Consider the following 55,726-nt stretch of genomic DNA (forward strand, 5'->3'; position numbering starts at 1 on the left):
ACTAAGCCTGAAGACCAGCCGCTTCGGCGCCTTCATCGGCTGTTCGCGCTATCCGGAGTGCAAATACACCCGCCCCGTGGCTTCGCCTGACGCAGTCGACGGCGGAGCCGAGAGCGGCGATCGCGAACTGGGCGTCGATCCGGCGACCGGCCAGCCCGTGCACCTGAAGATCGGCCGTTTCGGTCCCTATGTCGAAACGACGCCGCCCGATGCGGAAAAGCCCAAGCGCTCGTCCCTGCCGAAGGGCTGGACGCCGGCGTCAATCGATCTGGAGAAGGCTTTGCGCCTGCTCAGCCTGCCCCGCGACGTGGGTCCGCACCCCGAAGACGGCAAGATGATCACCGCCAGCCTGGGCCGCTACGGCCCCTTCGTGGCGCACGCCGGCACCTACGCCAACGTCGCCGACATTGAAGAGGTATTCGACGTCGGCCTGAACCGCGCCGTGGCCCTGCTGGCTGAAAAGCGCGCGGGTCGTGCGGGTCGCGCCTCGGCTGCCGCGCCGCTGAAGGAACTGGGCGCCCACCCGGAAACGGGCGAGGCCGTTCAGGTCATGGCCGGTCGCTACGGCCCCTACGTCAAGTCTGGAAAGATCAACGCCACCCTGCCCAAGGGCACGGCTCCCGAAGACATGACTATGGAGGCCGCCCTGCCCCTGCTGGCCGCCAAGGCCGGCGCCGCGCCCAAGAAGAAGGCGCCCGCCAAGAAGGCGGCGGCGAAAAAGCCTGCTGCGAAGAAGGAGCCTGCGGCCAAGAAACCGGCCGCTAAAAAGGCCCCCGCCAAGAAGGCCAAGGCTGCGGACGCCGATTAAGATCAAGCGCCCTCGTTCTCATGAACGGGGGCGTTTTTCTTGCCGCCCCAATACCCCTTATGCCGCCGAACATTCTGAGCGGTTTTCCGGTTCAGCGCCCCGCGACTAGTTCATTACGGACGCGGCGCCCCAGAGGATCGCGACCCGGCCAGCTCTCGCCCACTGAGGCTTCGATATAGGGGGTGCAGAAGCGCGAGATGATCATGCGCGGGCGAATCTCGTTCAGGCAGACCTTGTCCCCTTCGCGCGCCCACCGGGCGGTCAGGCGGCGTCCGTCAGAAAACAGGGCGCGATAGGCGCCGTCACGGTCGAACCAGTGCTTGACCCAATCGCCGTCGGGATAGTGGGAAACGACAGTATTTCCAAAGGCCGCCTGCATGGCGTCGACACCCCGTCCGCGATCCGACGCCTGTGCGCCAAGCGGCGCGGCAAGCATCAGCGCGATCAATACGGCAGCGCGCATTCGACATCCTTCTCCCGGTCCCCGAGGCGACCATACAGCCCGCGGCGCCGTTGCCAAGCGAGGCCGTTAGAACGGAAATACTTGACTGAGGCGTAGGGCTTTCCATATACCGCCCCAAGCTCGGAACAGGACTGGCGATGCGCGCCGCCCGCTCGCCCACGAGGGGCGGTTCCGTCAGCTAACGGCGTTTGCGAACGTTATCCTCCGTCCCTTCAGGACTGCATGACTGAGTTTTCCAAGCTGGGCCTTTCGCCCACGACCCTACAAGCGGTCGCCGATACCGGCTACACGACCGCCACCCCCATTCAGGAACAGGCCATTCCAGTGGCCCTGGCCGGACGCGATGTCCTCGGCATCGCCCAAACCGGCACTGGCAAGACGGCCGCCTTCACCCTGCCTATGGTCGACCGCCTGGCCTCGGGCCGCGCCCGCGCCCGGATGCCGCGCGCCCTGGTGCTGGCGCCGACCCGCGAACTGGCCGATCAGGTCGCCGAAAGCTTCGCCAAATACGCCAAAGGCACCAAGTTGAACTGGGTGCTGCTGATCGGCGGCGTCTCCATGGGCGACCAGGTCGCCGCCCTGAACAAGGGCGTGGACGTGCTGATCGCCACGCCGGGCCGGCTGCTGGACCTGTTCGACCGCGGCAAGATGCTGCTGACCGGCGTCGAGCTGATGGTGGTCGACGAGGCCGACCGGATGCTGGACATGGGCTTCATCCCGGACATCGAGCGCATCTTCAAGCTGACGCCGCCGCGTCGCCAGACCCTGTTCTTCTCGGCCACCATGCCGCCGGAGATCACCCGCTTGACGCAGCAGTTCCTCAAGGATCCGACCCGGATCGAGGCGTCGCGCCCGGCCACAACCGCCGACACCATCACCCAGCACATCACCCGCCTGCCGACCTCGGACCCCAAGGCCAAGCGCACCGCCCTGCGCGCCCTGGTCGAGCGCGGCGACGTGCAGAACGGCATCGTCTTCTGCAACCGCAAGTCGGAAGTCGACATCGTCGCCAAGTCTCTGCAGGTCCACGGCTTCGACGCCGCGCCGATTCACGGCGATCTGGACCAGTCGCTGCGGATGAAGACCCTGGCCGATTTCCGCAGCGGCGCACTCAAGCTGCTGGTCGCCTCGGACGTCGCCGCGCGCGGCCTGGACATCCCGGCCGTCAGCCACGTCTTCAACTATGACGTTCCGCACCACGCCGACGACTACGTCCACCGCATCGGCCGCACCGGCCGTGCCGGGCGTCTGGGCGAGGCCTTCATGATCGTGACGCCCGCCGACGACAAGTCGTTGGACAAGGTGCTGAAGCTGATCAAGAAGGAGCCGGTCGAACTGCCGCTGGACGGCATCGACTTCGCCTCCATCAAGGACCGCCCGCGCGACGACAGCCGCTCAAGCCGCGGCCGTGGACGCGGCGAACGCAGCGAGCGCGGCAGCCGTTCGCGCCGTTCGATCGAAGAAGCGCCCGTCGAAGCCGAAACCCTGATCGAAACAGCGCCGACGCCCGCGCCCGAAACCGAAGCGGCGCCTCAACGCGCACGCAGCCGCAAGAAAACCGAAGCCAAAACGACGCCCGTGGCCCAGAAAACGCCTCAGAAGGCTAACCAGGCTGAAGGCCGCCAGGCCGTGTCTCTCGCCGGAAATCCTTTCGGCGATGACGTCCCGGCCTTCCTGCGTCGCCCGGTGGTTTTGGCCGGATAAGGCCGGTCTGCGAACTTAACCCTGCGTTACAGAAGACCGGTATAGCTTTCCGGATCACGCAGCGCAGGGGCAGTTCAGGCATGACCACCCAGGTGGAAACCACGGTTCGCAGTCCGGAAGCCTATGCTCTGGCGCACCGCGCCGTGGACGCCATGCAAGCCGCCGCCGTGTGGCCGACGCCGTTGAACTTCGAACTGTGGCTGCACTACCTGGGCGACCCGGACGGAACGCTGGGGCAGGAAATTTCGCGCCTTCTGGCGACAGGGGCGCCCTTCACCGATTCGACGGCGGAAATGCTGGCCGCCGAATTCCTGCCGCGTGGCCGCCTGTCCGAAGAAATCCGCGATGCCGGCGCCATGCTGAACAGGGAACTGGCAGCCGTGGCAGGCGCCATCGACAAGGCGCGCGAAAGCCAGGCCAGCTACGGGCACACCTTGGCTGACGCCGTCGATCGGATGGCCAGCGCAGGCGACGCCAACAGCCTTGGAGACATCGTGTCCTCACTAGCGGATGCGACCCGCCGCATCCGACGCCATACCGCCGCGCTGGAACGCCGCCTGGAATCCTCAAACCGCGAAGTGACCAAGCTGCGCGATCACATGGAGCAGGTGCGCCGCGACGCGATGACGGACGCCCTGACCAATCTGGCCAACCGCAAGGCGTTCGACGAACACCTGCTGCGGATGTGCGATGAGGCTGAAAGCGTGGGCGGCTCGATCGGGCTCGCGATCATCGACATCGACCATTTCAAGCGCTTCAACGACACCTGGGGGCATCAGACGGGTGATCAGGTGCTGCGCTATGTCGCCAGCGTTCTGGGCCGGGTGTCGCGGGCGCCTCGCATCGCCGCTCGCTATGGGGGCGAGGAGTTCGCCCTGATCTTCCCCGGCGAAACGGCGGGCGCCATCGAGGCGGCGCTGAACGCCATTCGCGAGGAAATCGCCTCCCGCGCCCTGCGCCGACGCTCGACCAACGACGATCTGGGTGCCGTGACCATCTCCGTCGGCTTTGGTCTGCGCCGCCCCGGCGAAACCGCTAGCCAACTGCTGACGCGGGCGGACGAGGCGCTCTATGCCTCCAAGCGCAGCGGGCGCAACAAGGTGACCTCCGCCGCCGAGGCCGTATCCGACGCCGCCTGAGGCTTCACTTTAAGCTCGCCTCTGAACGGCAGGCTGGCATAGTCGCCTGATGCGAAGCCTGCTGTTCAACATCGCCTATTGGGCGCTTTCCATCACCTATGGCCTGGCCGCCGCCTTTGCGGCTCTGGCTCCGGGCCGCAAGGCCACGAGCTGGATCATCCGCCGCTATGTCCGGCGCATGGTGCAGGCCATGAACCTGTTTGCGGGCATCCGCATCGAGACTCGCGGCAAAGAACGCCTGCCACAGGGCGCCTTCATCATCGCTTCAAAACACCAGAGCTGGGGCGACGGCTTCGCCACCTATGACCAGTTCGACGACGTGGCCTTCGTCACCGGCGACCATCTGGAGAAGTTCCCTCTGCTGGGAACGGTGCTCAAGAAGCTGGGCGCCATCGTCGTGAACAACTGCGGCGGCCACGCCGCCCGCGCTGCCCTCAAGGAACGCGCCGGCGACGCCAATCGCGAAGGCCGCAAGATCCTGATCTATCCGGAAGGCCATCTGGCGAAGGTCGGCGAGAAGTTCCGCTACCGCTCTGGCGTCTGGCACATGTACCGCGATTTCGACATGCCGGTCGTGCCGCTGGCGACCAATCTGGGCCTGTTCTGGCCGCTGGAGGAGTTCCACAAGAACCCCGGCACGGCGACGCTTGAATTCCTCGAACCCATCCCGACCGGCCTGCCGAAGGCCGAGTTTCTGGAACGGCTGGAAGCCGCCGTGGAAGGCAGGACGGCCGAACTTATCGCCGAGGCGACGGGTCAGCCGGTCACCGCCGCCGTGCTGGTCGAATCCAAGGAAGAAGCGGCCAAGGCGGTCAGCGCTGCAGCCTAGGCCGCCGGGATCACCGCGCCTTCATATTTCGTGGCGATGAAGTCCTTGATCGCCTGACCGCGCAGGGCGTTGGCCAGGGCCTGGATGCGCGGGTCGTCCTGATTGTCCGTGCGGGCGACCAGATAGTTCACATAGGGACTGTCGGCGCCTTCCAGTTGCAGCGCGTCGGTCTTGGGCTTCAGACCGGCATCGAGGGCGTAGTTGGTGTTGATCACCGCGCCGTCGACCTGAGGCAGGATGCGCGGGATGGTGGCGGCCTCGACCTCCTGGAACTTCAGACCCTTGGGGTTCGTCGCGATGTCACGCACGGTCTGCAGCGGGTTTTGCGGATCCTTGAGCGTGATCAGGCTCGCCGCCTGCAACAGCAGCAGGGCGCGGCCGGTATTCGACGCATCGTTGGGCAGCACCACCTGGGCGCCGTTCGGCAACTCGGCCAGGGTCTTGTGCTTGCGTGAATACAGGCCCAGCGGCTCGACGTGGATGCCGGCGACCGTAATCAGCGTGGTCCCGCGCGCCGCGTTGAACTCGTCCAGATAGGGCTTGGTCTGGAAATAGTTCACATCCAGCCGTTTTTCAGCCAGTTGCACGTTGGGCTGAACGTAGTCGTTGAAGACCTTGATCTCGATCGGCACGCCCTCGGCGGCCAGGATCGGCTTCACCTGCTCCAGGATTTCGGCGTGCGGCACGGCGGTGGCGCCGACCAGCAGAGGCGTCCCCTCGGCCCCCGCTTTCTGGCCCGCGCCCTGACCACAGGCGGCGAGCGTCAGGACAGCAGCGGCGGACAGCAGCAGCAGCGAACGGCGGGTCATGGGGCAGGCTTTCGTAAAATCAGCGGTGCGAGACCTTAGCGACCAGACGGTCGCCGATCATCTGCAGAATTTGTACGAGGATCAGCAGCAGAACTACGGTCACGGCCATGACGTCGGTCTGGAAGCGCTGATAGCCGAAGCGGATGGCCAGGTCGCCCAGACCGCCCGCCCCCACCACGCCCGCCATGGCCGTATAGCTGACCAGGGCGATGGCGGTGACGGTCGCGCCGGCGATGATGCCCGGCATGGCCTCGGGCAGCAGGGCGCGCGTCACGATCTGGAAGGTCGAACCGCCCATGGCTTGGGTCGCCTCGACCACGCCCTTGTCGACCTCGCGCAGCGCCGTCTCGACCAGGCGCGCGTAGAAGGGCGCAGCCCCGACGACCAGCGGCGGAATGGCGCCCGCCACGCCCAGCGAGGTGCCGACCAGCAGCACCGTCACCGGCAGCATGACGATCAGCAGGATGATGAAGGGCACCGAACGCAGCACATTGACCACGAAGGACAAGACGGCGTTCAGCACCGGATTGGCCGCCAGTCGCCCCTTGCCCGACAGATACAACAACACGCCCAGCGGCACCCCCAGGATCACCGTCAGCACCATTGATCCGCCCAGCATCAGCAGGGTGTCGATCGTTGCCTTGCCGATATCGGCCCAGTCCACATTGGCGAACATCAGACCGCCTCCACCACGACGCCGCGCGCGGCCAGTTGCGCCAGAGCCGCCTCGGCGTCGCCCCCGGTAAAGGCCACCGTCATCTGGCCATAGGGCTCGCCCCGGATGCGGCTGATGCGGCCCGACAGGATTGAATAGTCCACACCCGCCGTGCGCGCGACGCGGCTCAATTCCGGCTCATAGGTCGAGGGGCCGCGGAAGGTCAGGCGGGCCATGCGCGCACCAGCGGGGGCGACCGAGGCGTCGACCGCCTCCTCGCCCTCGGCCAGCATGGCGCGGGTCACGGCGTGCTGCGGGTGCAAGAAGACGTCGGCCGTCGCGCCCTGCTCCACGATCCTGCCGTCCTTCAGCACCGCCACCCGATCGCAGACGCGGCGCACCACCTCCATCTGGTGGGTGATCAGGACAATGGTCAGACCCAGATCGCGGTTCAGCCCGTCCAGCAGGGTCAGGATGTCCTCGGTCGTTTCTGGGTCCAGCGCGCTGGTCGCCTCGTCGCACAACAGGACGCTGGGGCCGCAGGCCAGGGCGCGGGCGATGCCGACGCGCTGCTTCTGGCCGCCTGAAAGCTGGGCCGGATGCTTCTTCGCATGATCGGCCAATCCCAGTTGGGCCAGCAGCTGCGCCGTGCGCGCCTTCACCTCGGTTTCGGGCCGTCCTTCCAGCCGCAAGGGGAAGGCGACGTTGTCCTCGATCGTCTTGGCGTTCAGCAGGTTGAAGTGCTGGAAGATCATGCCGATACCGCGCCGTGCGGCGCGCAGTTCGGCCGGGTTTAGGGCCGTGATCTCCCGCCCATCGACGAAGACCTTGCCAGCGTCCGGGGTCTCCAACCGGTTGATGGCGCGGATCAGGGTGGACTTGCCAGCCCCCGAACGGCCCACCACGCCGAACACCTCGCCGCGCGCGATGTGCAGGTCGACGGCGTCCAGCGCCGTGCGGTCGCCCGCCGCGCTGCGATAGCGCCGGGTCACCCCCTCCAGTCGGATCATGTCAGTCGGCGTCCAGAGCAGCGGCGGGAATGATGGTGACGCTCTCGCCGCAGCCGCAGGCATCCGTCTCGTTCGGATTGCGGAAGATGAATTTCGAGGCCAGCTTCGTCACCTCATAATCGATCTCGGTCCCGATCAGGAACAGGACGGCCTTGGGCTCGATCAGGATGGTGACGCCCTTGTCTTCGACCACCTCGTCCAGCGGCTGGATCTCTTCGGCATAGGCGAAGGTGTATTCCTGCCCCGCGCAGCCGCTGTTCTTCACGCCGACCCGCAGGCCGACGTAATCCTTTTCGGCGTTGTCCATGATTTCGCGCACGCGCGCGGCGGCGACGTCCGTCAGGGTCACCGCCTTGGGCCGGGGGCGTCGGGGCCGGGTCGTGGTCTGAAGCTCGGTCATCAGGGACTCCTCAGAACATGTTCAGGGCCAGCTTGGCCTCGTCGCTCATCTTGGAGGCGTCCCACGGCGGATCGAACACCAGATTGGCCTTGGCGCTGCGCACGCCGTCGACCTTCTTCACCGCATCCTCGACCCAGCCGGGCATTTCGCCGGCGACCGGGCAGCCCGGCGCCGTCAGCGTCATCTCGACCAGCACGTCGCGGTCGTCGGACACGTCGACCTTGTAGATCAGGCCCAGCTCATAGATGTCGACCGGGATTTCCGGGTCATAGACGCTCTTCAGCGCCTCGATCAGGTCGTCCGTCAGCTTGTCCAGCTCGGCCTGAGACAGGGCGCTTTTCTGCGGCTCGTCCCAGCTGGCGGCGAAGGCGTCGCTGTCGCTGATGGCGGTTTCGGTCTTGGCGTCGTCCATACTCATCACACGAAGAAGTTTCGCGCCTTGATCAGCGCGTCCACGAAGGCGTCTGTATCCTCCATGGTGTTATATAGGGCGAAGGAGGCGCGCGTGCTTGCGCTCACGCCCAGTCTTTTCGCCAGCGGCTCGGCGCAGTGCAGTCCGGCCCGGACGGCGACGCCGTAGCGGTCCATGATCTGAGCCACGTCATGGGCATGGGCGCCTTCAACGGCGAAGGTCAGCAAAGCGCCCTTCCCTTCCGCATGCCCCAGAATCCGCAACCAGTCATGATCGGCCAGACGCTCGACCGCGTGGCGATACAGGGCTTCCTCGTGCGCCTGAACAGCGGCCGGATCATACTGCGACAGCCAATCGATCGCCGCCCCCAGGCCAATGGCCTCCAGGATCGGCGGCGTCCCGGCTTCAAACCGATGCGGCGGTTTGGCGTAGGTCACCCGGTCCTTCTCGACCGTCTCGATCATCTCGCCGCCGCCCTGATACGGCGGCAGGGCGTCCAGCGCCTCGGCCGTGCCGTACAGGACCCCGATGCCGGTGGGACCGAACAGCTTGTGGCCGGTCAGGACGTAGTAGTCGCAGCCGATGGCCTGAACGTCCGGCGCCGCGTGAACCGCGCCCTGGCAGCCGTCGATCAGCACCCGCGCCCCGGCCGCATGGGCCAGACGGGTGATCTCGGCGACCGGGTTAATGGTGCCCAGCACGTTAGACATGTGGGTGACGGCGACCAGCTTCGTCTTCGGCGCCAGCAGGGCGGCGAAGGCTTCCATGTCCAGCGAGCCGTCATCCTTGATCGGCGCCCATTTCAGCACCGCCCCGCGCCGTTCGCGCAGGATGTGCCACGGTACGATGTTGGAGTGGTGCTCCATCTCGGTGATGATGATCTCGTCGCCCGGCTGGATCGACAGGCCGACGCCATTGGCGACCAGGTTGATCGCCTCGGTGCCGCCCTTGGTCCAGACGATGGTCTCGGCCGAAGGTGCGTTCAGGAAGCGGGCGACGATCTCGCGAGCGTGCTCATAGGCTTCCGTCGCTTCGTTCGACAGGGTGTGCAGACCGCGGTGAACGTTGGCGTAGCTGCCCTCCATCGACGCGACCAAGGCGTCGATCACTGCGCGCGGCTTCTGAGCCGAGGCGGCGCTGTCCAGATAGACCAGCGGCTTGCCGTTCACCTGGCGCGACAGGATCGGGAATTGCGCGCGGGCGGCATAGGGGTCGAACCCCGTCACAGATGCGTTGATCACAGGCGAGCCGTCAGCCATTCCCGCACCACCTCTCTGGCGCCTTCATGCTCGATGCGGTCGACGACCTCGATCAGGAAGGCCTGGGTCAGCAGGGCGCGGGCCTCGTCAGCCGAAATGCCGCGCTGCTGCATATAGAACAGGGCGCTTTCATCCAGCGTCCCGACGGTGGCGCCGTGGGCGCACTGAACCTCGTCGGCGTAGATGATCAGCTCGGGCTTCACGTCGATCTCGCCGCGCTCGGATGTGATCAGGCCGTGGTGCCCCATGCGGGCGTCGGTGTCGTCAGCGCCCTTCTGGACCAGAATCTTACCCTGGAAGACGCCACGCGCCTCGTCGCGGACGACGCCCTTGATCAGCTGGCTGGTCGTGCCGTTCGGCGCGATGTGGTCGATCACCGTGGTCAGGTCGGAATGACGTGCGCCGCCGAGCAAATAGAGGCCGTCCACACGAGCATCGGCGCCCTCGGCGCCGTGACGCAGGCGGGTCTCATGACGTTGCAGCTTGGCGCCCGTGGCGACGACGGTCTGGCGATAGCGGCCGCCGGCCTCCAGCTTGACCTCAGCCTCGGCCACCGAAATGGCGTCATCCGGTTCGTCGGTCAGGACGATGCGGGTCACCTCGGCGTCGGCGGCGACGTCGATCTCGACCTTGTTGTGGGCGACATAGGCCGAGCCCTTGCCCTCGTGCGTCTCTAGCAACAGCAGGCGCGCGCCGGGGCGGGCGACGATGCGCGCCGACGCCGTATGACCGGTGCCCGTCGCATCCGAGATGAAGCGCAGGCGCAGCGTCTGATCGCCCGAGGCGATGTAGTCCTTCACCCCGACCGGGCGGCCGTTGGCGAAGACGATGGCGTCGCCGCCCAGATCATAGAACGGTCCCGGCGCGCCGACGACGGCCGTGCCGGACGGTTTAGGCGCTTCACGAAGAAAGCGCTTCAGATCACTGTATTTCCATTCCTCGACCCGCCGCGAGGGGAAGGTCGCGGCGTCGGTCAGGTCCAGCCGGGCGAGCGCCTTCATGCCGCCTCCGGCAGGAACTTGTCGTAGCCTTCCGCCTCCAGCTCATGCGCCAGCTCAGGCCCGCCCGAAGCGACGATGCGGCCGCCCGCCAGAACGTGCACACGGTCCGGTTTGATGTAGTCCAGCAGGCGCTGATAGTGGGTGATCACCAGCATCGACCGTTCCGGGCTGCGCATGGCGTTCACGCCGTCGGCGACAATGCGCAGGGCGTCGATGTCGAGGCCGGAGTCCGTTTCATCGAGGATCAGCAGCGACGGCTCCAGCAGGGCCATCTGCAGGATCTCCATCCGCTTCTTCTCACCGCCGGAGAAGCCGACGTTCAGCGGCCGCTTCAGCATGTCGAAGTCCATCTTCAGCGACTGCGACGCCGCCTTGACCAGCTTCAGGAAGGCGGGGGCCGAAACTTCATCCTCGCCGCGCGCGCGCTTCTGGGCGTTCAGCGCCGTGCGGATGAAGGTCATGGCCGGAACGCCGGGAATCTCGATCGGATACTGGAACGACAGGAACAGGCCCGCCGCCGCGCGCTCGGACGGATCGAGGTCCAACAGGTCCTGGCCGTTCCACGAGGCGGAACCGTCCGTCACCTCATAGCCGGGACGCCCGGACAGGCTGTAGCCCAGCGTCGACTTGCCCGCCCCGTTCGGCCCCATAATCGCATGAACTTCGCCCGCAGGCACATCGAGCGTCAGACCCTTGAGGATCGGCTTTTCGGCGACGGAGACGTGGAGATTGGAAATGGAAAGCATTCTTAAAACCAAATCACACGCAGGCGCCTTTCACGGCGCAGGCGTAAAAGAGGAGACCGACCCATACGAAAAAGACTAGCGCGATCGGCGCGCTCAGAGATGCTCCGAGACCCCACCGCCAATCAGCACGAAAGGTCGCGATCAATGCGACAAACCAACCGATAGCAAGAACAACAATCACTCCCGCGTGAAAATTCTCGCTCCCGATCAGATTGTAGTTGAACCTCATAATCTGAGCGGCACAGGCCAGCAAAGCGAGCAGAATAGTCCCTGCAAATCGAACTTCAGCCCTTCGAAGAGACCAAGCAGCAATCATCCGACCGAGCCTTCGAGGCTGATCGCCACCAGCTTCTGGGCCTCGACGGCGAACTCCATCGGCAGTTCCTGCAGGACGTCGCGAACGAAGCCGTTGACCAGCAGCGCCACCGCTTCTTCTTCCGACAGGCCGCGCTGCTGGGCGTAGAAAAGTTGGGCTTCGGACAGGCGGGTCGTGGTCGCCTCGTGCTCAAGCTGGGCCGAACCGTTGCGGACCTCGATGTAGGGGATAGTGTGGGCGCCGCACTCCTTGCCGATCAGCAGGCTGTCGCACTGGGTGAAGTTGCGCACCCCGGTCGCCTTGGAGTGGATCGACACCAGGCCGCGATAGGTGGAGTCCGACTTACCCGCCGAGACCGTCTTGGCGATGATGCGGCTGCGGCTGTTCTTGCCCAGGTGCATCATCTTTGTGCCGGTGTCGGCCTGCTGATGGCCGTTGGTGATGGCGATGGAATAGAATTCGCCCGAGCTTTCCTCACCCTTCAGGATGCAGGACGGGTATTTCCAGGTGACGGCCGAGCCCGTTTCAACCTGCGTCCAGCTGACCTTGGAGCGGTCGCCGCGGCAGTCGGCGCGCTTGGTCACGAAGTTGTAGATTCCGCCCTTGCCCTCGGCGTCGCCGGGGTACCAGTTCTGGACGGTCGAGTATTTCACCTCGGCGTCGTCCAGGGCGATGATCTCCACGACCGCTGCGTGGAGCTGGTTTTCATCGCGCATCGGCGCGGTGCAGCCCTCCAGATAGGAGACGTAGCTGCCCTTGTCGGCGATGATCAGGGTGCGCTCGAACTGGCCGGTCTGGCTGGCGTTGATGCGGAAATAGGTCGACAGCTCCATCGGGCAGCGCACGCCCGGCGGGATGTAGACGAAGGAGCCGTCGGAAAAGACCGCGCTGTTCAGGGCCGCGAAATAGTTGTCGCTGACCGGCACGACGGTGCCGAGGTACTGACGCACCAGATCAGGATATTCGCGCAAGGCCTCGGAAATCGGCATGAAAATCACGCCGTGCTTGGCCAGTTCCTCCTTGAAGGTGGTAACGACCGAGACGCTGTCGAACACGGCGTCGACGGCCACCTTGGGCGCGCCCTGCACACCGGCCAGGACTTCCTGCTCCTTCAGCGGGATGCCCAGCTTGGCATAGACGGCCAGCAGTTCGGGATCGACCTCGTCCAGCGACTTGGGCCCCTCCTTCTTCACCGGCGCGGCGTAGTAGTAGAGGTCCTGATAGTCGACGGGCTCGTATTTCACAGCCGCCCAGGTCGGCTCTTCCATCGCCAGCCAGCGCTCATAGGCGGCCAGGCGCCATTCCAGCATCCACTCCGGCTCACCCTTCTTTTCGGAGATGAAACGGACGATGTCGGCGTTCAGACCCTTGGGGGCGAACTCCTGCTCAACGTCAGTGGTGAAGCCGTATTTGTACCGCTCCAGTTCCGCGACTGTGTCGATTGTTTCCTGAACGATAGCCATAGTTTACGCGACTTCCTTTACGCGCTCTTGCAGGCGCGTCTTATGCTTGTCCCAGGCCGCGACCCAGGCGTCGGCAAAACGGGTCCAATCGGCCTCGGTCGTGCCCCAGCCGCCCGAGACGCGTACGCCCCCCGTCGCCAGATGATGCAGGCCCATCGCGCTGATCGCCTTGGACGGTTTGACCTTGCCCGACGAACAGGCCGAACCGGCCGAGACCATGACCCCGACCAGATCGAGGGTGATCAACTGCTGCGGACTGTCCCAACCCTCAACCGCCATGAACAGGGTGTTGGGCAGGCGCTCGACTGCGCCGCCGATGATCGTCGCGCCCGCCGCCTGGACCTTGGCTTCAGCCGCATCGCGCCAGCCGACGTGCGCCATGACGGCGACCAGATCACGCGCGGCGCAATCAGCGGCGAGGCCGAATCCTGTGATGCCCGGCACATTCTCAGTTCCAGCACGCAGGCCACGTTCCTGACCCGCTCCGTGCAGAATGCGGATGGCGGAAACACCGTCCTTCATCACCAGGGCGCCCACGCCCTGCGGCCCGCCCAGCTTGTGCGCCGAGAGGGTCAGGCTATCGGCGTCCAGCGCCTTCATGGTCACCGGGACCTTGCCTGCCGACTGAATGGCGTCGACGTGCAGCCAGCCGCCCGCCGCGTGGACCAGCTTCGCCGCCTCAGTTATTGGCTGGATCACGCCGCTTTCGTTGTTGGCGTGATGGATGGCGACGACCGCGCGCCCCGGACGAGCCAGCGCCTCGGCCAGCCAGTTCAGATCAACCACGCCGTTCGCATCCACAGGCAGCACCTCAACCGGAACGCCGCTGACGGCGGCGGCTTCGGCCACGCACGGGTGCTCGGTCGCGCCGACGATCAGCCGCTTGCAGCCTGCCGCCAGAGCGCTGTGGATCGCCTGAGCGTTGGACTCAGTGCCGCCCGAAGAGAAGATGATCGCCGTCGGATCAGCCCCGACCAGATCGGCCACCTGAGCGCGAGCGGTCTCGACGCGCGCCCGCGCCCGCCGCCCGGCGGCGTGCACGGCCGATGGATTGCCGTTATCGGCCAGAGCCTTGGCCATGATCTCCTGAACCTCAGGACGAACCAGACCCGAGGCGTTGTAGTCGAGATAAATGCTCACGCTGCGGCCTCCATCGAACCCGAGCCCATGCGAGCCCGCCCTGTCCGCTTTTCGATGACGTCCGCGAGGCTGACCCCAGCCAGATAGCGATGGATCTCTGCGCCCAGGTCTTCCCACAGGTCATGGGTGATGCAACGGGCGCCGCCCGTCATACAGCCGCGCGGGGTGCCGTGGGCGGCGCAGCGCGTGGCGCGGATCGGCTCATCGACCGCCAGAACAATATCCGCCACGATCATCTCGCCGGCCTCTCGGGCCAGCCGATAGCCGCCGCCCGGTCCACGCACGCTCTTGACCAGACCGCCTTTGCGCAGGCGCGCGAAAAGCTGCTCCAGATAGCTGAGCGAGATTTCCTGACGCGCCGCGATTTCAGCCAGGGAGACGGCCCGATCGGTCCCGTTTTTCGCCAGATCGGCCATCGCCATGACGGCGTAACGTCCCTTGGTCGACAGACGCATCCCAATACCTCAAAATTCTACCGCTTTTCAGGCTCGCTGTGCTAAGACCCCCGGCCTTGCTGGCGAGCGCATCGTGCAGGGGGGACTTAGAAAGTCCTACCTGTGTGGTCAAGTATTATCCGCTCGCGAAACCACTGTTGATCGTAGGGACCGCCATCCATGCCTGAAGTTATCCTGCCTGGCGCCTCCGGCCGCATCGAAGGCCGCTATTCCCCTGGCAAGCGTCCCGACGCGCCGATCGCCCTGATCCTGCACCCCCACCCCAAGGCGGGCGGGCACATGAACAACCCCGTCGCCCTGACGATGCACCAGTTGTTCGTCCAGCGCGGCTTCGCCACCCTGCGCTACAACAGCCGCGGCGTGGGCAAGTCGCAGGGCGAGTTCGACAGCGGCATCGGCGAACTGGCCGACGCGGCGACGGCCCTGGACTGGCTTCAGGCCAACAATCCCGCCGCCACCCAGACCTGGGTCGCCGGCTATCAGTTCGGCGCCTATATCGGGATGCAACTGCTGATGCGTCGCCCCGAGACCGACGGCTTCATCTCGGTATCGCCGCCGTCGAACATCTATGACTTCAGCTTCCTGGCCCCCTGCCCGGCTTCGGGCCTGTTCCTGCACGGCACGGCCGACACCGTAGTGCCGCCCGCCGATGTCGAGCGCGTGGTGAACAAGCTGCGCACCCAGAAGGGCATTGTCATCGACTACGAGCTGGAAGAAGGCGCGACCCACTTCTGGCAGGACCACATCGGCGCGGTCGAGCGCCGCGTCGGCGCCTATCTGGACAAGCGACTGGAAGAAAAGCCCGCCTGATCCGCATAGCGATATCCTGATTGAAGCGGCGCCCTGATCTTCGGGGCGCCGTTTCTAATTGCGCCGATCGTCAGTGATCGCCTTCCGCAGCGGCCACGGCGGCAGGGCGATGGGCGCGAACGCACCAGACGACGCTGACGATCATCAGGATCATGGCGACTATCTCGATCACGGTCGGGCCGCGCTGTTCCCAGATGAAGCCGTAGATGAAGGCGAACAGGGTCTCGGACACGATCATCTGGCCCAGCATGGTCAGGGGCAGCAGGCGGCTGGCCTGATTCCAGAACGCGTTGCCGATGACGGAGGCGAAGATCGCCACGCCCGCGCTGACACCGATCAGACGCAGCCAGGCGTCGTCCGTCATGCCGCCCAGCATGAACAGGGACGGGATCACCAGCACCAGCGCCAGCGCGCCGGTGACCACGCCGGTCAACAGCGACCACTCATGCGGGGTGACGTTAGGCAGGCGGCCCATCCAGCGGCTGTTGCCGACGGCGAAGGCGGTCCAGGACAGCAGGGCCGCGAGGGCGCATCCCAGACCAATCAGTGTGGCCGCGCCGCTCTGCGCCGCTGCGCCGCCGCCATGACTGAGCGACTGCCACCCGATCAGCCCGACCGCGATCGCCGCCACGGCGATGGGCGGCGCGACGCGCGACAGCGGCGGCGAATCCTTGTCCCGCAGCCCCCACAAGGCCACCACCACTGGCACCATGCCGACGATCAGGGCCGAGGCCGCGACGCCAGCGTAATGCACCCCGACCACCAGGAAGGCGAAATAGACCAGATTGCCCGCCAGACTCAGCCAGACCAGCGCGCCCCACGCCTTGCGTGTCAGGGCCGCTGTCACCCGCCGCCAGCGCGGCGCGATCAGCATGACCGCGATCAGGCCATAGGCGAGGTAACGTCCCGCCGTCAGCAGCAGAGGCGAGGCCTCGGGCACGACCTTGGGCGCCAGGAAGACCAGCCCCCACAGAGCGCCCGCCGCCAGACCGCTGGCGACGCCCCAGAAACGCGATGACGCCGCCATTATTCCGCTCCCGGCTCGACGATCCGACCGCCGGTCATCGGCGCCGGAACGCCTGTCGTACCGGGGAAGCTGATTGGCAGGCCCAGACGACAGCGGGCGGCCAGGAAGGCGAAGGCCTCGGCTTCGATGGAGTCGCCGCGCCAGCCCTTGTCCTCCGCCGTCGAGACGGGGAGGCCGACACGCTCGCGAATGGCGGCCAGCAGCACGGGGTTGTGACGACCGCCGCCGCAGACGACGATCTCCTTCGGCTGCTCCGAACAGCGGGCGACGCCCAGCGCCACAGCCTGAGCGGCAAAGGCGGTCAGGGTGGCGGCGGCGTCTTCCAACGACAGATCCGCCACCGGGTCCAGCGAGAAGTCGAAACGGTCCAGCGACTTCGGGCCGCTCGCCGCGAAATAGGGATAGGCCAGATAGGCGTCCAGCACGGCCTGATCGACGGCGCCCGCCGCCGCCAGACGACCGCCCTCGTCCATCCGCTTTTTCATGCGCGACTGGACCAGCAGATCGACCATGCCGTTGGCCGGGCCGGTGTCGAAGGCCTCCAACTCGCCGTCGGCGCGGATCAGGGTGATGTTGCCGACCCCGCCCAGATTGAGCACAGCGACCGGCCCCTCCATCCCCGCCTTGCGGGCCAGCGCTGCGTGATAGACAGGCGCCAGCGGCGCGCCCTGCCCGCCCGCCGCCACGTCGGCGCTGCGGAAGTCAAAGGCCGTTGCCACGCCCAGCCCTTCGGCCACGCTGGCGGCGTCGATCAGTTGTACGGTGCGGCCGGGCAGGCCCGGCGTCGGCGCCTCGTGCAGCACTGTCTGGCCGTGGACGCCGACCAGATCCAGCGCGCTGGACTTCACCCCGTTCACCGCCATGAAGCCGAGCGCGGCGGCCAGATGCGCATCGGCCACCGCCATGCGCGCGTCTTCGAAGCTGTCCGGTTCTTCTTCGTCGCGCTCCCAATCGAAGGCGTCGTCGATGGCGTCCTCAATGATGGCGCGGGTCTCTGTGTCCAGCTTCATCTCGCCGGCAGGGCCGAAGGACAGGATGTCATGGCCGTCCGTTTCGATCACCGCCATGTCCACGGCGTCGAGCGAGGTGCCGGTCATGAAGCCGAGCACGCGCAGGGTCTTTTTCGGGGAGGTCGTCATGGCGGCTTGACTGCCACGTCAGGGGCGACGTAGCTAGCGCCCATGATCGCGCAACCGGCCCTTTTCGCCGCCTATTACTACGGCCTCTACTAGAGAGCGGCCGCGATCCTTGCCGCCCTTCCCTCGGCGGCACTATTCCTCGGAAGACGGCCGCCGGTTCTGATGCTACGGACCCGACCATGACCGAGCCCACGACCCAAACCGTTTCCGAAACCGCCTTCAAATCGGACTTCCTGCGCCTGATGAAGGCGCGCGGCTATATCCACCAGATCACCCACCCGGTCGAACTGGACGAGGCGGCCGCGTCGGGCGTGGTCACGGGCTATATCGGTTTCGATGCGACGGCGCCCAGCTTGCACGTCGGCCACCTGATCCAGATCATGCTGCTGCGTCGCCTTCAGCAGGCCGGACACAAGCCGATCGTCCTGATGGGCGGCGGCACGACCAAGGTCGGCGACCCGTCGTTCAAGGACACCCAACGCCCCCTGCTGACCGAGGAAAAGATCGCCGAGAACATCGCCGGCATCAAAGGCGTGTTCGAGAAATTCCTGACCTTCGGCGACGGCCCGACCGACGCCATCATGCTGGATAACGACGAGTGGCTGTCGCAGCTGGGCTACCTGCAGTTCCTGCGCGACTACGGCACGCATTTCACCATCAACCGGATGCTGAGCTTCGACTCGGTCAAGCTGCGCCTCGATCGCGAGCAGCCGCTGACCTTCCTCGAGTTCAACTACATGCTGATGCAGGCGACCGACTTCCTGGAGCTGAACCGTCGCTATGGCTGTTCGCTGCAGATGGGCGGGTCGGACCAGTGGGGCAACATCATCAACGGCGTCGAACTGACCCGTAAGGTGGACCACAAGGCCGCCTTCGGCCTGACCACGCCGCTGCTGTCCACCGCCTCGGGCCAGAAGATGGGCAAGACGGTCGGCGGCGCCGTGTGGCTGAACGCCGACGCCCTGTCGCCGTTCGACTACTGGCAGTACTGGCGCAACACCGAAGACGGCGACGTGGGCCGCTTCATGCGTCTGTTTACCGACCTGCCGCTGGATCAGATCGAGCGCTATGAGGCCCTTCAAGGCGCCGAGATCAACGACGCCAAGAAGGCGCTGGCCGACGCTACCACCTCCATGCTGCACGGCGCCGAGGCCGCACAGGCCGCACGCGCGGCCGCCGAGGCCGCCTTCGAGAAGGGCCAACTGTCGGCCGACCTGCCGACCGTCGAACTGCCGCGTGACGAGGTGATCGGCGCCATGATCGCCGCCGTCACGACCAAGGCGGGTCTCAGCGCCTCCAACGGCGAGGCGCGCCGTCTGGCCCAGGGCGGCGGCCTGCGCCTGAACGACGAGGTCGTCAACGACGGCGTCCGTCTGATCAAAGAAGCCGACCTGAACGCCGACGGCGTGCTGAAACTCGGCGCCGGCAAGAAGAAGCTGGTGCTGGTGCGGCCGGTTTAAGGAGAGCGCTGTGACCGACATCACCGAAAACACCCCCGCCCCTGCTTTCGATCTGGCGACTGACGGCGACGGACGGGTGTCGCTGGACGGGCTGAAAGGCAAGAATATCGTGCTCTACTTCTATCCCAAGGCCGACACGCCCGGCTGCACGACCGAAGGGCAGGACTTCTCGGCCCTGATCGACCGGTTCGCGGCGGCGAATGCGGTAGTGATCGGCGTATCGCGCGACACGGTGAAGAAGTTGGACCGCTTCAAGGCCAAGCATGATCTCAAGGTCGCGCTCGGCTCGGACGAGGACGGCGCGGTCACGGAAAGCTGGGGCGTCTGGGTGCTGAAGAAGCTCTACGGCCGCGAATATATGGGCATTGAGCGCGCCACCTTCCTGATCGACGGCCAGGGCGTGGTCCGCCGCGCCTGGCGCAACGTCAAGGTCAAGGGCCACGCCGAAGAGGTTCTGGCCGCCGTCGAAGCGCTTTGATCGGCGAGCGGGGTTCGGAAGCCCCCGCTTGACCTCTCCGTCTCAGCCCGCACTAAGTGTCGCCAGGGATTGCATCCTCAGGGGCTGACATTGACCAGACGCCGATAATCGCGGCGTGACGCGGAGAGCATGAATGTTCAATAAGAACAAACCGTTCGACAACAACCCCTCTGGCGGAATGGGCATTCCCAAGCCGCCAGAGCCGGTCCAGCCCAAGCCGGAGCCCGCAGCGCCGATCGCCGCTGCGCCTGCGCGCGCGCCGGAGGCGGCGCGTCCCGCCGCCCGTTCCTCCAGCCTTTCGACTCTGTCGGCGGGCGTGAAGTATGAGGGCAACATCTCCGGCGCAGGCGAACTTCAGGTCGACGGCTCGCTGAAAGGCGACATCCGCGTGGTGCGCGTGGTGATCGGCGAAGGCGGCGCGGTCGAGGGCACGGTTCACGCCGACATCCTTGAGGTGCGCGGCCGCGTCTCGGGCGCCATCGTCGCCAAGCAGGTCAAGCTGTTCGCCACCTCGCGCGTCGAGGGCGACATCACCCAGGAGCAGTTGTCGATCGAACAGGGCGCCTGGTTCCAGGGCCGCTGCACCCAGGCCAAGCGCGACACGCCGGGCGCCAATATGCTGGAGACCCCTGCTCCGGCCGAAAAGCCCGCCCCCGCCAAGACGGACGCCAAGGTCGAGGCCAAGCCCGCAGCCTGATCGGCGCGAGTGCTGACAACGAGAAAGGGCGGCCCGCAAAGGCCGCCCTTTTTTTATGCACCGGTCAGGCGGGTCAGCCCTCGCGGGTTTCGCCCACCCGAGCCGCCAGCGCGGCCCCCATGAACTGGTCCAGGTCGCCGTCCAGAACGCCTTGCGTGTCCGAGGTTTCGACCTCGGTCCGCAGGTCCTTCACCATCTGATACGGCTGCAGGACGTAGGATCGAATCTGGTGGCCCCAGCCGATGTCCGTCTTGGCGTCAGCCAGAGCCTGGGCCGCAGCCTCACGCTTCTGAAGTTCCAGCTCATACAGACGCGCGCGCAGCATCTTCCAGGCCTGGTCGCGGTTCTGGTGCTGCGAACGGCCCGCCTGACAGGCGACCACGGTGTTGGTCGGAATGTGGGTCAGGCGCACGGCCGAGTCCGTCTTGTTGACGTGCTGACCGCCTGCGCCCGAAGCGCGATAGGTGTCCGTGCGCACGTCCGACGGGTTGATCTCGATCTCGATGCTGTCATCCACGACGGGCGAGACCCCGACCGAGGCGAACGACGTGTGCCGCTTGGCCGCCGCATCATAGGGGCTGATGCGCACCAGACGGTGGACGCCCGATTCCGACTTCAGCCAGCCATAGGCGTTGGGGCCGGTGATCAGCAGGGTCGCCGACTTGATGCCGACCTGTTCGCCGGACTCTTCTTCCTGAAGCTCGACCTCATAGCCGTGCGAGCGCGCCCAGCGGCTGTACATCCGCAGCAGAATGCCCGCCCAGTCGTTGGACTCGGTGCCGCCAGCGCCGGAGTTGACCTCCAGATAGGCATCGTTGCCGTCCGCCTCGCCGGACAGCAGGGCTTCCAGTTCGGCGCGGGCGGCCCGGTCCTTGATGGACTTCAGCTGTTCACGCGCTTCTTCGAGGGTGGCTTCGTCGCCCTCCTCGTCCGCCATTTCGGCCAGCATGATCCCGTCTTCGAGACCCTGCTCCATTTCCTTGACGGCGTTGACCTGCACTTCCAGCCGCGAGCGTTCACGGCTGACGGCCTGGGCCTGTTCGGGATTGTCCCACAGCGTCGGATCCTCGACCCGCGCGTTCAGCTCATCGAGCTTTCTTAGAGCGACATCCCAGTCAAAGTCGCCTCCTGAGCAGAGCGACGCTCTGCTCGATGTCGGCCTTCATGGCCTCGACATCCGATCTCATCGCAAACTCCTGCGAACGGAAGTCCCCCGCAAACAGGACCGCGCGACGCGCGTCCGATAGGGGAAGGACAGGTGAAACGGCGCGCCTGAAAGCAGGCGCGCCGGGTTGGCTGCTTACCTAGAGCGTCAGTAAAGGCCGCTCAAGTCCTCGGCCGGCTCCTTCTTCGGCGGCGGCGGCGCAACCGGAGGCGGCGCGGTCGGCGTCGGGGTCTGGGAGCGGACCTCCTGCTCGCGACGGATGACGTCGTAGTAGTTCTGCGGCCCTTCGGGCTGGGCCGGCGGCGGCGCCTCTTCGCGCAACTGACGCTCAGTGCCTGGACGGAAGGCCTCTTCGATGCCGTTGACGGTGCGGAAGATGGCGTTTTTCGGCTTCACGAACGGCCGCGCAGGCCGCTCTTTCAGAGCATCTTCCATGAAGTCGATGAAGATCGGCACGGCCGTCGAGGCCCCGGCTTCACCACCCCCCAGCGAGCGGTTGTCGTCGAAGCCGACGAAGACGCCGACCACGATGTCCGCCGAGAATCCGACAAACCAGGCCGAGCGGTATTCATTGGTGGTGCCCGTCTTGCCGCCGACCCACGGGCCCAGGCTGCGAGCCCGGGCGCCGGTGCCGCGTTGAATCACGCCTTCCAGCATGGAGGTCATCTGATAGGCGGTGATGGGGTCGATCACCTGGGTTCCGCGATCCTGAAGGCGCGGCGATTCCTGACCGCTGAAGCCTCGTCCGCAGTCGCGGCACTGGCGACGGTCGGCGCGGTGAATGGTCTGGCCGTTCCGGTCCTGAGCCAGTTCGATCAGATAGGGATCGACCCGGCGCCCGCCGTTGACGAAGGCGGCATAGGCGGCGGTGATGCGGTAGGGCGTGGTCTCCCCGGCCCCCAGCGACATGGCCAGGTTCGGCGACATGTCGTCGACGACGCCCATCTTCTTGGACAGGTCGACGACGTTCTTCATGCCCACCGCCTGCGCCAGACGCACGGTCATGACGTTGCGCGACAGCTCCAGCCCGCGCCGCAGCGTCTGCGGGCCATAGAACTGACGGCTGTAGTTCTGGGGCGTCCAGGCGCGGCCGCCGGGGCCGCCGGGGAAGCTGATCGGCGCATCCAGCACGATCGAGGCCGGGGTGAAGTCGCCTTCCAGCGCGGCCGCATAGACGAAGGGCTTGTAGGCCGACCCCGGCTGTCGACGCGCCTGGGTGGCGCGGTTGAAGCTGGACAGGGCGTAGGAATAGCCGCCGACCATCGCCAGGACGCGGCCCGACTGCGGCTCGATCGCGACCAGGGCGCCGTTGACGGCCGGAACCTGCTTCAGAGCGAACTGGCCGTTCTGGCGTTCGACGAAAATCAGGTCGCCGCGCTTCAGCGGACGACGCCCGGCGTTGGACCAGCTGACATCGGCGGCGCGAAGCGCGCCCGCCTGATCGTCCTTGGCCGTGCGGACGCGGATTGAGCCTCCGCTGACGCTTTCGACGGCGGCCGCCTGCCACGAGCGGCGCTCGGGCGGGGTCGTGCGCTTCTGGGCCTCGGCCTGCCAGCCCTCGGCGAAGTCGGTCGTGCCCCAGGCGCCGCGCCAGCCGTGACGACGGTCGTAATCCTCAAGACCCCGCATCAGGGCGTCGCGCGCCGCCGACTGCAGCTGCGGATCAAGCGTCGTGCGCAGGTAATAGCCGCCGCGATTGACCTCTTCCTGACCGAACAGGGCGATGGCGCGACGACGCGCCTCTTCCACAAAGAAGTCGGCGTCGGCGTATTCCGCCCGACGCGGCGCAGAGCGGGTGTTCAGCGGTCGGGCCAGCGCCGTCTTCAACTGCTCTTCCGACAGCCATTTGTTATCGGCCATCTCGCCCAGCACCCAGTTCCGTCGACCCAACGCAGCCGCCGGATAGCGTTTCGGGTGGTAGTTGGTCGGTCCCTTGGGCAGGGCCGCCAGGAAGGCCGCCTCGTCCGGCGTCAGTTGATCCAGCGACTTGCCGAAATAGTTATAAGCGGCCGAGGCCACGCCATAGGAGCGATAGCCCAGGTAGATCTCGTTCAGATACAGTTCGAGGATCTGCTCCTTGGTCAGCGTCGCTTCCAGACGGCTGGAGAGGACGGCCTCCTTGAGCTTGCGGTTCAGGCTGGTCTCGCTGGTCAGCAGGACGTTCTTGGCCACCTGCTGGGTGATGGTCGAGCCGCCCTCCAGCCGCTTGCCCGACATGACGTTGAACACGTTCTTGAACATCGCCCGGCCGATGCCGGACACGTCGATGCCGCCGTGATTGAAGAAATTCTGATCCTCGGCCGCCAGGAAGGCGTGAACGACCGTCTGCGGCACCTGGTCATAGGTGACGTAGATTCGCCGCTCGTCCGAGAACTCGCCGATCAGGGTGCCGTCTCCAGCGTAGACGCGCGTCGCCGTCGCGGGGCGATAGTCCGCCAGTTCAGACGCGTCCGGCATGTCGTGCAGGACCCAGGCGGCGTAGATGGCCACCACCACCCCGGCCAGGGCGATGGCGCCCAGCAGGGCCACGCCCGCCATGACGAACCAGCGTTCGGCTATCTTCACCACGAACTCCGCAAGACGCACCCCATCATCGCTCGTTTATCGCGCGTCGCGCGGCGCGCAAAGCGGAACCGCACTTATCCCTTGTCGCGCAGCAGACGCGCCTTGTCGCGCTGCCAGTCGCGCTCGGCCGCCGTCTCGCGTTTGTCGTGCAGTTTCTTGCCCTTGGCCAGGGCGATCTCCAGCTTCGCCTTGCCCGCCTCATTCAGATAGAGGCGTACAGGGACAATGGTGCGCCCTTCGCGCTGAACGGCGCCGATCAGCCTGTCGATCTGCTTGCGGTGCAGCAGCAGCTTCCGGTGACGGCGCGGCTCATGGTTGAAGCGGTTCGCCATCTTATAGGGCGGGATGTCGGCGTTGATCAGCACCATCTCGCGCCCCTCGGGAGAGACATAGCTCTCGGCGATATTGGCCCGGCCGTCGCGCAGGGCCTTGATCTCGGTGCCCCGCAGCTGGAGCCCGGCCTCGATATGATCTTCGAGGAAATAGTCGAAGCGAGCGCGGCGGTTCTCGGCGATCGTCTTCTGTTTGGGCGCGTCGGCGGCCATCAGGCGACTCCGGCGGCGGCCAGCGCCTTGTCGATGGCGGGCCGCACCGCGTCGGCCGTCAGCGACAGCGGCAGGCGAACCTCTTCCGTGCACAGGCCCATCTTGGCCAGGGCGTATTTGGCGGGGGACGGCGAGTTATCGAGGAACAGCGCCTTGTGCAAACCGATCAGCCGGTCCTGCCACGACCGTGCGGCGGCGAAGTCGCCGGCCTGAATGGCGTCATGCAGGGCGACCATCGCCTCAGGCGCCACGTTCGAGGTCACCGAAATGACGCCGACGCCGCCGTGCGCGGCATAGCCCAGATAGCTGGAATCATCACCCGAGATCAGGTCGAAGGCTCCGTCGATATTGGCGCGCATCCAGCTGGCCCGCGCCACATCGGCGCTGGCGTCCTTGATGCCGACGATGTTTGGGTGCGCCGCCAGGGCCGCCACCGTCTCATTGGCCAGGTCCACTCCGGTGCGACCCGGCACGTTATAGAGCAGGATCGGCAGTTGAACGGCGTCGGCCACCGCCTCGAAATGCGCCTGCATCCCGGCCTGCGACGGACGGTTGTAATAGGGAGTCACGACCAGGGCGCCGTCGGCGCCGACCGTCTTGGCGAAACGGGTCAGTTCGATCGCCTTGTCGGTAGCCGACGAGCCCGCCCCGGCGATGACGCGGATGCGCCCGGCGGCGATCCTGATGCACTGTTCGACCACGCGCTTGTGCTCATCCAGATGCAGGGTGGCGCTCTCGCCTGTGGTGCCCATCGGCACGACGCCGTGAACCCCAGCGGCGATCTGGCGTTCCAACAGGCGCTCGAAAGCGGCCTCGTCCACGTTTCCGTCACGAAGAGGTGTGATCAGGGCGGTGATCACGCCCTTGAACAAGGGGGCGGTCATGGGAACAACATACCTGCGCGGAGAATGGGCGGCGGTCCGCCCGTCACTAATCGGCAAAGGGTAGGTTGCCCGCCGCCTGGCCGCAACCAAAGATGAATGAGGATCAGATATCTAATGATCGCGACGACCGTGGCCGCCGCCCTGGCGATACTGACTCCACCAGCTCAGGACGTCCTGAACAGCACGCCTGTCCCCTACTCCGCCAGCCAGGGCGGAATCATCAGCAGTCAGGACGCCGCCCTGGTTCAGCAGGGGCTGACGGCCGCGCGGGCGCGCGACGTGTTCGGCACGCAGGCCATCATGGCCCGGATTTCCGACCCCTCGGCGCGCAAACTGGTCGAATGGGCGTTGGTCGACACCTCAGACCGGCAGATGTCCTACAGCGATCTGGCGCTGGCGCAGACCGACCTGGCGAACTGGCCGCGCGGCGGATCGCGCAGGGCGGCGGGCGAACGGGCGCTGGACATGGCCGGCCAGTCGCCGGACGCCGTCATCGCCTTCTTCAACGGAACCGCCCCGACCACGGCCCAGGGCGCCATCGCCCTGGCGGGCGCGCTGGAACAGATGGGTCGCCGTCAGGAGGCCCAGGCGCTGATTCGCGATTGGTGGCGCACCCAGAGCTTTGAAGAGGCCCAGCAAAGCCGAATCTATTCGCGCTGGAGCGGCTGGCTGACCAGCGACGACCATGTAGCGCGGCTGAACATGCTTCTGCTGGGCCCGCATGGCCCGGCGACGCGAGCGATGGTCGCTCTGGTTCCGGCCGACCGTCAGACCATCGCCAATACGGTGATGGCGCTGCGCACCGCCTACGCTCCCGACGCGATCGTCGGCGGTCTGTCGCCCTCGCAGGCCAACGATCCGGCCGTGGTGCTGGAGCGCGTGCGCCTGCTGCGCTCGGCCGGGCGCCAGTCGGAGGCCTTCCCGCTGCTGTCCGCCCTGCCCGCCGCGCCGTCGCATACGGACGGTCAGAACACCCTGTGGAGCGAACGCCGCAACTACTTCCTGGACGCCCTGCAACAGGGCAATGCGCGCGCCGCCTACGCCGCCATGAACGGCCACGGCTTCCCCTCGGGCGAGCGCAAGGTCGACGCCGAGTTCTTCGCCGGTTGGGTTGCCCTGACCAAACTCAACGATCCGGCCACGGCGGCCCAGCATTTCGAGGCTCTGCGCAACGCTTCCTCCACCCCGATCACCCAAGGCCGCGCCCTGTACTGGCTGGGTCGGGCGGCCGAGGCGCGCGGCGACCGCGAAGGCGCCCAGCGCTGGTATCAGGCCGGCGCCGAGCACTGGCAGACCTTCTACGGCCAACTGGCGGCGGAAAAGGCCGGGGCGACGACCCTGACCCTGCCTGGCGAGCCGGCGCCGTCGCCGGAAGACGTCAACCGCTTCGAGGGCAATGAGGTGGTGCGGGCGACCCGCATCCTGGGCCAGATCGGTGAAAAGACCCTGATGCGGGTCTTCGCCTATCATCTGGATGACGAGCTCCCTTCCCCCTACGATCTGTCGCAGCTGTTCGACCTGATGCAGGGCTATGGCGACCAGTTCGGCTCGATGATGGTCGGGCGAGCGGCCAGCCAGCGCGGCTTCGTCATGCCCGAGCGAATGTATCCGATCCAGCTGCCGCAACAGGTCGCGGGCATGGCGCCGAACGAGTTCGCCCTGGCCATCACCCGTCAGGAATCCAGCTTCGACCCCTTGGTCCGCTCCCACGCGGACGCGCGCGGCATGATGCAGCTTCTGCCCGCGACGGCGCAGGGCGTGGCGCGCCGCATGGGCCGCTCGTTCAGCGCTGAACAGCTGTGGGACCCGGAGATCAACATGACGCTGGGCAGCTATCACCTGGGCGAACTGATGAACAACTTCGGCGGATCGCCGCTGCTGGCGGCCGTCGGCTACAACGCGGGACCGGCGCGGCCGCCGCAATGGACCGCCCGTTGCGGCGACCCGCGTCAGGCCCAGGTCGATCCCATCGACTTCATCGAATGCGCCCCCTTCACGGAAACGCGCAACTACATGATGCGGGTGATGGAGAACATGCAGGTCTATCGCGCCCGGCTGAACGGCGGCTCGGCCCCTCTGACGCCGTCGGCGGACCTGGCGCGCGGCACCCCGCCGAACGCCGGACCGCGACCCTATCAGCCGTGAGGTGACAGACGACGGGCCGCCAGCCACGGCCCGTCCAACGCCTCCAGCCAGACGGCGTCGAGGTTGAAGACGGTTTTCAGAATGCGCGGCGACAGGGCCGCGGTCGGCGCGCCTTCCGCCGCCGTGCGCCCCTGATCCAGCACCACGACCCGGTCGGCGAAACGCGCCGCCAGACTGAGGTCGTGCAGGCTGACCAGGACCCCGCGCCCTGCGTCGGCGCGCGCGCGCAACAGCTCCATCACCAGAAGCTGGGCGTCCGGGTCCAGACCGGCGATCGGCTCATCAGCCGCCAGCAAAGGCGCGGGAACCGTCAGGGCGCGCGCCAAAAGCACGCGCGCCCGCTCGCCGCCCGACATCTCGGCCACGCCGCGATCGGCCAGATGGCCGACGCCGACCTCGTCCAGCGCGGCGCGGGCGCGCTCCACAGCCGCCTGTCCCGTCAGGAAGGGCGCGCCCAACGCCGCCACCTCCACTGCCGGTAGATTCCAAGCGATAGAGCGGTCCTGCGGCAGATAGGCCGCGCGTTCGCCCCGCTGGCGTTCCGACAGGCGCCGGGCCTCATCGCCGCCCAGCCGGGCCACCCCTTGCGTCAGCGGCGCCAGCCCGAGGGCGGCGCGCAAGGCCGTCGACTTGCCCGCCCCGTTGGGACCGCAAAGGGCCACGAGTTCGCCTGCCCGCACAGAGAAGAACGCGCCGTTCAGCACCTCGGCGCCACCGATGCGGGCGTGGGCGTTTTCAAGCTCAAGCAAAACAGTCACAGCCGCCACTCCCGCGCCGCGCGCCAGGCGATCAGGGCGAATAGCGGCGCGCCCACAAGAGCGGTGAAGACCCCCAGCTTCAGTTCCTGATCCGTCGGCAGCATCCGCGCCATAAGATCGGCCACCACCAGCATCAGTCCGCCCGCCAGGGCCGAGGGCGCCAGCAGCCGCCCTGGATCGCCGCGCACCGCCGCTCGCACCAGATGCGGCGCGGCCAGTCCGACAAAACCAATGACGCCCGCCACGGCGACTGCGGAGCCCGCCGCCAGCGCCGACGCCGCCAGGGCCAGCACCCGCATCCGCCCCATCGACAGGCCGGACGCCCGCGCCGCCTCCTCGCCCAGCGTCAGCATCCTCAGCCCCGGCGACGCCCCGCGCGCTAGAAAGGCTGCGATCAGAAGCGCAGGCGCCACCCAGACGACATCGTTCCAACTGCGGTTCTCGACCGATCCCAGCAGCCAGTTCATCACCTCGGCCGAGGCGATCGGCGACGGCGACAGGTTGAAAATCAAGGCCGTGAGCGCGCCTGCGAAACTGGACAGGGCAACGCCGAACAGGATCAGCGCCTCGGGCGCCCGCACCCGCGCAGCCAGGACGATCAGCAGGCCTCCACCGACCGCCGCGCCGAACAGAGCCGCGCTTTCCACAGCGCCGGGGATCGCCGCCAGCCCCAGCACAATGGCGGTCGCGGCGGCCAGGGCCGAGGTCGCAGACACCCCCAGCACCCCCGGCTCGGCCAGCGGATTACGCAACAGTCCCTGCATCACTGCGCCGGCCAAGCCGAGCGCCGCGCCGACCAGCAGGGCGCAGACCGCACGCGGCGCGCGCACCAGCCACAGCACCTCGCCCGGCCCCGAAGCGGGGTCAGACAGCGCTTGGGCATACTGCGCCGCGCTGAAAGCTGTTTCTCCCAGGGTCGTCGCCACTCCAAGCGCAGCCGCAAGGGCCAGCCCCAGAGCGATATTCAGTCTCGTCGCGCCGGTCATTTCGCCTGCTCCGCCAGCAGAACCGCCGCATCCGCCGCGAACCAGGCTGGACAGGTCAGGGCCGCGCCGGGCAGGCTGGCCGCCGTGCGCTGCGCCGTCGCCCGGCGCATGACCGGATGGCGCCCTGCGCCGCGCCAATCCGACCGCGCCAGATCGAAGAACCCCTTCACATAGAGCGCCGGCGGCGTCAGCAGCACCCGCTCAAGCCCCAGCGGCTGATAACCGGGCTGTATCACTCCGTTGCGGAACCCGGCCGCGCGCAGGATGGCGTCCATCAATGAGCCGGGCCCGCTGGTGAAGCCGCTGGCCGTCACATAGACAGCCGACCGCCCTCGCCCGGCGCCCGACGCCTGTTCCAGCCGCGCCTCCATTTGGCGGATCAGGGCCTCGCCGCGCGCGCGGCGATCCAAGGCCGCCGCCACCTTGCGGATATTGGCCTTTATCCCCTCCATGTCCGACGCATCGTCGATGCCGACCGTGCGGACCCCGCGCCGGTCGAGCGCGTTCAAAAGCCGGGCGTCGCCGCCCCAGTACCGAACCGCCACATCGGGCTGGAAACCTGTCGCGGCCTCCAGCGTCGGACGAACCATCCGTCGCCCTTTCGCCGCCTGTCGCATCCAGGCGTCGGGATCGTCGGCGCGCGGCGACAGGGCGAGCTCCGCGTCAGGCGCGAGGGCCAGGACGAACTGGTCGGCGCACTGATCCAACGCCATCACCCGCAGCGGCCGCGCCTGTGCGGCGGTAGCCAAGGCGGCTGTGATCAGGAGGAGCAGCCCGCACAGACGCCGCCTCACAGGGCGGTCAATCCGTTGAACAGCACGTCCAGCTGGGTGCGGATCAACACGTCCCGCTCGGCCCAGTCGAAATAGGGCTTGGTGATCATCAGGGAGACCAGTCCGTGAACGCTGGCCCAAATCACCTGGGCCAGGACCCGCGCATCCCCGCGAAGCACGCCCTGCGCCACAGCATCCTCGACCACCTCCACGACAGCGGCGAACAGTTCGCCTCCCGCCTTCTGCGCGATGGTCTCGACGCCGTGGCGTGTCTCAATCGCCGGGGTCAGATAGGCCAGACGATAGGCGTTGGGGTGTTCAAAGCCGAAGGCCACATAGCCTTCCGCAATACGCCGCAGACGCGTCAGCGCCGGGGCTGTATCCGCCAGAATGCCCCGATTGCGTTCCGCCAACCTCTCAAAGGTATTGCGGCAGATCTCGTTGAGGATCTCGCCCTTGTCGGAGAAATGCATGTAAAGCGCGGTCGACGACAGCCCGACCTCATCGGCGATCTTGCGGATGGTGGCGCCGTCATAACCGCTTTCGACAAAAATGCGCTCGGCCGCCGTCAGGATCTCGGCGCGACGCTCGTGCCCGTCTCCCTTGGCCTTGCGGTTGGATCGCGACGCGGAAGTCGTAGAAACCGACAATCAACTGGCTCCCTGAACGAGGGACCTGAGTCCCGACGCGAGGTTAACTCGACCGGCCCCTCTAGCCAAACCCAAGCTTTGGGATATCAATGATATTAACATTGGTAAAACTAGGGGGCGTGCGTGGCGGGTTCTGAACAGCGATCGGCTGGGACGGCGCGCATCACCCTGACGCGTTCACAGGCTATAGCCATCGGCGTCTTCTCGACTTTAAGCTTGGCGGGCGCATGTCTTCTTCCACGCCTCGCCTCCTTCTACCTGATATCGGCCCAGGTCGGCTTTCTGGCGCTCGCGATATGGCGCCTCAGTTTGATCGTGGTTCAGGCCAAGGCGCCCCGTCCAAATCCGCCCGGCAGTTGGTCGCATGATGAATGGCCGCATTACACCATAGTGGCCGCCCTCTATCACGAGGCGCAGATACTGCCCCATCTGGTCGAGCGACTTGATGAGATCGATTATCCCAGAGACCGTCTGCAAGGCTTCCTCGCGCTGGAAGCCGACGATCACGCCACTATCGCAGCGGCGTCGCAGTTGAGCTTGCCCGACTGGTTGAGCGTGCTGGTGGTTCCGCCCGGCGCGCCGAAAACCAAACCGCGCGCCCTGAACTACGCCCTGGCGCGCGCAACCGGCGACTTCCTGACGATCTACGACGCCGAGGACGCCCCCGATCCGCTGCAGTTGAAAGAAGCGGCGATGAAGTTTCGCGATGAGGGCGACAGCCTGGCCTGCGTTCAGGCCCCCTTACGCATCCGCAGTCGCCAGAAGAACAGCCCTCACCCCCTGCTCGATCGCCAGTTCGCCGCCGAATACGCCGCCCTGTTCGAGATCACCCTACCCGCCATGGTCCAGCTCGGCCTGCCCTTTCCGCTGGGCGGCACAAGCAATCATTTCCGCGTTTCGGTGCTGAAGGCGCTGGGCGGATGGGACGCCTGGAACGTGACTGAAGACGCCGATCTGGGCTTCAGGATCTGGCGCTCGGGGCTTCGGCTGAGCGTCATCAGCCGCCCCACCTATGAGACGCCGCCCGGTCCGGTGCGTCTATGGCTGCCGCAGCGTACGCGCTGGCTCAAAGGCTATCTGCAGACGCTGGCGGTGCATACGCGCTGGACCGAGGGCATGGGCTGGCGCGGGTGGGCGGCGCTGATCCTGACCATCGGCGCCGGACTGGGGTCGGCGGCGGTTCACGCCGGCTGCATGGCCTGGGTCGCCGTGGTCTGCCTGATGTCGGCGATGGACCGGCAATTGCCGTCCCTTTCAATTATGGGGTGGACGGTGCTGATCGTTGGAGTGGCCGCCGCCTGGATCACCAAACACCGCGGCGCACGGATCGCCGGGACGCCCTATGGCCCGCTCGATATGGCGGCCTCGCTGCCCTATTGGTTCCTGCTGAGCCTCGCCTTCATGCACGCCGCCGTCCGGTTAGCGCTGGAACCGCACCGCTGGGACAAGACCCCGCATCAGGACGATGTCGAGCCGATCAGCGTTCCTGATCCCTATCCCGACGCTGGACGAGCAGCGGCCTGAACGACTATCAGCGCGCATGGCTCCGGTTCTTTCCTCCTCGCCCGAAACCCTCGTCACGCACGGGTGGTCGGACTACGCCCTTCTGGACAGCGGCGACGGCCGCAAGCTGGAACGCTACGGCCGCTACACCGTCGTGCGTCCGGAACCCCAGTGCTTCTGGAAAGCTCATGACGAGGCCGCGTTCGAGCGCGCCAACGCCATGTTCGACCCCCAGCAGGAAGAAGAGGATTCCGGCCGCTGGCGCTTCGACGTCCACGGCCCGATCGACGCCTTTCCTCTAAAGTGGCGCGACGTGCGTTTCATGGGGCGGTTCACCCCATTCCGGCACCTGGCCTTCTTCCCCGAACAGGCGGCCAACTGGGAATGGCTGGACGCCCGCGTCCGCACACTGAACCAGCCGAAAATTCTCAACCTGTTCGGCTATACCGGCGTGGCCAGCCTGGCCTGTTCGGCGGCGGGCGCGCACGTCACCCACGTCGACGCCTCCAAGAAGTCCGTGACCTACGCCCGAGAGAACGCCGAACTGTCGGGCCTGGCCGACCGCCCGATCCGCTGGATCGTCGAGGACGCCCGCAAATTCGTGGCGCGCGAGGTCCGTCGCGGCAGCAAATATGACGGCATCATCCTCGACCCTCCGAAATACGGACGCGGCGCCAATGGCGAGGTCTGGCGTCTGTTCGAGGACATGCCGGAACTGTTGAAAGACTGCGCCGCCCTGCTGTCCGACGATGCCTCCTTCCTGCTGCTGAACGCTTATGCGGCGCGGATTTCCGGCCTGTCGCTGGCGCATATGATGGCCGAGGCGACGCATGATCGCGGAGGCCGCATCGATTGGGGCGAACTGGCTCTGTCGGAGGACGGCGAGCGCGCCCGCGCCATCGGTCTCAGCTTCTTCGCGCGGTGGAGCAACGACGGGGGTCGCGCCTGATGTCCGAACGCCTCATCACTTCCCTGACCAACGACACCATCAAGGCCGTCCGCGCCCTGCACATGCGCAAGGAGCGCGAGGCGACGGGCCGCTTCCTGGCCGAGGGGCTGAAATTCATCGGCGAGGCGCTGGACCAGGGCCGCGCCCCGGTCATGCTGCTGGTCGGCCAGGACGCCCGGCCCCACCCCCTGCTGGACCGCGCCAAGGCCGAGACGATCAAGGCCGGGGGCCAGATCATCGTCGTCACCCACGCCATCCTCGAAAAGATCAGCCGTCGCGACAATCCGCAAACGGTGTTGGGCGTGTTCGAGCAGGTCTATACGCCGCTAGACGCCATCCGGCCCGACGCCAAGCCCTGCTGGGTGGCGCTGGAGCAGGTGCGCGATCCCGGCAATCTGGGCACCATCATCCGCACGGCGGACTCGGCCGGATGCGGCGGCGTCATCCTGATCGGCGACTGCGTCGATCCCTTCTCGGTCGAAGCGGTGCGGGCCACCATGGGCTCGGTCTTCGCCGTCAGCATCAGCAAGGCGACGCGCGAGGAATTCCTGGCGTGGCGGGCCTCTTGGCCCGGCAGCGTCATCGGCACCCGCCTGGACGCCACGCACGGTTATCGCGACAGCCCGGTGCGCCATCCGGCCCTGATCATGATGGGTAACGAACAGGCGGGTCTGACCGACGAACTGGCCGCCGCCTGCGACCTGAACGTCAAGATCCCCATGCGCGGCCGCGCCGACAGCCTGAACCTGGCCATCGCCACGGGCATCATGGCCTATGCGGTGACGGATGCGGCCTACGGCTCCAGTCTCTAGGCCTCGCCTTCGGTCCTGATCCGGCCCATGCCGATCAGGGCCAGAACCGTCAGCAGAGCGGCGACCGTCAGATAGACGCCGACGGCCTGAAGCCCGTAATGGCCCGCCAGCCAGGTTGCGGCATAGGGCGCCAGCGATGCGCCCAGGATGCCCGCCAGGTTGAAGGTCATGGACGCGCCCGTGTAACGCACCGTCGTCGGGAACGGTCGCGCCAGCGCCGCGCCCAGCGGGCCATAGGTGCAGCCCATCAGGCTGAAGCCGATGATGAAGAAGGCGACAACGCCGACCATTCCGCCGCTGCCGAATAGAGGCGCCAGCACAAGGCCGAACAAGGCAATGGCGATTGACGTGACCAGCAGCGTCCTTCTCTGCCCCCACTTGTCCGCCGCCAAGGCCGCCAGCGGAATGAACAGGCCGAAGAAGCAGACGCCCAGAAGCTGAATCGGCAGGAACTGATCACGCGTATAGCCCATGCTGGTCGTGCCCCAGCCCAAAGCGAAGACGGTCATCAGATAAAAGAGGACGAAGGTCGCCAGTCCCGCCAGCGTCCCGGTCAGCAAGGCGAACTTATGGTGCGCCACCAGCGTCAAAGCCGGCGCCTGGACTCGTTCGGCGCGGTCGATGGCGCGCTTGAACTCGGGCGTCTCGGTGATCTTCAGCCGCATCCACAGGCCGACGACAACCAGCAGGGCGCTGGCGATGAAAGGAATGCGCCAGCCCCAGGCCATGAACTGGCCCTCGCTCATCACCTGGCCCAGAACGATGAAGCTCAGGGTCGACAGGATGAAGCCGATAGGCGCGCCCAGCTGCGGGAACATGCCGAACCAGGCCTTCTTGCCCGGCGGGGCGTTCTCGGTCGCCAGCAGCACCGCCCCGCCCCACTCGCCGCCCAGACCCAGACCCTGACCAAACCGGCACAGCGCCAGCAGTAGGGGCGCGATCACGCCGACCGAATGCCAGGTCGGCAACAGCCCGATGGCGATGGTCGACAGCCCCATGGTCATCAAGGCCGCCACCAGCGTCGCCTTGCGCCCCACCCGGTCGCCGAAATGGCCGAAGATGACCGCACCTATCGGGCGAGCGAAAAAGGCGATGGAGAAGGTGGCGAACGAGGCCAGCATGGCCGTCATCCGGTCTCCGCCGGGAAAAAACAGGTCCGGGAACACCAGCACCGCCGCCGTGGCGTAGATGTAGAAGTCGTAGAACTCGATCGTCGTGCCGATCAGGCTGGCGAACAGAACGCGTCGCTTGGAGGCGAACGGCGGTGAAACAGCGGCGTCGGTCACGCGAAATCCTTACGGTTGACGCACGATCATTGCGGCGCGCCGCCGTCAGGCGTCAAGCGGACGCTATCAGGTTCCGCGCGGCTTGGCGCGGGTGGTCGCAGTCGCATTGGCCGGGTCTTCAGGCCAGGGATGGCGTGGATATCGACCGCGCATCTCGCTGCGGACCGCCGTCCATGACCCAGCCCAGAAACCCGGCAGATCCTTCGTCACCTGAACCGGCCGTCGCGCGGGCGACAGCAGGCTGAGCGTCAGGGGAACGCGCCCGCCGCCGACTGTCGGATGGGTCGTCACCCCGAACAGTTCCTGCACCCGGATTTCGACACGCGGTCCGCCCTCGGCCCCGTAGTCGATGCCCGCGCTGCCCAGCGGCGTGATCAGGCGCGTCGGCGCCAGTTCATCCAGCTTGCGCTGCAGGTCCCAGGGGATCAGGCCGCGCAAGGCCTCGGCAAGCCTGCCGTCGCTGATGTCGGCCAGCGATCGCGCTCCGTCGAGCAACGGCCACAGCCAATTCTCGCGCTCCGCCAGCAGACCCTCGTCCGAAACATCCGGCCACGTCGCATCCAGCCCGTGCAGGAAGGCCAGCCGCGCCCGCAACGCGCCCGCCTGCTCGCCCCATTTGAGGGCGCTGAGGCCGCCCGCCATGATCTCGGACTTCAGCGCCGCCGTCATTGCGGCTCGGTCCGGCGCACCGACCACCTTTTCATCCAGCACCAGCGCCCCGATCCGTCGGAAGCGGCGGATCACCGACTTGCCCGACGGTTCTCGCGCCAGCCGATCCTCGACCTCGATCAGACGCGCCAGATCAGCCTCCAGCGTCGTCGCATCCAAAGCCGCCGCCAGACGGATGCGGTCGCGGGCGTCGCCGCCGCCCAACTCAGCCACGGCCAGCCAAGGCTCGCGCGCCAGGTGATCCGTCGGCTCGATGAAGGCGCCGCGCCCGGAGGCCAGCAGCACCTCGCCCGGTTTGCCCTTGGCGCGCGCGATGCGTTCGGGGAAGGCCTCGGCCAGCAGAAGGCCCGCGTCCGCCTCTCCATCCCGACCGCCCCCCGCCGCCCGCGCCCAGCGCTCGGCCAGCTTCATCGCGTCGCGGCCACGCGGCGAACGGTCCCGCGCCAGCCCCTTCAGCCGGTCGTGCAGGTCGACGCCGTTTCCGCCGAGGCCCGGCTCGCTGAGCACCGCCGCGATCTTCGCCCCGCCGAGCGCATCGCCCTGATCCGATGCCACGGCCACCATGTGCGCCAGGCGCGGCGCTAGTGGGATGCGGGTCAGCCTCCGCCCATGCGGCGTCAGATCGCCCTTGGCGTCCAGCGCGCCCAAACGCGTCAGCACTCTGCGCGCCTCGGCCATAGCCCCGGACGGCGGCGGGTCCAGCAGAGCCAGCCCTTCGACCGACTTGGCTCCCCAGCGCGCCAGATCGAGGGCGAAGGCGGTCAGGTCCGCCTCCTGAATCTCGGGCCGTTGATGCGCGACGAGACCGCGGGTCTGTTCCTCGTCCCACAGACGGTAACAGACGCCCGGCTCCACACGGCCCGCGCGGCCTCGCCTCTGTTCGGCCGAAGAGCGGCTGACCTTGACTGTCGCCAGCCGGGTCAGGCCGCTGGACGGCTCGAAGCGCGGCACGCGCGACAGGCCGCCGTCGATCACCACGCGCACCCCCTCGATGGTCAGGCTTGTTTCGGCCAGGGAGGTCGCCAGAACCACCTTGCGGCGGCCAGGCGCGGCGGGCTCGATGGCGCGGTCCTGCTCGGCCTTGTCCAGCGCGCCATAGAGGGCGACGACATCGACCGACGGATCACGCAATCGCTCGTTCAGGCGTTGGACGGTGCGGTGAATCTCGCCCTGCCCCGGCAGGAAGGCCAAGATCGAACCGGTCTGGTCGTGCAGGGCCTGAACCACGGCCTTGGCCATGGCGTCCTCGAACCGCTCCACCGGGTTGCGGCCCAGATAGCGGGTCTCGACCGGGAACATTCTTCCCTCGGCCTCAATCACCGGCGCGCCATCCAGCAGGCGCGACACCCCCGCGATATCGAGCGTCGCAGACATGACCAGCAGGCGCAGGTCGTCGCGCAGCACCGCCTGACTATCTCGCGCCAACGCCAGACCGAGATCAGCGTCCAGGCTGCGTTCGTGGAATTCATCGAACAGAACGGCGCCGACGCCCTCCAGTCCCGGGTCGTCGAGAATCATCCGGGTGAAGACGCCCTCGGTCACGACCTCGATTCGGGTGTCAGGGCCGATCCGGCTCTGCAGGCGCGTGCGATAACCGACGGTTTCTCCTGCCTTTTGCCCAAGACTGGCGGCCATGCGATCGGCGGCGGCGCGCGCGGCCAGTCGTCGTGGCTCCAGGACCAGAATCCTGCCGCCCGCCAGCCACGGCTGATCCAGCAGGACCAGAGGCACGACCGTGGTCTTGCCCGCGCCCGGCGGGGCCGCAAGGACCACCGCAGAGGTCTGGGCCAGGGCGGCCTTCAGCGGCTCCAGAACGGCGTGAATCGGCAACATAAAGCGGCTGTAGCGCCTTCGAAGGGGTTCACGAAAGCGTCGTCGGCGCGTCATCCCTCGTAAACCGCGTTGCGCGCACGGCCTCAGATGGCTAGCGTCCCCGCCCAAGAAGGCGACCCGGGAGGGGTCGTCGCATATGTTGGGGGCGCAACTGCATGTCTGCAGACGGCGTAAAGCCTGCCGGTAATCGGCTATTCCTTAAAAAATCCATCGCCCAAATTCAGAAGGAAGCCGCCAAGAGCGAGCTGAAGCGGACGCTTGGCCCGCTGAACCTGATGAGTCTGGGCATCGGCGCCATCATCGGCGCGGGCATCTTCGTGCTGACGGGTCAGGTGGCTTCGGCCCACGCCGGTCCGGCCATCATGTTCTCCTTCGTCATCGCCGGCATCGCCTGCGGCCTCGCTGGTCTGTGCTACGCCGAACTGGCGTCGACCATGCCGGTCTCGGGCTCGGCCTACACCTATGCCTATGGCACTCTGGGCGAGATCTTCGCCTGGATCATGGGCTGGCTGCTGGTGCTGGAATACGGCGTCGCGGCCTCGACCGTCGCCGTCGGCTGGTCCGGCTATGTGGTGTCGATCCTGAATGACTTCGGGATCAGCGCCAGTCTGTTCCCGACAATAAGTTACCCAGGCGGCGAAGGACCCCAGTGGGCCACCCCACTGATCCAATACGTCGCCTCGGGCGCTGACGCGGGCTTCCCGCTGACGGGCACCTTCAACCTTGTGGCGGCCGTCGGCATCGCCGCCGTCTGCGGCCTGCTGGTGCTGGGCGTGTCGGAATCGGCGAACATCAACAACGCCATCGTCGTCATCAAGATCATCGTCCTGCTGACCTTCATCGCCGTCGGCCTGCAGTACATCAACCCGGCCAATTGGGACCCCTTCATCCCGCCGCAAGGCGAAACCTGGGACCAGTTCGGGGTAGGCGGCATCTTCCGCGGCGCCTCGATCATCTTCTTCGCCTATGTCGGTTTTGAAGCGGTTTCGACCGCCGCCGCCGAGGCCAAGAACCCGTCGAAGGACGTGCCGATCGGCATCCTGGGCGCCCTGTTCGTCTGCACCCTGATCTACATGGTCGTGGCCGCCGTCATGACCGGCGTCGTTCCCTACCTGGAGTTGGCCTCGCCCGCCCCGATCGCCGTCGCCATCGACCGCATGGCCCTGACCTGGGCCGACATTCCGCTGGCCGGCGCGCCGGGCGGCAAGCTGAACATGATCGCCTTCCTGATCAAGATCGGCGCCATCACCGGCCTGTCCTCGGTCATGCTGGTGCTATGCTACGGCCAGACGCGCATCTTCTACACGATGGCGCGCGACGGCCTGCTGCCCAAGGCGTTCGCCGTGGTGCACCCGAAGTTCCGCACCCCGTGGATCGGCACCATCCTGCTGGGCATCGTCATCGCCATCGCGGCGTCCTTCCTGCCCATCTCGATCCTGGGCGACCTGGTGTCGCTGGGCACGGCGACGGCCTTCGCCATCGTCTGCCTGTCGGTCATCGTGCTGCGCATCAAACACCCGGAGATGGAACGTCCGTTCCGCGTTCCGGGCGGCATGGTCACGGCCGTGCTGGGCATCCTGGCGTGTCTGACGCTGGCGTCGTTCAACTTCGTGCCGATGGTTCAGCACGCCATGAACGACAACCCGCTGCCGCTGACCATCCTGGGCGTCTACGCCGTGGTCGGCGCCCTGATCTACGGTCTGTACGGCTTCGCCCACTCGAAGCTGGCCAAGGGCATCGACATCACCGAAGACGTCAAACTGGAATCGGCGGTCGACGCCTTCGGTCACGGCGTCGACAACAAGAAGGACGACTGATCCCGATCAGTCGTTCCGCACACCGCGTCTACAAGTTGCGGCGGCCAAACGGCCTCAAGCAGCGCGAAGCGCGGTAGGCCAAAAAACAGAAAGGCCCCGGAGCAATCCGGGGCCTTTTTCATGTTCGGATGGGATTGCCGAAACGGCCGCCCTCGCCTACAGCCTCGAACGAACCTATGCGGATGTGGCGGAACTGGTAGACGCACCAGATTTAGGTTCTGGCGCCGAGAGGCGTGGAGGTTCGAGTCCTCTCATCCGCACCAGGCTTTCAGCCGTTCAGTAAATCAGCCAGCACCGCCGGCAGCTGTTGCGGCAGATCCTCGGAGATCAGGCCCGGCCCGAAGCGCCGCGCGGCTTCCGAATGCATCCACACCGCTGCGCGCGCCGCATCGAAGCTGTCCATGTGTTGGGCGATCAGGCCGCCGATCAGGCCCGCCAGCACGTCCCCAGTGCCCGCCGTCGCCAGCCAGGGCGAGCCGTCGCCGTTAACCGCCAGGCGGCCGTCCGGCGCCGCTATGACCGTCGCGGCGCCCTTAAGCACCACGATGGCCCCGGCCAGGCGCGCAGCCTCCTGCGCCGCGCCCTCTCGGCCCTGAGCCTCCAGCAGGCCGGGAAACAGCCGCTCGAACTCGCCTTCGTGCGGGGTCAGGACGTCGTCACGGTCCAGCCAGGCGAACAACTGCTCAGGTCGATCGCGAAACAGGGTCAGGGCGTCCGCATCGACCACCAGCGCCGCGCCCGTGCGGGCCAGAGCCGCCAGGTTCAGCGCCGTGCTTTCGATCAGTCCGGCGGCGGGGCCGATCACGATCGCGTCCATCGGATCGGCCAGGGCCTGAAGCTGCTCGGGCGTCGCGAAGCTGGCCAGCATCACCGCCTCCAGCGACGGGGCCAGAACCGGCGCCGCGTCCGGCGGGCAGAATACCTTGACCAGACCCGCGCCGACCCTGAGGCCCGCTCTTGCAGACAGGCGCGCCGCCCCGGTGGACAAGGCTCCGCCCGACACCACGCCCAGTCTGCCGCGCATGTGTTTGTGGCTGTCAGCGCCCGGTCGGGGCAGCAGATGGCGCCACTCAGAGGGACTGTTACCGAACTTCATGTGGATTTCCGTTCACGGATGGCCTTTGAGCACGAAAAACACTTGCCAAATTGTGCGATGCAATGTCCCTTTACCGCCCGAGCGTCGGACCAAACAAGGAGCCGGCTCGGGACTTGCCATGAAGAAGATCGAAGCCGTCATCAAGCCATTCAAGCTGGATGAAGTGAAGGATGCGCTCCAGGACATCGGGGTGCAGGGCATGACTGTGCTGGAGGCCAAGGGATATGGTCGCCAGAAGGGTCATTCGGAACTCTATCGCGGCGCCGAGTACGTCATCGACTTCCTGCCCAAGATCAAGATCGAGGTGGTGGTGGCCGATGACCTGGCCCCGGCCGTGGTTGAGACGATTCAAAACGCGGCCCGCACCGGCAAGATCGGGGACGGCAAAATCTTCATCACCAACCTCGAAGACGTGATCCGTATCCGCACGGGCGAAACCGGCGCCCAGGCCATCTAGACCAACGGCCGCCTCTCGGGGCGGCCGATTTCAATTCCCAGTACAGGACCTCCTCCCCCATGAGCGCCGCCGAAAAGATCCTGCAGGAGATCAAGGATAAGGACGTCCAGTACGTCGATCTCCGTTTCACCGACACGCGCGGGCGCGTCCATCACGTCACCTTCGACATCGGCATGGTCGACGAGGAATTCCTCGAAGACGGCACCATGTTCGACGGCTCCTCGATCGCCGGATGGAAGACCATCAACGAGTCCGACATGCTGCTGAAGCCGGACCTGTCGAGCGCCTTCATCGACCCCTTCTACCAGCAGACCACCCTGTTCATGTTCTGCGACGTGTTGAACCCGGACACGGCCGAGCCCTATAATCGCGACAGCCGCTCGATGGCCAAGAAAGCGCTGGCCTATGTCCAGTCGTCGGGCGTGGGCGATACCGTCTTCTTCGGTCCGGAAGCCGAGTTCTTCGTGTTCGACGACGTGCGCTGGAACACCGCGCCGCACGACACCCGCTACAGTTTCGACTCTACCGAACTGCCCGTCAACACCGGCGCCGAATACGCCGAGGGCAACCTGGGCCACCGCCCGGGGCCCAAGGGCGGCTACTTCCCGGTCAATCCGGTCGACTCAGGTCAGGACCTGCGTGGCGAAATGCTGGCGGTCATGAAGGATCTGGGGCTCAACCCTGAAAAGCACCACCACGAAGTGGCCCCCGCGCAGCACGAACTGGGCCTGAAGTTCAGCGACCTGCTGACCATGGCCGACCGGCTGCAGCTGTATAAATACGTGATCCACAACGTAGCGCACGCCTACGGCAAGTCGGCCACCTTCATGGCCAAGCCGATGTTCGGCGACAACGGCTCGGGCATGCACGTCCACATGTCGATCTGGAAGGACGGCAAGCCTCAGTTCGCGGGCGACAAATACGCCGGCCTGTCGCAGGAATGCCTGTGGTATATCGGCGGCATCATCAAACACGCCAAGGCCATCAACGCCTTCGCCAACTCGACCACCAACTCCTACAAGCGTCTGGTGCCGGGCTATGAGGCGCCGGTGAAGCTGGCCTATTCGGCCAGCAACCGCTCGGCCTCGATCCGCATCCCGCACGTCACCTCGGCCAAGGCCAAGCGTCTGGAAGCGCGTTTCCCCGACCCGATGGGCAACCCCTATCTGACGTTCGTGGCCCTGCTGATGGCGGGGCTGGACGGGATCGAGAACCGCATCGACCCGGGCGCGGCTGCCGACAAGAACCTGTACGACCTGCCGCCTGAAGAGCGTCACTCGATCCCCGAGGTCGCCGGTTCGCTGCGCGAGGCTCTGGATGCGCTGGACGCCGACCGCGCCTTCCTCAAGAAGGGCGGCGTCATGGATGACGACTTCATCGACAGCTACATCACCCTGAAGCAGGAAGAAGTCGCCCGGCTGCAATTGCACCCGCACCCGGTCGAGTTCGACATGTACTACAGCTGCTGATCGCCGTTTCAGCTTGATACAGAAAGCCCCGGACGGTCCGCCGTCCGGGGCTTTTTTATCAGGATAGCCTGAGCGTTTCAGACCTGATCGTAGCGCTCGACCGCCTTCACCAACGCGTCGATGTCATTGGCGCACAACAGGGGACGCAGGGCCTCGAACTTCTCTTCCGGCCAACCATAGACTTCGAGCGCCAGCAGGCTCTCGATCACGGCCTCGGGGAAGCGCTTGCGGATCGGCACGGCCGGATTGCCCGCGACGATGGCATAGGGCGCTACGTCCTTGGTGACGATGGCCCCGGACGCGACCACGGCCCCCTCTCCGATCGTGACGCCCGGCATGATCATCGCCCGCATACCGATCCATGCGCCGTCCTTGATGACGGTGTCGCCCTTGCCCCGATAAGCGTCCAGAATGACCTCGGCGAACGGATAGAGGCTGAACCAGTCCGTGCGGTGCGTGTGGTTGCCGCCCAACAGGATCACCGCCTCTGCGCCGATGCACACACAGTCGCCGATGTGCAGTTGGTCGATATGCCACTGCGGCTCCCACGCGTTCAGACTGTAGGGATCGCCGTACAGATAGCGAACGACACTGTCCTCGAACGAACCGGTCCAGGCGTTGCTGTAATAGCTGCGCCGTCCCTTGATGTGGATGTTCGGGTTGGCGACCGTCTCATGGAGCAGTTCAACCTTGGACCAGTGCCGGTCCGGGGCGGGGTGAGACATCAGTTGACCTCAAGATGCTGAAACAGCGCCCCAATAGGATCAGACCATCAGTTCCCCGGCCTTGTCGTCCTTCTTGCGGCGCAGTTCGATGATGCGGACGCACCAGATGGAGACCTCGTAGAGAAGGACCATCGGGATGGCGAGCATCAACTGGCTGATTGGGTCGGGCGGCGTCACAACGGCCGCCACAACAACCACGGCCACAATGGCGTAGCGACGGCCCTTGGCCATCATCTGGCTGTTGATCAGGCCCGCAAGGCCCAGCAGGGTCATCACGACCGGCAACTGGAAGCACAGGCCGAACGCCAGGATCAGCGCCGTCACGAGATTGAGGTAATCCGACACCTTGGGCAACAGTTCCGCCGCCACATTCTCCCCGATGATCTGCTGACTCAGCGAGAACCACATCACGAACGGCAGCATGACATAATAGACCAGCGCCGCGCCCAGCAGGAACAGCACCGGCGCCGCGATCAGGAACGGCAGGAAGGCGCCCTTCTCATTGCGGTACAGGCCCGGCGCGACGAAGCGGTACAGTTGCCAGGCTAGGATCGGGAAGGCGACGATGACCGCGCCCAGGCCCGCCAGCTTCATCTTGGTGAACAGGATTTCCAGCGGCGCCGTATAGATCAGCCGCACGCTGTGCTGATCAACCTCGGGCACCGGGATCAACCCGGCCGTGCCAAGGATCAGGTTGAGCGGCGACACATGGCCATGCGCGCCCACCGTCTGGTGGAAGGCGGCCGAGACCACATAGGGCTTCACCAGGAACAGGTAGAGCGTCTCTGAAAAGGCGAAACAGCCGATGAAGGCGATGATGAAGGCGACCACGCAGATCATCAGTCGCGACCGGAGCTCGATCAAGTGATCCATCAGAGGCGCGCGCGAAGCCTCGATATCGGCTTCATCGTGTTCAGCGCGGCTCATAGATCGACCTTCTTGGTGCGCTTGACCTTGGGACGCGAGGCAGGCGGTTTCAGCGACGGCGACGGGTCGCCAGATTTCGGCGCCGGCTTGCGAGCCTTGGCCTTGGGCGCGGCCCCGTCAGAGGCGGCCTTCTTCGCTCTGGGCTTCGCTGCAGCCTTGGCTACAGGTTTGGGAGCCACGACAGGCGTGGCGCTATCAGGCCATTCGTCGACGCCCGTGGCTTCAATCTGAGCCTCTTCCTGCACGACAGTTTCAGCGGCCGCCGAGGTCTCAAGCGGCGCTTCAAGCTCCTTGCGGATGTCCTTGAAGGCTTCGTCGGCGTCGGCGCCGAGGGCGTACATGCCCTGCCCCGACCGCAGCGCCTCGACCTCCTTGCGCAGGTCGTCAAGTTCGGACTGACGCGCCATTTCATCGAAGCTGGCGCGGAACTCATTGGCCATGCCCCGCGCCTTGCCGACGAACTGGCCGACCTTGCGCATAAGCATAGGCAAGTCCTTTGGCCCCACGACAAGCAGGGCCACCAGACCGATGACAAGGATTTCGAACCCGCCGATTCCGGGGCCAAGACCACCCATGGTTCAGCGTCTTTCGGCGAAAATCAGCGGTTCAGTTCTTCTTTTTCGGCCTCGGTGCGCGGCAAGGCGCCCGGGGCATCCTTGCCCTTGGCGTCCGTGTCGTCCTTCAGGCCGTCTTTGAAGGCGCGGATGCCCTTGGCCGCGTCGCCCATGATGCCGGACAGCTTCCCGCGGCCGCCGAAAAGGACCAGCACGACAACGACGACAATGGCCCAGTGCCAGATGCTCATGGAGCCCATGGCGATACCTCCTCAAGGGGCGGCCGCGCCCACACGCGCCCCACCGACTGATTGTTGTGCGTCATATAGGCTGAGTGATGGCGATGCGCCAAGGGAGGCTGTAGGCATCGCGACCATGAATCCTAACGATCACGTCATCATCCACACCGACGGCGCCTGCAAGGGCAACCCCGGCCCCGGCGGCTGGGGCGCCATTCTGCAAACCGGCGGCGGCCATGAAAAGGAACTCTGGGGCGGCGAGGCCCTGACCACCAACAACCGCATGGAGTTGATGGCGGCCATCATGGCGCTGGAGGCGCTGAAGCGTCCCTGCCGCGTCGATCTGCACACGGACAGCAAATACGTCATGCAGGGCGTGACCGAATGGATTCGCGGCTGGAAGGCCCGGGGCTGGAAGACCGCCGATAAGAAGCCGGTCAAGAATGAAGACCTGTGGCGGCGCCTGGACGAGGCCCGCAACCGCCACGAGGTCAAATGGCACTGGGTCAAGGGCCACGCCGGCCACGCCCTGAATGAGCGGGCCGACGGACTGGCCAATCGCGGCGTAGACGAGTTGCGGGGGCGTTAGGCCGCCCGCACCTTCAAACGCGGACCGGACACCGATTCGACGATGACGCTCTCGCCTGCCAGAGGCGCGGCGCCCTCGATCTCAGCCGGCCATTCCGACCCCGACACGAATACGCGCCCGCGTCCATCGACAAAGGCTTCGACGACCCGAGCGCGCTCGCCGATCAGACGCACGTTGCGGTCGTTGATGTCCGGCTGATCCTTGGGATTCACGCGCTTGATCAATCGGCGCGACATTACCGTCGATGCGACCGTCAACGCCGCAAATACGCCGATTTCGATCGGAAGTCCCAACTGAGGCGCCAGGGCGGTCAGCAAGGCGGTCAGCCCCGCCGAGACCGCCGGCCACAACAGCCACTCGGTCGAGGCCGTCGCCTCGATCCCCAGGAGGACGACCCCGATCGCCAGCCATAGCCAGAACGGCTGCGACGCATGAAGCGAAACGATCCAGTCCATGACCTACTCCGTCGTCGGCACGGCGCCGCCGGATCGACGCGGCGAAACAGTGCGGCTGGGGGGCGTCGAAGCCGAGGAAGCCGCCGCGGCGCGAGACGGTTCGCGACGGATGTCCGACCGGCTCTGTTGCTGTTCCTTGGCCAAGCCTACCAGTTCGCCCAGGCCCGCGATGGTGCCCACCAGACCGCCCATTTCGGCGGGTACGATGACCGTCTTGGCCGTCGGGTTGCGGGCCAATTCACCGAACGCCTCGACATATTTCTGGGCCACGAAGTAGTTGATGGCGTTTACGTCGCCGCGCGCGATGGCTTCCGACACCATGGCCGTCGCCTTGGCCTCTGCTTCCGCCTCACGTTCACGGGCTTCAGCATCGCGGAACGCAGCTTCCTTGCGGCCCTCCGACTGCAGGATGGCGGACTGTTTGGCGCCCTCGGCGCGGGCTATGGCGGCCTGCTTCTCGCCTTCCGCCTCGGTGATGATGGCGCGGCGCTCTCGCTCGGCCTTCATCTGGCGGGCCATGGCGTTGGTGATGTCGACGGGCGGGGTCAGATCCTTGATCTCGATCCGATTGACCTTGACGCCCCACGGCTCGGTCGCCGCATCGATGACGGTCAGCAGGCGTGAATTGATGTTGTCGCGCTGGAACAGGACTTCATCCAAATCCATGGAACCGACCACGGTCCGCAGATTGGTCGAGCACAACTGGGTGATGGCGTAAGGCAGATTCTCGACGCGATAGGCGGCGGCCGAAGCGTCCATGACCTGAATGAAGACGATAGCGTCGACCTTCACCATGGCGTTGTCCTTGGTGATGACCTCCTGCGTCGGGACGTCCAGCACCTGCTCCATCATGTTCATGCGGCGGCCGATGCGTTCTACGAACGGGGTCAGGATGTGGATGCCCGGCGTCAGGGTCTTCGTGTACTTGCCGAACCGCTCCACCGTGAACTCACGGCCCTGGGGCACGATCTTGATCACGCTGAACAGGAAAATGAGCGCGAAGATCGCGAACATCACGAAGAAAATCAGCGAAAAATTCATTAGGCCCTCCGATGTGGAGACTAGCTTATCCGCCGGACGCCTGCTGCGCCATCGAATCCGGTTCCCTCAACATGACATCACCGTCAGCCATCCGGCGCGCCATGCGAATGATCCGCCGCGTTTCGTCCCAATCCACCTTGGCCAGCGCGGCCTCGAACGGGAAAAAGGCCGCTTCAGCCGCGTCATCGGCCGCCACGGGCTCGCCCGCGATCCAGCGCGCGGCGTAGTCGATCAGGACATAATGACGCCCTGCCTCTGGAAACAGGCCGTCCACCACGTCGACCAGACCGATCAGCTCGGCCTCGACGCCGGTTTCCTCATGCAGTTCGCGCAGGGCGGCGTCTGCCAGGCGCTCGCCCGGCTCCAGCCGTCCGCCCGGCAGGCTCCACTCGCCCACGCGCGGCGGCGTGCCGCGCCGGATCAGCAGGACTTCGTCGCCTTTCAGGCACACCACGCCCACGGCCGGCGTCGGAATCATGTTTTGCCCCCAAATTGACCGCCAGAAGGCATGGTTTTGCGCTTCCACCACGTCGCGCCTTTTGCCACAAGGCCGATATGACCCTCCCCACGCCAGAATCCCTCGCTGAACTCAAGGCCGCCCTGCCCGACGGCTGGACGCAGGACGCCGCCGAGATGGCGCCGTGGCTGACCGAATGGCGCGGCCGCTGGACCGGCGAGACGCCGCTGCTGCTGCAGCCGCGCACGACCGAGGACGTCGCCCGCGCCGTCGAGATCTGCGCCCGTCATGGCACCGCCATTGTGACCCAGGGCGGCGGCACCGGACTGGTCGGCGGTCAGATTCCCTATGGCGAGGTGCTGCTGTCCACGCGCAAGCTGCGGACGGTGCGCGACGTGACGCCGCTGGACGACGCCATGACGGTCGAGGCGGGCGTGACCCTGCTGGAGGCGCAGGAACTGGCCAAGGAGAAGGACCGCTTCTTCCCGCTCAGCCTCGCGGCCGAGGGGTCGGCCACCATCGGCGGCGTGATCTCGACCAACGCAGGCGGCACGGCGGTCCTACGCTACGGCATGATGCGCGATCTGGTGCTCGGCATCGAGGCCGTCATGCCCGACGGTCAGGTGTTCAACGGCCTGAAGCGCCTGCGCAAGGACAACACCGGCTATGACCTGAAGCAGATGTTCATCGGCGCCGAGGGCACGCTGGGCGTCATCACGGCGGCGACGCTGAAGCTGTTCCCCATCATGCGCAGCCGCGCCACGGCCATCGTCGGGCTGGAGAGCCACCACGACGCTGTCGTGCTGCTGGCCCGCGCCAAAGCCGAAACCGGCGGCGGGGTCGAGGCATTCGAGCTGATGAAGCGGCTGGGCATGAGCCTGGTGCTGAAGAACATCCCCGACACGCGCGAACCGCTGGAGTCGACGCCGCCCTGGTATGTGCTGATCGAGCTGGCCTCAGGCGAGCCGAACGGCGCCGAGGCTGCGATGGAGCGCCTGCTGACCGCCGCCTTCGAGGAAGGTCTGATCGTCGACGCCGCCATCGCCCAGAACGACGCTCAGAAGGCCGAGTTCTGGCGTCTGCGCGAAGAGCATTCGGCCGCCCTCAAGCCCGAAGGCGGCGGCTGGAAACACGACGTTTCGGTTCCCGTCTCCCGAATCGCGGATTTCATCGACGAGGCCACGGCGGCGGTCGAGCAGTTCCATCCGGGTTGCCGCGTGTCGGTCTTCGGCCATGTCGGCGACGGCAATCTTCACTATGACGTGATCCCCGGCGTGGGCGAGGACGTCGCCGCCTTCATCGCCCGCTGGATGGAGGGATCGCAGGTCGTGCACGATGTCGTAGCCCGTTACGACGGCTCCATTTCGGCTGAACACGGCCTGGGGCGGCTGAAAACTGACGAGGCGCGACGTTACAAATCGCCTCTCGAAATCGCGACCATGCAGGCGATCCGGCAAGCCATCGATCCCCAGCGGATCATGAATCCGGCGGTCCTCTTCTGATGAGTTGCGACCGTATGTGACGTTTCAGGCGGTTCAAAACCTCATGGAAGCGGCCTATGAGGCCCGCTCTTGAGACGCATACGGAGTCGATCGTCTTGCTGATCGTCCTGTCCCCAGCCAAAAAGCTGGACTTCAACCCGCCCGCCATCGACGCCCCCGTGACGCCAAGGCGATGCGCCGATGAAACGGCCGAACTGGCCAAGGTGACGCGCGAACTCAGCCGCGCGGACCTGCGCCGCCTGATGTCCATTTCCGATGCCCTGGCCGAGTTGAACTATCAACGCTTTCAGGCCTTCGACAATGAGACGTCCGAGGGCGCGCTTCAGGCCGTTTTCGCCTTTGCGGGCGATGTCTATGACGGGCTGTCGGCCCGCACCCTGTCTGTCGAGGATCTGAACTGGGCGCAGGATCACCTGCGCATCCTGTCGGGGTTCTATGGCCTGTTGCGGCCGCTGGACGCGATCCAGCCCTATCGGCTGGAGATGGGCGTACGGCTGAAGACCAAGCGCGGCGCCACCCTCTATGATTTCTGGGGCGAGCGGATTTCGCTGCGCCTCAACGAAGACGCCGGAAAACTGCCCGAGCAGACGCTGGTGAACCTGGCCAGCCACGAATATTTCGGCGCAGTCGATGCGCGGGCGCTGAAGCTTCCGGTCGTGACGCCCCACTTCAAGGAGAAGAAGGACGGCGAGGCCCGCATCATCTCCTTCTACGCCAAGAAGGCGCGCGGCGGCATGGCCCGCTTCGCCATCGAGAACCGGCTGGAGAAGGTCGAGGACCTGAAGGCCTTCGACCGCGACGGCTATCGCTTCGACAAGACTCTATCGACGGACACGGACTGGATATTCATCAGGGAAGGAAATTCCTGATCGCCAGATTGAACGACTGCGGTTAGGTTGCGTTGCAGCATCATCTTCCACGGGTTCTTTCTGTCATGTTCGCGATGAACGATCTCAAAGGCCGCGTCGCGGTCGTCACCGGCTCGACCTCGGGCATCGGGCTGGCGTTTGCGCGGGCTGTCGCCCTGTGCGGCGGCGACGTGATGCTGAACGGTCTGGGCGACGCCGACGCCATTGAGAAGACCCGCGCAGATCTGGCCGCCGAGACCGGCGTGCGCGTCCTCTATCACCCCGCCGACATGACCCAGCCGGATCAGATCGAGGACATGATCGCCACGGCCCATCGCGAACTGGGCCGCCTCGACATCCTGGTCAACAACGCCGGCATCCAGCACGTCGAGGCCGTGGAGAACTTCCCCGCCGATGCATGGGAGAAGATCATCGCCATCAACCTGTCCTCGGCCTTCTACGCTACCAAGGCGGCGATCCCGATCATGAAGGCGCAGGGCCGCGGCCGGATCATCAACGTCGCCTCGGCTCACGGCCTGGTAGCCAGCCCGTTCAAGTCCGCCTATGTCGCGGCCAAGCATGGCGTGATCGGCTTCACCAAGACGGTGGCGCTGGAGCTGGCGCAGGACAACATCACCTGCAACGCCATCTGCCCCGGCTTCGTCGAGACGCCGATCGTCGCCAAGCAGATCCAGGATCAGGCCCGCACCCGCAACATGAGCGAAGAAGACGTGATGAAGAACGTCATCCTGGGCTCGCAGCCGACCAAGCGGTTCGTCACGACCGACGAACTGGCCGGAATCTTCCTCTATCTGGCGTCGGACCTCGGCGCCTCGGCCAACGGCGCCCACTTCTCCGTCGACGGCGGCTGGACGGCCCAATAGGTTTCATTCGGCCACAAGGGCCGCAAGGCGGAGAGTTTGATGGCGACCAAGCGCAAACCCGTCTGTCTGGCCCTGCAGGGCGGCGGCGCTCACGGCGCCTTTCAATGGGGCGTGCTGGACCGGCTGCTTGAGGCCGATGTGCTGGACGTGCGCGCCGTCACCGCGGCCTCGGCAGGGGCGATGAACGCCGCCGCCCTGATCACCGGACTGGAACGCGGCGGCGCCGAGGGCGGACGTGAGGCGCTGGACCTGCTGTGGCGTGAGGTGAACCAGTCCGGCGGCCGCAACGTCTTCGGCGACAGCTCTGTCTGGTCCAAGGCCCTGACGCCCGACTGGCTGAAGGGCACGCCGATGTGGCAGGCGGGACAGACGCTGGCCCTGTCGATGAGCCCCTACGCCTTCAACCCCTTCAACCTGAACCCGCTGCGCCGGGTGCTAGAGCCAGCGGTTGATTTCGAGGCCCTGCGCGCCTCTTCCATCCAGATGTTCGTCTCGACGACAGCCGTGCGCGCGGGCCGCTCGCGCATCTTCAAGTCCGACGAAATGGCGCCTGAGGTGCTGCTGGCCTCGGCCTGCCTGCCCCAACTGTTTCAGGCGGTTGAGATCGAGGGCGAGCCCTATTGGGACGGCGGCTATCTGGCCAATCCGGCGCTGTGGCCGCTGTTCTACACCGACACGCCGGACGATCTGCTGCTGCTGCCGCTCAATCCGTTCCAACGCGACGAGGCGCCGCGCGAGGCGGGCGAGATCAACGACCGGCTGAACGAGATCGTCTTCAACGCCCCGCTGGTCGCCGAACTGCGCGCCGTCGCCTTCGTTCAGGACCTGATCGCCGAGGGCAAGCTGAAGCCCGACGAAGATCGTCGGCGCGGCATTCGCATCCATGTCATCGAGGCGGACGAATGGCTGGGCGGCGAGTCCCTGCACTCCAAATTCGACACCGAATGGACCTATCTGAACAAGCTGAAGCAGCACGGCCGGACGGCGGCCGGAGCCTGGCTTGAAAACTGTCTGCCTAAGGTCGGCAAGGCCTCCAGTGTGGATGTGAAAGCGCGCTTTCTCTAGCCGACGAAACCCGCCGCGCGACGCAGGCGGTCATTGATCGCCTCGCCCAGTCCCTTGGCCGGAATGGGCGACACCGCGATCCCGGAAGGCTTCATGCGATCCGCCTCCCGCAGCAGGCGGAACAGATTGGCCGCCGCCTCACGCAGGTCGCCAGTCGGGCTGAGGTTCCAACGCGGATCGCCGACGTCTGGACCGAACCCCAGCAGGATTTCGCCGTCCTCGACGCCTTCCGCCTCGATCCGCACCGGGGCGTCGGGCGCGTAATGCAGAGTCAGCCGACCGGGCGAGCGATGCCCCTGCCCGCCTTCATCCAGAGGCCCGACCACGGCCTGAAGTTCTTCGCGGGTGACAGAGCCCGGACGCAACAGGGACACCTTGCCGTCCAGCACAGAGACGACGGTGCTTTCCACCCCCACGGCGCAAGCGCCCCCATCGACAGCGGCGCCCACGGCCTGACCCGTCTCCTCCAAGGCGTCAGCAAAGGTCGTCGGGCTGGGCCGTCCGGAACGGTTGGCCGAGGGCGCGACAACCGGCCCGCCGAAGGCGCCGATGACCGCCCGGGCGCGCGGATGAGCCGGGACGCGCACGGCCACGCTGTCCAGCCCGGCCCGCGCCAGATCGCACACCCGATCACGGTCCCGCACGGGCGCGACGATCGTCAGCGGACCTGGCCAGAAGGCTTCGGCCAGCGCCCGCGCCTTGGCGTCGAACACGGCGATGCCTTCGGCGTCCACGGCGTTGGCGACATGAGCGATCAGGGGATTGAAGCGCGGCCGCCCTTTGGCCTCAAAGATGCGCGCCACCGCCTGAGGATTGGAGGCGTCGGCCGCCAGCCCATAGACCGTCTCGGTCGGCAGGATCACCAGACGTCCCGTCTTCAGCGCCTCAGCGGCGATTTCTGGGCTGTCGCCCCTGGCGGGTCGGTCGGCGGGCACGGTCGCTCTTTCCTTACGCGGCGTCAGCCGTTCAAACAGGCGCGTACAGTGCGCGGAAACTCGACCAAAGTCCAAGCAGGCTTGCGCCCAACAGCGCAGGGGCCGACAGAAGCGCAACGTCTTTCTGAGGATAACCGATGAGCTACCGCGCCCCCGTCCGTGACATCGCCTTCGCCCTCGACGCCGTGGCCGGGATCGGCCAGGTGGCGGCGACCGGCGCCTTTCCCGATTACGACGCCGATGTCGCCTCGGCCGTGCTGGACGCCGCCGGTCAGTTTTCCGAAGAGGTTCTGGCTCCGCTGAACCGCCCCGGCGACCTGGCGGGCGCCAAATACGCCAACGGCGCCGTCACGGCCGCCCCCGGTTTCGCCGACGCCTATCAGCAGTTCGCTGCGGGCGGCTGGACCAGCCTGACCGCCTCGGTCGAGGCCGGCGGACAGGCCCTGCCCAAGGCGCTGGAACTGGCGGCCTATGAGACGGTCCACGCCGCCAACATGGCCTTCGGCCTGTGCCCCATGCTGTCGCTAGCGTCCATCGAAGCGCTGGAGCAGGTCGGCAACGAGCATCAGAAGACGACCTATCTGCCCAAGCTGGTCAGCGGCGAATGGACCGGCGCCATGGTGCTGACCGAGCCGCACGCGGGCTCGGACCTGGGTGCCCTGACGGCGACGGCGGTCCCCAACGGCGACGGCACCTACGCCCTGACCGGCCAGAAGATCTTCATCACCTGGGGCGACCACGACGCCACGGACAACATCGTCCACCTGGTGCTGGCCCGCCTGCCCGACGCGCCTGCCGGACCGAAGGGCATCAGCCTGTTCCTGACGCCCAAGTTCGCCGTCAACGCCGACGGTTCGCTGGGCGAGCGCAACGCCTTCCGCCCGGTCGGCGTCGAGCACAAGCTGGGCATCCACGCCTCGCCCACCTGCGTCATGAGCTATGAAGGCGCCCGCGCTGAACTGGTCGGCCAGCCGAACCAGGGCCTGGCCCATATGTTCGTCATGATGAACGCGGCCCGTCTGGCCGTCGGCGTCGAGGGCGTCGGCATCGCCGAGCGCGCCTATCAGCACGCCCTGGCCTACGCGCTGGAGCGCCGTCAGGGCCGCAGCGTCTGGACCGGCGAGAAAGACGCGCCGATCTTCGACCACCCTGACGTACGGCGGATGCTGTCGGTGATGAAGGCCAAGGTCGCCGCCGCCCGCGCCATCTGCCTGTCGACCGGCGTCGCCGCCGACCTGGCCCGCCACGCCAGCACCGAGGAAGAGCGCAAGGCCTGGAAGGGACGCGAGGACCTGTTCACCCCCATCGCCAAGGCCTGGTCCACCGACATCGGCTGCGAGGTCGCCTCCATGGGCGTTCAGGTCCACGGCGGCATGGGCTTCATCGAGGAGACCGGCGCGGCCCAATACTATCGCGACGCCCGCATCACCCCGATCTATGAAGGCACCAACGGCATCCAGGCGATGGATCTGGTCGGCCGCAAGCTGTCGATGGACGGCGGCGAGTCGGCCAAGGCCCTGATCGCCGAGATGAAGACGACGCTGGCCCAGATCGACCGCCTCTATACCGGCAAGCCGGTCGAACGTTTCGCCACCGCCATCGAGGCGGTCGAGGACGCCACCCTGTGGCTACTGGACGCCAAGTCGGACGCAGCCCGCGCCGCCGACGTGCTGGCGGGCGCTGACGCCTATCTGAAACTGATGGGCGATGTGGTCGGCGGCTGGATGCTGGCCAAGGGCGCCCTGGCGGCCAAGGCGAAACTGGACGCCAATGACGGCGACGCCGCCTGGCTGCAGGGCAAGCTGGACCTCTACGAAGTCTATGCCGCCAACGTCCTGGGCCACGTCTCCAGCCGTCTGGCCGCCGTCGGTCAGGGCGGGGAACTGCTGCAACGGATGACTGTGGACGCGCTGGCGGGCTGATCCGGTCGTCGAAGACTGTTCAAACGGCAAAGCCTCCTGCATCGTGCGGAGCAGGAGGCTTTTTTAAAGATGATCTTGCCAACTATAGCACTCGCGTCCGGCCTTGCTCTTGTTCAGTCTCCCGACAAAGCAGAGCAGCAGCCCGAAACGCCGCGCGTGGCCTGGTCTATTCCTCCGGCTCCAACCGAAGAGGATTTTCCTGAAGCTTTGCTGACCCTTAACCTGGCAGGAAAAGCGGTGGTGATGTGCGTAGCTGATGCCGACGGCTATGCGCGCGAATGCGTCGTAAACGCCCGCCCGTCCGGCCTTGGTCTGGAGCAACACGCTGTCGAGGTCGTCAAGCGCGGCCGCATCAAAGCCAATTGGCCCGGTGATACGCCTGAGAACCTGAGCTTTTCGGTAAGGCTGCCTTTCACCTCTTACATGCCGCCGCCTCTACCTCCGACAGATCGCTGGACAGGGCCTTCCCCAACCTCGGAACAAATCGAACTGGCGACCCGAACCTCCGACGAGATTCGCGCGATACATAATGAGCCGTTGAGCGACGACATCATTCCCTTAGCGCTGGACGAGGCGCTCAGAACGGAAGTGGCGCCCGAACAGGCCGCCTTCATCCGCAGCCTCTATCAACGTTATGGCCTCTCCTCGCGAGAGGCCCACGCCCTGAACATCCGCATGATGGCCCGGATGATCGCCCTGACCGAAACGCCAAGGCCTATTGAGTTTGCTTATTATTCTGACGAGCCGGAGATACAGGAAATGATGCGTGATGCCGAAGCCGGCGAAGGCGTTCTCGCATCGACCTGGCGGATCCGAACGGCATACTGCGAACGTTTCGACTGCTCTGTGGAATACCCTGAAGAACCTGCAGCCCCCGATCATTGGCGGCTACGCGACGACGAGCCATTCACGCCGCCTCAATCCCCCGACTGATCCAGAAGGGCGATCGTCTCGCGCACATAGTCGGCATGGACCACAACGCCCAGGTCGATGCCCTGGCC

At 66.2% G+C, this 55,726-nt stretch carries 56 protein-coding genes and 1 tRNA gene (2 of these 57 running past the window's edge); 23 read left to right on the forward strand and 34 right to left on the reverse strand.

All coding sequences use genetic code 11. The features are described from left to right. Window positions 1-808, forward strand: the final stretch of a protein-coding gene (gene topA / locus D1604_RS02375) for a type I DNA topoisomerase (protein WP_119412030.1). 1,826 nt of this gene lie to the left of the window's left edge; 808 of the gene's 2,634 nt are visible here — the last part of the coding sequence; its start codon lies beyond the left edge, outside the window; it ends in the stop codon at window positions 806-808. A gap of 91 nt (window positions 809-899) precedes the next feature. Here the strand turns inward: topA and D1604_RS02380 are convergent, their stop codons facing one another. Continuing rightward, window positions 900-1,271, reverse strand: coding sequence for a hypothetical protein (locus D1604_RS02380; protein ID WP_024352734.1), 372 nt, complete (start codon window positions 1,269-1,271; stop codon window positions 900-902). 222 nt (window positions 1,272-1,493) lie between these two features. On the opposite strand from D1604_RS02380, the gene D1604_RS02385 reads away from it, so the two are divergent. The 3 genes from D1604_RS02385 (at window position 1,494) to D1604_RS02395 (ending at window position 4,943) form a co-directional block, all read left to right on the forward strand. Next, window positions 1,494-2,975 carry a DEAD/DEAH box helicase gene (locus D1604_RS02385; protein WP_119412031.1) on the forward strand — a complete coding sequence of 494 codons (1,482 nt, stop codon included), beginning with the start codon at window positions 1,494-1,496 and terminating at the stop codon, window positions 2,973-2,975. An 80-nt stretch (window positions 2,976-3,055) separates the two neighbouring features. After that, complete coding sequence (locus D1604_RS02390) at window positions 3,056-4,114, forward strand: GGDEF domain-containing protein (RefSeq protein ID WP_119412032.1); 1,059 nt, start codon at window positions 3,056-3,058, stop codon at window positions 4,112-4,114. A 49-nt stretch (window positions 4,115-4,163) separates the two neighbouring features. Further along, window positions 4,164-4,943 (forward strand): lysophospholipid acyltransferase family protein, encoded by a 780-nt coding sequence (locus D1604_RS02395; protein WP_119412033.1) that lies wholly within the window; start codon window positions 4,164-4,166, stop codon window positions 4,941-4,943. Here D1604_RS02395 and D1604_RS02400 read toward each other — a convergent pair. The 11 genes from D1604_RS02400 to D1604_RS02450 form a co-directional block, all read right to left on the reverse strand. Continuing rightward, the gene (locus D1604_RS02400; protein ID WP_119412034.1) at window positions 4,940-5,752 is read right to left on the reverse strand and encodes a MetQ/NlpA family ABC transporter substrate-binding protein; all 813 of its coding nucleotides are present in this window, start codon (window positions 5,750-5,752) and stop codon (window positions 4,940-4,942) included. The genes D1604_RS02395 and D1604_RS02400 overlap by 4 nt on opposite strands. Window positions 5,753-5,771: 19 nt before the next feature. Next, window positions 5,772-6,428 carry a methionine ABC transporter permease gene (locus D1604_RS02405; protein ID WP_024352729.1) on the reverse strand — a complete coding sequence of 219 codons (657 nt, stop codon included), beginning with the start codon at window positions 6,426-6,428 and terminating at the stop codon, window positions 5,772-5,774. Further along, complete coding sequence (locus D1604_RS02410; RefSeq protein ID WP_119412035.1) at window positions 6,428-7,417, reverse strand: methionine ABC transporter ATP-binding protein; 990 nt, start codon at window positions 7,415-7,417, stop codon at window positions 6,428-6,430. The genes D1604_RS02405 and D1604_RS02410 overlap by 1 nt, the downstream gene beginning before the upstream one ends. Window position 7,418: 1 nt before the next feature. Further along, window positions 7,419-7,817 (reverse strand): HesB/IscA family protein, encoded by a 399-nt coding sequence (locus D1604_RS02415; RefSeq protein ID WP_119412036.1) that lies wholly within the window; start codon window positions 7,815-7,817, stop codon window positions 7,419-7,421. A 10-nt stretch (window positions 7,818-7,827) separates the two neighbouring features. Further along, window positions 7,828-8,229 carry an SUF system Fe-S cluster assembly protein gene (locus tag D1604_RS02420; RefSeq protein WP_119412037.1) on the reverse strand — a complete coding sequence of 134 codons (402 nt, stop codon included), beginning with the start codon at window positions 8,227-8,229 and terminating at the stop codon, window positions 7,828-7,830. A 5-nt stretch (window positions 8,230-8,234) separates the two neighbouring features. Continuing rightward, entirely contained in the window at window positions 8,235-9,488 is a 1,254-nt protein-coding gene (locus D1604_RS02425) for an aminotransferase class V-fold PLP-dependent enzyme (protein WP_119412038.1), read from the reverse strand. Continuing rightward, window positions 9,467-10,489, reverse strand: coding sequence for a Fe-S cluster assembly protein SufD (gene sufD, locus D1604_RS02430; RefSeq protein WP_119412039.1), 1,023 nt, complete (start codon window positions 10,487-10,489; stop codon window positions 9,467-9,469). The genes D1604_RS02425 and sufD overlap by 22 nt, the downstream gene beginning before the upstream one ends. Continuing rightward, window positions 10,486-11,235 (reverse strand): Fe-S cluster assembly ATPase SufC, encoded by a 750-nt coding sequence (sufC, locus tag D1604_RS02435; RefSeq protein WP_119412040.1) that lies wholly within the window; start codon window positions 11,233-11,235, stop codon window positions 10,486-10,488. The genes sufD and sufC overlap by 4 nt, the downstream gene beginning before the upstream one ends. Window positions 11,236-11,547: 312 nt before the next feature. Beyond that, window positions 11,548-13,014, reverse strand: a complete 1,467-nt coding sequence (gene sufB / locus D1604_RS02440; RefSeq protein ID WP_119412041.1) for a Fe-S cluster assembly protein SufB — start codon at window positions 13,012-13,014, stop codon at window positions 11,548-11,550. Between the two features lie 3 nt (window positions 13,015-13,017). Continuing rightward, complete coding sequence (locus D1604_RS02445) at window positions 13,018-14,154, reverse strand: cysteine desulfurase family protein (protein ID WP_119412042.1); 1,137 nt, start codon at window positions 14,152-14,154, stop codon at window positions 13,018-13,020. Continuing rightward, a complete protein-coding gene (locus D1604_RS02450; protein ID WP_119412043.1) occupies window positions 14,151-14,609 on the reverse strand; it encodes an Rrf2 family transcriptional regulator in 459 nt (152 codons plus the stop codon). The genes D1604_RS02445 and D1604_RS02450 overlap by 4 nt, the downstream gene beginning before the upstream one ends. 159 nt (window positions 14,610-14,768) lie before the next feature. Here D1604_RS02450 and D1604_RS02455 point away from each other — a divergent pair, with 159 nt between their 5' ends. Continuing rightward, complete coding sequence (locus D1604_RS02455; RefSeq protein ID WP_003167032.1) at window positions 14,769-15,419, forward strand: alpha/beta hydrolase; 651 nt, start codon at window positions 14,769-14,771, stop codon at window positions 15,417-15,419. Between the two features lie 70 nt (window positions 15,420-15,489). Here D1604_RS02455 and D1604_RS02460 read toward each other — a convergent pair whose 3' ends face one another. Together D1604_RS02460 and D1604_RS02465 are read right to left on the reverse strand one after the other, a co-directional pair. Then, window positions 15,490-16,446 (reverse strand): DMT family transporter, encoded by a 957-nt coding sequence (locus tag D1604_RS02460; protein WP_119412044.1) that lies wholly within the window; start codon window positions 16,444-16,446, stop codon window positions 15,490-15,492. Further along, complete coding sequence (locus D1604_RS02465) at window positions 16,446-17,585, reverse strand: anhydro-N-acetylmuramic acid kinase (protein ID WP_119412045.1); 1,140 nt, start codon at window positions 17,583-17,585, stop codon at window positions 16,446-16,448. The genes D1604_RS02460 and D1604_RS02465 overlap by 1 nt, the downstream gene beginning before the upstream one ends. A gap of 179 nt (window positions 17,586-17,764) precedes the next feature. Between D1604_RS02465 and tyrS the strand changes: the two genes are divergently transcribed. The 3 genes from tyrS (at window position 17,765) to D1604_RS02480 (ending at window position 20,220) form a co-directional block, all read left to right on the forward strand. Beyond that, on the forward strand, window positions 17,765-19,045 hold the full coding sequence (gene tyrS / locus D1604_RS02470) for a tyrosine--tRNA ligase (protein ID WP_119412046.1): 1,281 nt from the start codon (window positions 17,765-17,767) through the stop codon (window positions 19,043-19,045). Window positions 19,046-19,055: 10 nt separating this feature from the next. Then, complete coding sequence (locus D1604_RS02475; RefSeq protein ID WP_119412047.1) at window positions 19,056-19,523, forward strand: peroxiredoxin; 468 nt, start codon at window positions 19,056-19,058, stop codon at window positions 19,521-19,523. Between the two features lie 133 nt (window positions 19,524-19,656). Next, window positions 19,657-20,220 carry a bactofilin family protein gene (locus tag D1604_RS02480; protein WP_119412048.1) on the forward strand — a complete coding sequence of 188 codons (564 nt, stop codon included), beginning with the start codon at window positions 19,657-19,659 and terminating at the stop codon, window positions 20,218-20,220. A gap of 73 nt (window positions 20,221-20,293) precedes the next feature. Here D1604_RS02480 and prfB read toward each other — a convergent pair. From prfB to dapA, 4 genes are all read right to left on the reverse strand, one after another. Then, window positions 20,294-21,407, reverse strand: a protein-coding gene (gene prfB / locus D1604_RS02485; protein WP_119412049.1) for a peptide chain release factor 2 whose coding sequence is annotated in 2 segments (ribosomal slippage) — window positions 20,294-21,337 and window positions 21,339-21,407 — 1,113 coding nt in all. Because the reading frame shifts where the segments join, the coding sequence is not laid out codon by codon here. Window positions 21,408-21,532: 125 nt separating this feature from the next. Further along, complete coding sequence (locus D1604_RS02490) at window positions 21,533-23,923, reverse strand: penicillin-binding protein 1A (RefSeq protein ID WP_119412423.1); 2,391 nt, start codon at window positions 23,921-23,923, stop codon at window positions 21,533-21,535. A 101-nt stretch (window positions 23,924-24,024) separates the two neighbouring features. After that, window positions 24,025-24,495 (reverse strand): SsrA-binding protein SmpB, encoded by a 471-nt coding sequence (gene smpB, locus D1604_RS02495; RefSeq protein WP_024352712.1) that lies wholly within the window; start codon window positions 24,493-24,495, stop codon window positions 24,025-24,027. Then, window positions 24,495-25,379 (reverse strand): 4-hydroxy-tetrahydrodipicolinate synthase, encoded by an 885-nt coding sequence (gene dapA, locus D1604_RS02500; RefSeq protein ID WP_119412050.1) that lies wholly within the window; start codon window positions 25,377-25,379, stop codon window positions 24,495-24,497. Before dapA ends, smpB begins: the two co-directional genes overlap by 1 nt. Window positions 25,380-25,493: 114 nt before the next feature. Between dapA and D1604_RS02505 the strand changes: the two genes are divergently transcribed. Further along, on the forward strand, window positions 25,494-27,524 hold the full coding sequence (locus D1604_RS02505) for a lytic transglycosylase domain-containing protein (RefSeq protein ID WP_233551820.1): 2,031 nt from the start codon (window positions 25,494-25,496) through the stop codon (window positions 27,522-27,524). Here the strand turns inward: D1604_RS02505 and D1604_RS02510 are convergent. The 4 genes from D1604_RS02510 to D1604_RS02525 are packed head-to-tail and all read right to left on the reverse strand — an operon-like array spanning window position 27,515 to window position 30,691. Continuing rightward, window positions 27,515-28,282, reverse strand: coding sequence for an ABC transporter ATP-binding protein (locus D1604_RS02510; protein ID WP_306460718.1), 768 nt, complete (start codon window positions 28,280-28,282; stop codon window positions 27,515-27,517). The genes D1604_RS02505 and D1604_RS02510 overlap by 10 nt on opposite strands. After that, the gene (locus D1604_RS02515) at window positions 28,279-29,268 is read right to left on the reverse strand and encodes a FecCD family ABC transporter permease (protein WP_119412053.1); all 990 of its coding nucleotides are present in this window, start codon (window positions 29,266-29,268) and stop codon (window positions 28,279-28,281) included. Before D1604_RS02515 ends, D1604_RS02510 begins: the two co-directional genes overlap by 4 nt. Further along, the gene (locus D1604_RS02520) at window positions 29,265-30,062 is read right to left on the reverse strand and encodes an ABC transporter substrate-binding protein (RefSeq protein ID WP_119412054.1); all 798 of its coding nucleotides are present in this window, start codon (window positions 30,060-30,062) and stop codon (window positions 29,265-29,267) included. The genes D1604_RS02515 and D1604_RS02520 overlap by 4 nt, the downstream gene beginning before the upstream one ends. After that, the gene (locus D1604_RS02525; RefSeq protein ID WP_024352706.1) at window positions 30,059-30,691 is read right to left on the reverse strand and encodes a TetR/AcrR family transcriptional regulator; all 633 of its coding nucleotides are present in this window, start codon (window positions 30,689-30,691) and stop codon (window positions 30,059-30,061) included. Before D1604_RS02525 ends, D1604_RS02520 begins: the two co-directional genes overlap by 4 nt. Window positions 30,692-30,814: 123 nt before the next feature. Here D1604_RS02525 and D1604_RS02530 point away from each other — a divergent pair, with 123 nt between their 5' ends. Genes D1604_RS02530 through D1604_RS02540 form a run of 3 tightly spaced genes read left to right on the forward strand, consistent with a single transcriptional unit; the run spans window position 30,815 to window position 33,955 of the window. Then, complete coding sequence (locus tag D1604_RS02530) at window positions 30,815-32,215, forward strand: glycosyltransferase family 2 protein (RefSeq protein WP_119412055.1); 1,401 nt, start codon at window positions 30,815-30,817, stop codon at window positions 32,213-32,215. A 16-nt stretch (window positions 32,216-32,231) separates the two neighbouring features. After that, complete coding sequence (locus tag D1604_RS02535) at window positions 32,232-33,143, forward strand: class I SAM-dependent methyltransferase (RefSeq protein ID WP_119412056.1); 912 nt, start codon at window positions 32,232-32,234, stop codon at window positions 33,141-33,143. Beyond that, complete coding sequence (locus tag D1604_RS02540) at window positions 33,143-33,955, forward strand: TrmH family RNA methyltransferase (RefSeq protein ID WP_119412057.1); 813 nt, start codon at window positions 33,143-33,145, stop codon at window positions 33,953-33,955. Before D1604_RS02535 ends, D1604_RS02540 begins: the two co-directional genes overlap by 1 nt. Here D1604_RS02540 and D1604_RS02545 read toward each other — a convergent pair. Together D1604_RS02545 and hrpB are read right to left on the reverse strand one after the other, a co-directional pair. After that, window positions 33,952-35,241 carry an MFS transporter gene (locus D1604_RS02545; RefSeq protein ID WP_119412058.1) on the reverse strand — a complete coding sequence of 430 codons (1,290 nt, stop codon included), beginning with the start codon at window positions 35,239-35,241 and terminating at the stop codon, window positions 33,952-33,954. The two genes, D1604_RS02540 and D1604_RS02545, sit on opposite strands and share 4 nt — an antisense overlap. Before the next feature lie 66 nt (window positions 35,242-35,307). Beyond that, complete coding sequence (hrpB, locus tag D1604_RS02550) at window positions 35,308-37,743, reverse strand: ATP-dependent helicase HrpB (RefSeq protein ID WP_119412059.1); 2,436 nt, start codon at window positions 37,741-37,743, stop codon at window positions 35,308-35,310. Window positions 37,744-37,898: 155 nt separating this feature from the next. Between hrpB and D1604_RS02555 the strand changes: the two genes are divergently transcribed. Then, the gene (locus D1604_RS02555) at window positions 37,899-39,560 is read left to right on the forward strand and encodes an amino acid permease (protein WP_024352700.1); all 1,662 of its coding nucleotides are present in this window, start codon (window positions 37,899-37,901) and stop codon (window positions 39,558-39,560) included. 178 nt (window positions 39,561-39,738) lie between these two features. After that, window positions 39,739-39,823: transfer RNA gene (locus D1604_RS02560), tRNA-Leu, on the forward strand. 5 nt (window positions 39,824-39,828) lie between these two features. On the opposite strand, the gene D1604_RS02565 is transcribed toward D1604_RS02560, so the two are convergent. Then, the gene (locus D1604_RS02565; protein WP_119412060.1) at window positions 39,829-40,656 is read right to left on the reverse strand and encodes an NAD(P)H-hydrate dehydratase; all 828 of its coding nucleotides are present in this window, start codon (window positions 40,654-40,656) and stop codon (window positions 39,829-39,831) included. A gap of 118 nt (window positions 40,657-40,774) precedes the next feature. Here D1604_RS02565 and D1604_RS02570 point away from each other — a divergent pair, with 118 nt between their 5' ends. Together D1604_RS02570 and glnA are read left to right on the forward strand one after the other, a co-directional pair. Further along, window positions 40,775-41,113 carry a P-II family nitrogen regulator gene (locus D1604_RS02570; protein ID WP_024352698.1) on the forward strand — a complete coding sequence of 113 codons (339 nt, stop codon included), beginning with the start codon at window positions 40,775-40,777 and terminating at the stop codon, window positions 41,111-41,113. Window positions 41,114-41,172: 59 nt separating this feature from the next. Beyond that, a complete protein-coding gene (gene glnA, locus D1604_RS02575) occupies window positions 41,173-42,582 on the forward strand; it encodes a type I glutamate--ammonia ligase (protein WP_119412061.1) in 1,410 nt (469 codons plus the stop codon). A gap of 77 nt (window positions 42,583-42,659) precedes the next feature. On the opposite strand, the gene D1604_RS15995 is transcribed toward glnA, so the two are convergent. The 4 genes from D1604_RS15995 to D1604_RS02595 are packed head-to-tail and all read right to left on the reverse strand — an operon-like array spanning window position 42,660 to window position 45,048. Beyond that, the gene (locus D1604_RS15995; protein ID WP_119412062.1) at window positions 42,660-43,307 is read right to left on the reverse strand and encodes a CatB-related O-acetyltransferase; all 648 of its coding nucleotides are present in this window, start codon (window positions 43,305-43,307) and stop codon (window positions 42,660-42,662) included. Between the two features lie 39 nt (window positions 43,308-43,346). Beyond that, complete coding sequence (gene tatC, locus D1604_RS02585) at window positions 43,347-44,234, reverse strand: twin-arginine translocase subunit TatC (protein ID WP_119412063.1); 888 nt, start codon at window positions 44,232-44,234, stop codon at window positions 43,347-43,349. Next, the gene (tatB, locus tag D1604_RS02590) at window positions 44,231-44,809 is read right to left on the reverse strand and encodes a Sec-independent protein translocase protein TatB (RefSeq protein WP_119412064.1); all 579 of its coding nucleotides are present in this window, start codon (window positions 44,807-44,809) and stop codon (window positions 44,231-44,233) included. The genes tatC and tatB overlap by 4 nt, the downstream gene beginning before the upstream one ends. A gap of 23 nt (window positions 44,810-44,832) precedes the next feature. Continuing rightward, a complete protein-coding gene (locus D1604_RS02595; RefSeq protein WP_024352693.1) occupies window positions 44,833-45,048 on the reverse strand; it encodes a twin-arginine translocase TatA/TatE family subunit in 216 nt (71 codons plus the stop codon). 115 nt (window positions 45,049-45,163) lie between these two features. Between D1604_RS02595 and rnhA the strand changes: the two genes are divergently transcribed. Then, complete coding sequence (gene rnhA, locus D1604_RS02600; protein WP_024352692.1) at window positions 45,164-45,616, forward strand: ribonuclease HI; 453 nt, start codon at window positions 45,164-45,166, stop codon at window positions 45,614-45,616. On the opposite strand, the gene D1604_RS02605 is transcribed toward rnhA, so the two are convergent. From D1604_RS02605 to D1604_RS02615, 3 genes are read right to left on the reverse strand one after another with little or no spacing between them, the layout of a single operon-like run. After that, a complete protein-coding gene (locus D1604_RS02605) occupies window positions 45,613-46,071 on the reverse strand; it encodes an NfeD family protein (protein ID WP_119412065.1) in 459 nt (152 codons plus the stop codon). The two genes, rnhA and D1604_RS02605, sit on opposite strands and share 4 nt — an antisense overlap. A gap of 3 nt (window positions 46,072-46,074) precedes the next feature. Further along, the gene (locus D1604_RS02610; RefSeq protein WP_373561207.1) at window positions 46,075-47,085 is read right to left on the reverse strand and encodes an SPFH domain-containing protein; all 1,011 of its coding nucleotides are present in this window, start codon (window positions 47,083-47,085) and stop codon (window positions 46,075-46,077) included. Window positions 47,086-47,137: 52 nt separating this feature from the next. Beyond that, complete coding sequence (locus D1604_RS02615) at window positions 47,138-47,590, reverse strand: NUDIX hydrolase (protein WP_119412066.1); 453 nt, start codon at window positions 47,588-47,590, stop codon at window positions 47,138-47,140. Between the two features lie 77 nt (window positions 47,591-47,667). Between D1604_RS02615 and D1604_RS02620 the strand changes: the two genes are divergently transcribed. The 4 genes from D1604_RS02620 (at window position 47,668) to D1604_RS02635 (ending at window position 51,868) form a co-directional block, all read left to right on the forward strand. After that, window positions 47,668-49,071 (forward strand): FAD-binding oxidoreductase, encoded by a 1,404-nt coding sequence (locus D1604_RS02620; RefSeq protein ID WP_119412067.1) that lies wholly within the window; start codon window positions 47,668-47,670, stop codon window positions 49,069-49,071. Between the two features lie 95 nt (window positions 49,072-49,166). Next, entirely contained in the window at window positions 49,167-49,940 is a 774-nt protein-coding gene (gene yaaA / locus D1604_RS02625; RefSeq protein WP_119412424.1) for a peroxide stress protein YaaA, read from the forward strand. 65 nt (window positions 49,941-50,005) lie between these two features. Continuing rightward, complete coding sequence (locus D1604_RS02630) at window positions 50,006-50,803, forward strand: 3-hydroxybutyrate dehydrogenase (RefSeq protein ID WP_119412068.1); 798 nt, start codon at window positions 50,006-50,008, stop codon at window positions 50,801-50,803. A 39-nt stretch (window positions 50,804-50,842) separates the two neighbouring features. Beyond that, window positions 50,843-51,868, forward strand: a complete 1,026-nt coding sequence (locus D1604_RS02635; protein WP_119412069.1) for a patatin-like phospholipase family protein — start codon at window positions 50,843-50,845, stop codon at window positions 51,866-51,868. Here D1604_RS02635 and D1604_RS02640 read toward each other — a convergent pair. Further along, window positions 51,865-52,803: an L-threonylcarbamoyladenylate synthase gene (locus D1604_RS02640; protein ID WP_119412070.1), complete on the reverse strand. Its 939-nt coding sequence runs from the start codon at window positions 52,801-52,803 to the stop codon at window positions 51,865-51,867. The two genes, D1604_RS02635 and D1604_RS02640, sit on opposite strands and share 4 nt — an antisense overlap. 137 nt (window positions 52,804-52,940) lie before the next feature. Between D1604_RS02640 and D1604_RS02645 the strand changes: the two genes are divergently transcribed. Together D1604_RS02645 and D1604_RS15555 are read left to right on the forward strand one after the other, a co-directional pair. Continuing rightward, window positions 52,941-54,725 carry an acyl-CoA dehydrogenase gene (locus D1604_RS02645; RefSeq protein ID WP_119412071.1) on the forward strand — a complete coding sequence of 595 codons (1,785 nt, stop codon included), beginning with the start codon at window positions 52,941-52,943 and terminating at the stop codon, window positions 54,723-54,725. A 69-nt stretch (window positions 54,726-54,794) separates the two neighbouring features. Beyond that, entirely contained in the window at window positions 54,795-55,658 is an 864-nt protein-coding gene (locus D1604_RS15555) for a hypothetical protein (protein ID WP_147399863.1), read from the forward strand. On the opposite strand, the gene D1604_RS02655 is transcribed toward D1604_RS15555, so the two are convergent. Next, window positions 55,643-55,726 carry the 3' portion of a trypsin-like serine peptidase gene (locus D1604_RS02655; RefSeq protein ID WP_119412073.1) on the reverse strand. Its footprint extends 720 nt past the window's final position, so 84 of the gene's 804 nt are visible here — the last part of the coding sequence; its start codon lies beyond the right edge, outside the window; the stop codon is at window positions 55,643-55,645. The genes D1604_RS15555 and D1604_RS02655 overlap by 16 nt on opposite strands.

Source organism: Brevundimonas sp. LPMIX5, from assembly GCF_003576505.1.
In the GTDB taxonomy this organism is placed as follows: Bacteria; Pseudomonadota; Alphaproteobacteria; order Caulobacterales; family Caulobacteraceae; genus Brevundimonas; species Brevundimonas naejangsanensis.

Coding starts and splice junctions, on each gene's coding strand:
- D1604_RS02380 (WP_024352734.1), bottom strand. CDS start 1,271: ATGCGCGCTGCCGTATTGATCGCGCTGATGCTTGCCGCGCCGCTTGGC.
- D1604_RS02385 (WP_119412031.1), top strand. CDS start 1,494: ATGACTGAGTTTTCCAAGCTGGGCCTTTCGCCCACGACCCTACAAGCG.
- D1604_RS02390 (WP_119412032.1), top strand. CDS start 3,056: ATGACCACCCAGGTGGAAACCACGGTTCGCAGTCCGGAAGCCTATGCT.
- D1604_RS02395 (WP_119412033.1), top strand. CDS start 4,164: ATGCGAAGCCTGCTGTTCAACATCGCCTATTGGGCGCTTTCCATCACC.
- D1604_RS02400 (WP_119412034.1), bottom strand. CDS start 5,752: ATGACCCGCCGTTCGCTGCTGCTGCTGTCCGCCGCTGCTGTCCTGACG.
- D1604_RS02405 (WP_024352729.1), bottom strand. CDS start 6,428: ATGTTCGCCAATGTGGACTGGGCCGATATCGGCAAGGCAACGATCGAC.
- D1604_RS02410 (WP_119412035.1), bottom strand. CDS start 7,417: ATGATCCGACTGGAGGGGGTGACCCGGCGCTATCGCAGCGCGGCGGGC.
- D1604_RS02415 (WP_119412036.1), bottom strand. CDS start 7,817: ATGACCGAGCTTCAGACCACGACCCGGCCCCGACGCCCCCGGCCCAAG.
- D1604_RS02420 (WP_119412037.1), bottom strand. CDS start 8,229: ATGGACGACGCCAAGACCGAAACCGCCATCAGCGACAGCGACGCCTTC.
- D1604_RS02425 (WP_119412038.1), bottom strand. CDS start 9,488: ATGGCTGACGGCTCGCCTGTGATCAACGCATCTGTGACGGGGTTCGAC.
- sufD (WP_119412039.1), bottom strand. CDS start 10,489: ATGAAGGCGCTCGCCCGGCTGGACCTGACCGACGCCGCGACCTTCCCC.
- sufC (WP_119412040.1), bottom strand. CDS start 11,235: ATGCTTTCCATTTCCAATCTCCACGTCTCCGTCGCCGAAAAGCCGATC.
- sufB (WP_119412041.1), bottom strand. CDS start 13,014: ATGGCTATCGTTCAGGAAACAATCGACACAGTCGCGGAACTGGAGCGG.
- D1604_RS02450 (WP_119412043.1), bottom strand. CDS start 14,609: ATGCGTCTGTCGACCAAGGGACGTTACGCCGTCATGGCGATGGCCGAT.
- D1604_RS02455 (WP_003167032.1), top strand. CDS start 14,769: ATGCCTGAAGTTATCCTGCCTGGCGCCTCCGGCCGCATCGAAGGCCGC.
- D1604_RS02460 (WP_119412044.1), bottom strand. CDS start 16,446: ATGGCGGCGTCATCGCGTTTCTGGGGCGTCGCCAGCGGTCTGGCGGCG.
- D1604_RS02465 (WP_119412045.1), bottom strand. CDS start 17,585: ATGACGACCTCCCCGAAAAAGACCCTGCGCGTGCTCGGCTTCATGACC.
- tyrS (WP_119412046.1), top strand. CDS start 17,765: ATGACCGAGCCCACGACCCAAACCGTTTCCGAAACCGCCTTCAAATCG.
- D1604_RS02480 (WP_119412048.1), top strand. CDS start 19,657: ATGTTCAATAAGAACAAACCGTTCGACAACAACCCCTCTGGCGGAATG.
- D1604_RS02490 (WP_119412423.1), bottom strand. CDS start 23,923: ATGGCGGGCGTGGCCCTGCTGGGCGCCATCGCCCTGGCCGGGGTGGTG.
- smpB (WP_024352712.1), bottom strand. CDS start 24,495: ATGGCCGCCGACGCGCCCAAACAGAAGACGATCGCCGAGAACCGCCGC.
- dapA (WP_119412050.1), bottom strand. CDS start 25,379: ATGACCGCCCCCTTGTTCAAGGGCGTGATCACCGCCCTGATCACACCT.
- D1604_RS02505 (WP_233551820.1), top strand. CDS start 25,494: ATGATCGCGACGACCGTGGCCGCCGCCCTGGCGATACTGACTCCACCA.
- D1604_RS02515 (WP_119412053.1), bottom strand. CDS start 29,268: ATGACCGGCGCGACGAGACTGAATATCGCTCTGGGGCTGGCCCTTGCG.
- D1604_RS02535 (WP_119412056.1), top strand. CDS start 32,232: ATGGCTCCGGTTCTTTCCTCCTCGCCCGAAACCCTCGTCACGCACGGG.
- D1604_RS02540 (WP_119412057.1), top strand. CDS start 33,143: ATGTCCGAACGCCTCATCACTTCCCTGACCAACGACACCATCAAGGCC.
- hrpB (WP_119412059.1), bottom strand. CDS start 37,743: ATGTTGCCGATTCACGCCGTTCTGGAGCCGCTGAAGGCCGCCCTGGCC.
- D1604_RS02555 (WP_024352700.1), top strand. CDS start 37,899: ATGTCTGCAGACGGCGTAAAGCCTGCCGGTAATCGGCTATTCCTTAAA.
- D1604_RS02565 (WP_119412060.1), bottom strand. CDS start 40,656: ATGAAGTTCGGTAACAGTCCCTCTGAGTGGCGCCATCTGCTGCCCCGA.
- D1604_RS02570 (WP_024352698.1), top strand. CDS start 40,775: ATGAAGAAGATCGAAGCCGTCATCAAGCCATTCAAGCTGGATGAAGTG.
- glnA (WP_119412061.1), top strand. CDS start 41,173: ATGAGCGCCGCCGAAAAGATCCTGCAGGAGATCAAGGATAAGGACGTC.
- D1604_RS15995 (WP_119412062.1), bottom strand. CDS start 43,307: ATGTCTCACCCCGCCCCGGACCGGCACTGGTCCAAGGTTGAACTGCTC.
- tatC (WP_119412063.1), bottom strand. CDS start 44,234: ATGAGCCGCGCTGAACACGATGAAGCCGATATCGAGGCTTCGCGCGCG.
- tatB (WP_119412064.1), bottom strand. CDS start 44,809: ATGGGTGGTCTTGGCCCCGGAATCGGCGGGTTCGAAATCCTTGTCATC.
- D1604_RS02595 (WP_024352693.1), bottom strand. CDS start 45,048: ATGGGCTCCATGAGCATCTGGCACTGGGCCATTGTCGTCGTTGTCGTG.
- rnhA (WP_024352692.1), top strand. CDS start 45,164: ATGAATCCTAACGATCACGTCATCATCCACACCGACGGCGCCTGCAAG.
- D1604_RS02605 (WP_119412065.1), bottom strand. CDS start 46,071: ATGGACTGGATCGTTTCGCTTCATGCGTCGCAGCCGTTCTGGCTATGG.
- D1604_RS02610 (WP_373561207.1), bottom strand. CDS start 47,085: ATGTTCGCGATCTTCGCGCTCATTTTCCTGTTCAGCGTGATCAAGATC.
- D1604_RS02615 (WP_119412066.1), bottom strand. CDS start 47,590: ATGATTCCGACGCCGGCCGTGGGCGTGGTGTGCCTGAAAGGCGACGAA.
- D1604_RS02620 (WP_119412067.1), top strand. CDS start 47,668: ATGACCCTCCCCACGCCAGAATCCCTCGCTGAACTCAAGGCCGCCCTG.
- D1604_RS02630 (WP_119412068.1), top strand. CDS start 50,006: ATGTTCGCGATGAACGATCTCAAAGGCCGCGTCGCGGTCGTCACCGGC.
- D1604_RS02635 (WP_119412069.1), top strand. CDS start 50,843: ATGGCGACCAAGCGCAAACCCGTCTGTCTGGCCCTGCAGGGCGGCGGC.
- D1604_RS02645 (WP_119412071.1), top strand. CDS start 52,941: ATGAGCTACCGCGCCCCCGTCCGTGACATCGCCTTCGCCCTCGACGCC.
- D1604_RS15555 (WP_147399863.1), top strand. CDS start 54,795: ATGATCTTGCCAACTATAGCACTCGCGTCCGGCCTTGCTCTTGTTCAG.